This window comes from Xanthobacter lutulentifluminis (assembly GCF_043194675.2).
Taxonomy (GTDB): Bacteria; Pseudomonadota; Alphaproteobacteria; order Rhizobiales; family Xanthobacteraceae; genus Xanthobacter.
In genome coordinates this window covers 846,691-903,622 of sequence record NZ_CM195525.1, presented here as the reverse complement: position 1 = coordinate 903,622, position 56,932 = coordinate 846,691, and the positions used below count along the sequence as shown (strand labels likewise).

The 56,932-nt window shown below is 70.9% G+C and carries 47 protein-coding genes (1 of these 47 cut by a window edge); 25 read left to right on the top strand and 22 right to left on the bottom strand.

Annotation, left to right across the window (positions count from 1 at the left end):
* The 6 genes from V5F49_RS04095 to V5F49_RS04070 all read left to right on the top strand — a co-directional run.
* Positions 1–1,219: the 3' portion of an ABC transporter substrate-binding protein gene (locus V5F49_RS04095; RefSeq protein ID WP_394114454.1), read on the top strand. 413 nt of this gene lie to the left of the window's left edge; the window shows 1,219 of its 1,632 coding nt (coding positions 414–1,632); its start codon lies off the left edge, out of view; the stop codon is at positions 1,217–1,219.
* Between the two features lie 73 nt (positions 1,220–1,292).
* Positions 1,293–2,939, top strand: coding sequence for an ABC transporter substrate-binding protein (locus V5F49_RS04090; protein ID WP_394114455.1), 1,647 nt, complete (start codon positions 1,293–1,295; stop codon positions 2,937–2,939).
* Between the two features lie 3 nt (positions 2,940–2,942).
* Positions 2,943–3,911 carry an ABC transporter permease gene (locus V5F49_RS04085; protein ID WP_394114456.1) on the top strand — a complete coding sequence of 323 codons (969 nt, stop codon included), beginning with the start codon at positions 2,943–2,945 and terminating at the stop codon, positions 3,909–3,911.
* A 7-nt stretch (positions 3,912–3,918) separates the two neighbouring features.
* Positions 3,919–4,800 carry an ABC transporter permease gene (locus V5F49_RS04080; RefSeq protein ID WP_394114457.1) on the top strand — a complete coding sequence of 294 codons (882 nt, stop codon included), beginning with the start codon at positions 3,919–3,921 and terminating at the stop codon, positions 4,798–4,800.
* Positions 4,797–5,810 (top strand): ABC transporter ATP-binding protein, encoded by a 1,014-nt coding sequence (locus tag V5F49_RS04075; RefSeq protein ID WP_394114458.1) that lies wholly within the window; start codon positions 4,797–4,799, stop codon positions 5,808–5,810. The genes V5F49_RS04080 and V5F49_RS04075 overlap by 4 nt, the downstream gene beginning before the upstream one ends.
* Entirely contained in the window at positions 5,773–6,756 is a 984-nt protein-coding gene (locus tag V5F49_RS04070) for an ABC transporter ATP-binding protein (RefSeq protein ID WP_394114459.1), read from the top strand. Before V5F49_RS04075 ends, V5F49_RS04070 begins: the two co-directional genes overlap by 38 nt.
* Before the next feature lie 36 nt (positions 6,757–6,792).
* Here V5F49_RS04070 and V5F49_RS04065 read toward each other — a convergent pair whose 3' ends face one another.
* The 4 genes from V5F49_RS04065 to V5F49_RS04050 are packed head-to-tail and all read right to left on the bottom strand — an operon-like array spanning position 6,793 to position 11,277.
* Positions 6,793–8,175, bottom strand: a complete 1,383-nt coding sequence (locus V5F49_RS04065; protein ID WP_394114460.1) for an LLM class flavin-dependent oxidoreductase — start codon at positions 8,173–8,175, stop codon at positions 6,793–6,795.
* Complete coding sequence (locus tag V5F49_RS04060) at positions 8,172–8,354, bottom strand: hypothetical protein (protein WP_394114461.1); 183 nt, start codon at positions 8,352–8,354, stop codon at positions 8,172–8,174. Before V5F49_RS04060 ends, V5F49_RS04065 begins: the two co-directional genes overlap by 4 nt.
* A 26-nt stretch (positions 8,355–8,380) precedes the next feature.
* Positions 8,381–9,811: an LLM class flavin-dependent oxidoreductase gene (locus V5F49_RS04055; RefSeq protein WP_394114462.1), complete on the bottom strand. Its 1,431-nt coding sequence runs from the start codon at positions 9,809–9,811 to the stop codon at positions 8,381–8,383.
* A gap of 14 nt (positions 9,812–9,825) precedes the next feature.
* Positions 9,826–11,277 (bottom strand): FAD/NAD(P)-binding protein, encoded by a 1,452-nt coding sequence (locus V5F49_RS04050; protein WP_394114463.1) that lies wholly within the window; start codon positions 11,275–11,277, stop codon positions 9,826–9,828.
* Positions 11,278–11,401: 124 nt separating this feature from the next.
* On the opposite strand from V5F49_RS04050, the gene V5F49_RS04045 reads away from it, so the two are divergent.
* Complete coding sequence (locus V5F49_RS04045) at positions 11,402–13,042, top strand: rhodanese-like domain-containing protein (protein ID WP_394114464.1); 1,641 nt, start codon at positions 11,402–11,404, stop codon at positions 13,040–13,042.
* A gap of 54 nt (positions 13,043–13,096) precedes the next feature.
* Here the strand turns inward: V5F49_RS04045 and V5F49_RS04040 are convergent, their stop codons facing one another.
* The 11 genes from V5F49_RS04040 to V5F49_RS03990 all read right to left on the bottom strand — a co-directional run bounded on the left by V5F49_RS04040 (position 13,097) and on the right by V5F49_RS03990 (position 24,800).
* On the bottom strand, positions 13,097–13,822 hold the full coding sequence (locus V5F49_RS04040) for an SDR family NAD(P)-dependent oxidoreductase (RefSeq protein ID WP_394114465.1): 726 nt from the start codon (positions 13,820–13,822) through the stop codon (positions 13,097–13,099).
* 34 nt (positions 13,823–13,856) lie between these two features.
* Positions 13,857–15,251 carry an MmgE/PrpD family protein gene (locus V5F49_RS04035; protein WP_394114466.1) on the bottom strand — a complete coding sequence of 465 codons (1,395 nt, stop codon included), beginning with the start codon at positions 15,249–15,251 and terminating at the stop codon, positions 13,857–13,859.
* 34 nt (positions 15,252–15,285) lie between these two features.
* Complete coding sequence (locus V5F49_RS04030) at positions 15,286–16,311, bottom strand: ABC transporter substrate-binding protein (protein ID WP_394114467.1); 1,026 nt, start codon at positions 16,309–16,311, stop codon at positions 15,286–15,288.
* A 24-nt stretch (positions 16,312–16,335) separates the two neighbouring features.
* A complete protein-coding gene (locus tag V5F49_RS04025; protein ID WP_394114468.1) occupies positions 16,336–17,352 on the bottom strand; it encodes a PhnD/SsuA/transferrin family substrate-binding protein in 1,017 nt (338 codons plus the stop codon).
* A gap of 27 nt (positions 17,353–17,379) precedes the next feature.
* Positions 17,380–18,141, bottom strand: a complete 762-nt coding sequence (locus tag V5F49_RS04020) for an ABC transporter ATP-binding protein (RefSeq protein WP_394114885.1) — start codon at positions 18,139–18,141, stop codon at positions 17,380–17,382.
* A gap of 37 nt (positions 18,142–18,178) precedes the next feature.
* Positions 18,179–19,081: an ABC transporter permease gene (locus V5F49_RS04015; RefSeq protein ID WP_394114469.1), complete on the bottom strand. Its 903-nt coding sequence runs from the start codon at positions 19,079–19,081 to the stop codon at positions 18,179–18,181.
* 44 nt (positions 19,082–19,125) lie between these two features.
* Entirely contained in the window at positions 19,126–20,601 is a 1,476-nt protein-coding gene (locus tag V5F49_RS04010) for an FAD-dependent oxidoreductase (protein WP_394114470.1), read from the bottom strand.
* Between the two features lie 27 nt (positions 20,602–20,628).
* The gene (locus V5F49_RS04005) at positions 20,629–21,873 is read right to left on the bottom strand and encodes an acyl-CoA dehydrogenase family protein (protein WP_394114471.1); all 1,245 of its coding nucleotides are present in this window, start codon (positions 21,871–21,873) and stop codon (positions 20,629–20,631) included.
* Between the two features lie 35 nt (positions 21,874–21,908).
* Positions 21,909–23,255: an LLM class flavin-dependent oxidoreductase gene (locus V5F49_RS04000; RefSeq protein ID WP_394114886.1), complete on the bottom strand. Its 1,347-nt coding sequence runs from the start codon at positions 23,253–23,255 to the stop codon at positions 21,909–21,911.
* 139 nt (positions 23,256–23,394) lie between these two features.
* Positions 23,395–23,751, bottom strand: coding sequence for a DUF3088 domain-containing protein (locus V5F49_RS03995; RefSeq protein WP_394114472.1), 357 nt, complete (start codon positions 23,749–23,751; stop codon positions 23,395–23,397).
* Between the two features lie 83 nt (positions 23,752–23,834).
* Positions 23,835–24,800: a TauD/TfdA dioxygenase family protein gene (locus V5F49_RS03990; protein WP_394114473.1), complete on the bottom strand. Its 966-nt coding sequence runs from the start codon at positions 24,798–24,800 to the stop codon at positions 23,835–23,837.
* A gap of 368 nt (positions 24,801–25,168) precedes the next feature.
* Here V5F49_RS03990 and V5F49_RS03985 point away from each other — a divergent pair, with 368 nt between their 5' ends.
* The 6 genes from V5F49_RS03985 to V5F49_RS03960 all read left to right on the top strand — a co-directional run bounded on the left by V5F49_RS03985 (position 25,169) and on the right by V5F49_RS03960 (position 31,779).
* Positions 25,169–26,557: an LLM class flavin-dependent oxidoreductase gene (locus tag V5F49_RS03985; protein ID WP_394114474.1), complete on the top strand. Its 1,389-nt coding sequence runs from the start codon at positions 25,169–25,171 to the stop codon at positions 26,555–26,557.
* Between the two features lie 131 nt (positions 26,558–26,688).
* Positions 26,689–27,291, top strand: a complete 603-nt coding sequence (locus tag V5F49_RS03980) for a nitroreductase family protein (protein ID WP_394114475.1) — start codon at positions 26,689–26,691, stop codon at positions 27,289–27,291.
* A 51-nt stretch (positions 27,292–27,342) separates the two neighbouring features.
* Positions 27,343–28,179 (top strand): MetQ/NlpA family ABC transporter substrate-binding protein, encoded by an 837-nt coding sequence (locus V5F49_RS03975; protein ID WP_394114476.1) that lies wholly within the window; start codon positions 27,343–27,345, stop codon positions 28,177–28,179.
* A 38-nt stretch (positions 28,180–28,217) separates the two neighbouring features.
* Positions 28,218–29,420, top strand: a complete 1,203-nt coding sequence (locus V5F49_RS03970) for an acyl-CoA dehydrogenase family protein (protein WP_394114477.1) — start codon at positions 28,218–28,220, stop codon at positions 29,418–29,420.
* Positions 29,421–29,432: 12 nt separating this feature from the next.
* Positions 29,433–30,860 carry an LLM class flavin-dependent oxidoreductase gene (locus V5F49_RS03965; protein ID WP_394114478.1) on the top strand — a complete coding sequence of 476 codons (1,428 nt, stop codon included), beginning with the start codon at positions 29,433–29,435 and terminating at the stop codon, positions 30,858–30,860.
* A 46-nt stretch (positions 30,861–30,906) separates the two neighbouring features.
* A complete protein-coding gene (locus V5F49_RS03960; protein ID WP_394114479.1) occupies positions 30,907–31,779 on the top strand; it encodes a nitroreductase family protein in 873 nt (290 codons plus the stop codon).
* Between the two features lie 28 nt (positions 31,780–31,807).
* Here V5F49_RS03960 and V5F49_RS03955 read toward each other — a convergent pair whose 3' ends face one another.
* Together V5F49_RS03955 and V5F49_RS03950 are read right to left on the bottom strand one after the other, a co-directional pair.
* Positions 31,808–33,076 carry a YeeE/YedE family protein gene (locus tag V5F49_RS03955; protein WP_394114480.1) on the bottom strand — a complete coding sequence of 423 codons (1,269 nt, stop codon included), beginning with the start codon at positions 33,074–33,076 and terminating at the stop codon, positions 31,808–31,810.
* A gap of 233 nt (positions 33,077–33,309) precedes the next feature.
* Positions 33,310–34,245, bottom strand: a complete 936-nt coding sequence (locus V5F49_RS03950; protein WP_394114481.1) for a sulfurtransferase — start codon at positions 34,243–34,245, stop codon at positions 33,310–33,312.
* A gap of 261 nt (positions 34,246–34,506) precedes the next feature.
* Here V5F49_RS03950 and V5F49_RS03945 point away from each other — a divergent pair, with 261 nt between their 5' ends.
* Entirely contained in the window at positions 34,507–35,865 is a 1,359-nt protein-coding gene (locus tag V5F49_RS03945) for an LLM class flavin-dependent oxidoreductase (protein WP_394114482.1), read from the top strand.
* A 105-nt stretch (positions 35,866–35,970) separates the two neighbouring features.
* On the opposite strand, the gene V5F49_RS03940 is transcribed toward V5F49_RS03945, so the two are convergent.
* The 3 genes from V5F49_RS03940 to V5F49_RS03930 are packed head-to-tail and all read right to left on the bottom strand — an operon-like array spanning position 35,971 to position 38,983.
* Positions 35,971–37,107: an ABC transporter substrate-binding protein gene (locus V5F49_RS03940; RefSeq protein WP_394114483.1), complete on the bottom strand. Its 1,137-nt coding sequence runs from the start codon at positions 37,105–37,107 to the stop codon at positions 35,971–35,973.
* A 44-nt stretch (positions 37,108–37,151) separates the two neighbouring features.
* The gene (locus V5F49_RS03935) at positions 37,152–37,967 is read right to left on the bottom strand and encodes an ABC transporter ATP-binding protein (protein WP_394114484.1); all 816 of its coding nucleotides are present in this window, start codon (positions 37,965–37,967) and stop codon (positions 37,152–37,154) included.
* Positions 37,961–38,983, bottom strand: a complete 1,023-nt coding sequence (locus V5F49_RS03930) for an ABC transporter permease (RefSeq protein WP_394114485.1) — start codon at positions 38,981–38,983, stop codon at positions 37,961–37,963. The genes V5F49_RS03935 and V5F49_RS03930 overlap by 7 nt, the downstream gene beginning before the upstream one ends.
* 382 nt (positions 38,984–39,365) lie before the next feature.
* On the opposite strand from V5F49_RS03930, the gene V5F49_RS03925 reads away from it, so the two are divergent.
* The 5 genes from V5F49_RS03925 to V5F49_RS03905 are packed head-to-tail and all read left to right on the top strand — an operon-like array spanning position 39,366 to position 44,841.
* On the top strand, positions 39,366–40,595 hold the full coding sequence (locus V5F49_RS03925; RefSeq protein WP_509210741.1) for an ABC transporter substrate-binding protein: 1,230 nt from the start codon (positions 39,366–39,368) through the stop codon (positions 40,593–40,595).
* Between the two features lie 59 nt (positions 40,596–40,654).
* Positions 40,655–41,614, top strand: a complete 960-nt coding sequence (locus V5F49_RS03920; RefSeq protein ID WP_394114487.1) for a branched-chain amino acid ABC transporter permease — start codon at positions 40,655–40,657, stop codon at positions 41,612–41,614.
* Between the two features lies 1 nt (position 41,615).
* Entirely contained in the window at positions 41,616–43,379 is a 1,764-nt protein-coding gene (locus V5F49_RS03915; RefSeq protein ID WP_394114488.1) for a branched-chain amino acid ABC transporter ATP-binding protein/permease, read from the top strand.
* Complete coding sequence (locus tag V5F49_RS03910; RefSeq protein WP_394114489.1) at positions 43,366–44,073, top strand: ABC transporter ATP-binding protein; 708 nt, start codon at positions 43,366–43,368, stop codon at positions 44,071–44,073. Before V5F49_RS03915 ends, V5F49_RS03910 begins: the two co-directional genes overlap by 14 nt.
* Before the next feature lie 30 nt (positions 44,074–44,103).
* Complete coding sequence (locus tag V5F49_RS03905) at positions 44,104–44,841, top strand: cyclase family protein (protein WP_394114490.1); 738 nt, start codon at positions 44,104–44,106, stop codon at positions 44,839–44,841.
* 58 nt (positions 44,842–44,899) lie between these two features.
* Here V5F49_RS03905 and V5F49_RS03900 read toward each other — a convergent pair whose 3' ends face one another.
* On the bottom strand, positions 44,900–46,390 hold the full coding sequence (locus tag V5F49_RS03900; RefSeq protein WP_394114491.1) for an aldehyde dehydrogenase: 1,491 nt from the start codon (positions 46,388–46,390) through the stop codon (positions 44,900–44,902).
* Between the two features lie 315 nt (positions 46,391–46,705).
* On the opposite strand from V5F49_RS03900, the gene V5F49_RS03895 reads away from it, so the two are divergent.
* Positions 46,706–48,385, top strand: coding sequence for a GMC family oxidoreductase (locus V5F49_RS03895; protein ID WP_394114492.1), 1,680 nt, complete (start codon positions 46,706–46,708; stop codon positions 48,383–48,385).
* Between the two features lie 8 nt (positions 48,386–48,393).
* Positions 48,394–49,566 (top strand): mandelate racemase/muconate lactonizing enzyme family protein, encoded by a 1,173-nt coding sequence (locus V5F49_RS03890; protein WP_394114493.1) that lies wholly within the window; start codon positions 48,394–48,396, stop codon positions 49,564–49,566.
* Between the two features lie 51 nt (positions 49,567–49,617).
* Here V5F49_RS03890 and V5F49_RS03885 read toward each other — a convergent pair whose 3' ends face one another.
* The gene (locus tag V5F49_RS03885) at positions 49,618–50,565 is read right to left on the bottom strand and encodes a LysR substrate-binding domain-containing protein (protein ID WP_394114494.1); all 948 of its coding nucleotides are present in this window, start codon (positions 50,563–50,565) and stop codon (positions 49,618–49,620) included.
* 128 nt (positions 50,566–50,693) lie between these two features.
* Here V5F49_RS03885 and tcuA point away from each other — a divergent pair, with 128 nt between their 5' ends.
* The 4 genes from tcuA (at position 50,694) to V5F49_RS03865 (ending at position 56,854) form a co-directional block, all read left to right on the top strand.
* Positions 50,694–52,232, top strand: coding sequence for an FAD-dependent tricarballylate dehydrogenase TcuA (gene tcuA / locus V5F49_RS03880; RefSeq protein ID WP_394114495.1), 1,539 nt, complete (start codon positions 50,694–50,696; stop codon positions 52,230–52,232).
* Between the two features lie 193 nt (positions 52,233–52,425).
* Entirely contained in the window at positions 52,426–53,823 is a 1,398-nt protein-coding gene (locus V5F49_RS03875; protein ID WP_394114496.1) for an MmgE/PrpD family protein, read from the top strand.
* Positions 53,824–53,893: 70 nt separating this feature from the next.
* Positions 53,894–55,333 (top strand): MmgE/PrpD family protein, encoded by a 1,440-nt coding sequence (locus tag V5F49_RS03870; protein ID WP_394114497.1) that lies wholly within the window; start codon positions 53,894–53,896, stop codon positions 55,331–55,333.
* A 3-nt stretch (positions 55,334–55,336) separates the two neighbouring features.
* Positions 55,337–56,854, top strand: a complete 1,518-nt coding sequence (locus V5F49_RS03865) for an aldehyde dehydrogenase family protein (protein ID WP_394114498.1) — start codon at positions 55,337–55,339, stop codon at positions 56,852–56,854.
* Positions 56,855–56,932: the final 78 nt, after the last annotated feature.

The window sequence follows — 56,932 nt, the reverse complement described above, 5'->3', positions numbered from 1 at the left end:
CCAGGCCATCTTCGCCAAGGTCACCTCGGTGGATACGCCGGACGACCGCACCGTGGTGCTGCACCTCAGCCAGCCTTCGGTGGCCATCCTCTCCTCGCTCAATTCCAACGGCGCCCAAGTGCTGCCCAAGCATCTCTACGAGGGCACCGACATCCTCAACAACCCGCACAACAACAAGCCGGTGGGCACGGGGCCGTTCGTCTTCAAGGAATGGAGCCGCGGCAACCATATCGTGCTCGAGCGCAATCCCGATTACTGGCAGAAGGGCAAGCCCTACCTCGATCGCGTCGTCTTCCGCGTGATCCCGGACGCCGCCGCCCGCTCCGCCGCGCTGGAGAAGGGCGAGGCGCAGTACGGCGTGCTCAGCCCGGTTCCCCTGAAGGATGCCGAGCGCCTCGCCAAGCTGCCGAACCTGCGCGTGTCCACCGAGGGCTATGAATGGCTCTCGCCCTGGCTGTTCGCCGATTTCAACGTGGAGCGCCCGCAGCTGAAGGACCCGAAGGTGCGCCAGGCGCTGGCGCAGGCCATCGACCGCAACGCCATCTCCAAGGTGGTGTGGTTCGGCTTCGCCAAGCCGGCCGACAGCCCGGTGCCCTCCACCCTCGCCGCCTTCCATGACAATGGCGGCGTGGTCTATCCGTTCGATCCCAAGAAGGCCGAGGCGCTGCTGGACGAGGCCGGGTACAAGCGTGGACCCGACGGCACCCGCTTCTCGCTCGATATCGACTACATCCCCTACGGCGACGACTTCAAGCGCACGGCCGAATACCTGAAGCAGGCGCTGAAGCGCGTGGGCGTCGAGGCCAGCGTCCGCTCGCAGGACACCGCCGCCTTCACCCGCCGGGTCTATGGCGACCGCGACTTCGACATTTCCGTCACCTGGTTCGCGGCCTTCTCCGATCCGCAGATCGGCGTGAACCGCGCCTACTGGTCGGGCCCCATCGGCAAGAACATCCCCTGGACCAACGGCTCCGGCTACCGCAACGAGAAGGTGGATGCGCTGATCTCCGCCACCCAGGGCGAGCCGGATCCGCAGAAGCGCATCCAGCTGTTCAAGGACCTGCAGAAGACGGTCCTGACCGACCTGCCCACCCTGCCGCTGGTGGAGCTGAAGTTCTTCACCGTGGAGGCCGCCAACCTGAAGCACCCGCGTCCGCGCGGCGACCAGGTCTATGGCTCGTTCGCCGATTACTGGTTCGACGACGTGAAATCCAACTGAGTTTCTCCCGAAACTGGGCCGTCCGGACCTCTGCCGGACGGCCGCTTCTTCCGTGTCCCCGGGATCCGCCTCCATGCCCCAGCTGTCGCGCCGCTCGCTCCTCGCCGCCGTTTCCGGCGCCGCCGTCCTTGCCGCGGTCGCGGCCGTGCCGAACCCGCTCGCCCCGGCCCGTGCCGCCGAGCCGGCGCCGACCCCCGTGCGCGGCGGCACCCTGTCCATCATCCTGCAGCCCGAGCCGGTGACCCTCACCCCCGTCGCCAACGTGGCGCAGCCGACCCAGCTGGTCGCGGGCAACGTCTTCGACGGCCTCGTCTCCTACGGCTTCGACCTGAAGCCGCAACCGCTGCTGGCCGAAAGCTGGGAGGTGGCGCCGGACGGCCTCACCATCACCTTCCGGCTGCGCCAGGGCGTGAGGTGGCACGACGGCAAGCCGTTCACCGCCGCCGACGTGAAATGGTCGCTGGAGAACGTGTGGAAGACCATCCACCCGCGCAACAAGGCGCTGTTCGAGAACGTCTCCGCCGTGGAGACGCCGGATGACCACACGGTGGTCCTCAGGTTCTCGAAGCCGTCCCTGCCCATCTTCTCGGTGCTGAACGGGGTGGGCGCGCCGATCCTGCCGAAGCACCTCTATGACGGCACGGACATCCTCAACAATCCCTACAACAACAGGCCTGTGGGCACCGGCCCGTTCGTGTTCAAGGAGTGGAAGCGCGGCGAATACGTGCTGCTCGAGCGCAATCCCGACTACTGGCAGCCGGGGCGCCCGTATCTCGACCGGATCATCTTCCGCGTGATCCCGGACGCTGCCGCCCGCGCCGCCGCGATCGAGAAGGGCGAGGTGCAGTACGCGCCGTTCAATCCCGTGCCCTTCCGCGACGTGGAGCGCCTCGCCGCCCTGCCGCATCTGAAGGTAGAGACGCGCGGCTACGAGTGGCTCTCGCCTGTGCTCTACTTCGACCTGAACGTGGAGAATCCCGCCCTGAAGGACGTGCGGGTACGACAGGCCATCGCCCATGCGGTGGACCGGGACGCCCTCGCCAGGGTGGTGTGGTTCGGCTATGCGAAGCCGGCGGTGAGCCCGGTGCCCTCCACCCTCGCCGCCTTCCACGATCCGGACGTGCCGAAATATCCGTTCGACCTGAAGAAGGCCGAGGCGCTGCTCGATCAGGCCGGCTTCCCGCGCGGCGCCGACGGCACCCGCTTCACCCTCGCCCACGACTATCTGCCCTACGGCGACGATTATCGCCGCACCGGCGAATTCCTGAAGCAGGCGTTGAAGAAGGTCGGGATCGAGGTGAACATCCGCGCGCAGGATTCCGCCGCCTTCATCAAGCGGGTCTATGCCGACCGCGACTTCGACATCTCGTCCTCCTACAACGCGGCCTTCCCCGATCCGCAGATCGGCGTCGTGCGCGAATACTGGTCCGGCTGGCTCGGCACCAAGACGCCATGGACCAATGGCTCGGGCTATCGCAACGCTGAGGTGGACCGCCTGATCGAGCACGCGGCGGTGGAGGGCAACCCGCAGGCGCGCGCGGCCGACTTCCGCGCCTTCCAGCAGATCGTCCAGCGCGACCTGCCGACCCTGCCGCTGCTGGAGCTGAAGTTCTTCACCATCCATGCGGCGAACCTCAACGGAGCGGTGCAGCAGGGCGACCAGGTCTATTCCTCGCTGCGTGAGGCGTGGCTTGCGCCCGACGCGGCGAAGGGCAACTGAGCCGTGGCCCGATATCTCAGGCGCACGCTGGGGCAGATCGCGTTCGTGATCCTCGGCATCGCCGTCATCAACTTCTTCCTGCTTCGCCTCGCTCCCGGCGATGCGGCGCAGGTGATGGCGGGGGAGGCGGGGTCCGCCACGCCCGAATACATGGCCGCCCTGCGCCAGCAGTTCGGCCTCGACCAGCCGCTCTACGTGCAGTTCCTCGCCTATCTGAAGAACGTGCTGACGCTGAACCTCGGCTATTCCTTCCGCCAGGGCCTGCCGGTGTCCGAGCTGATCTGGCAGCGCCTGCCGGCGACACTGCTGCTGATGGGAACCGCCATCACGTTCGCGCTCACGGTGGGGGGCGTGCTGGGCTTCATCGCGGCGCGGCAGGCGGGGCGGATCACCGACACGCTGATCTCGGCCCTTGCCCTCCTGTTCTATGCGACGCCGGTATTCTGGATCGGCGTGATGCTGGTGGTGGTGTTCTCGGTGCTGCTGGACTGGCTCCCGGTGGGGGGCATGGCGAGCATCGAGGCCGGGCTGAGCGGCTGGGCTTACGCGGCGGACGTCGGCCGGCATCTCATCCTGCCGGCGCTCACGCTCGGGCTGTTCTACCTTGCCATCTACACCCGCCTCATGCGCGCCTCCATGCTGGAGGTGTACGGGCAGGATTTCGTCCGCACCGCGCGGGCGAAGGGCGTGCGGCCGCGCCGCATCGCGGTGCGCCACGTGCTGCGCAACGCACTCTTGCCCATCGTCACCACGCTCGGCGTGCAGCTGGGCTCCATCCTCGGCGGCGCGATCCTGGTGGAAACGGTGTTCTCCTGGCCGGGGCTCGGCCGGCTGGCGTTCGAGGCGCTGTTCCAGCGTGACCTGAACCTGCTGCTGGGCATCCTGTTCTGCTCGTCGATCGTGGTCGTCTTCGTCAATCTCGCGGTGGATCTCGCCTATACGGTGCTCGACCCGCGCATCGAGCTCAGCTGAGGCGCGCATGGCCCTTCTCGACATCACGGCCGCGCCTGCGGCCCCCGCGATTCCGCGCGACACTCTGCTGCGGCGGCTCGCGCGCCGTCCCTCCGCCGTGCTCGGCCTCGTGCTGCTGGCGGCCATCATCGCCATGGCGGGATCGGCGGACCTGATCTATCCGGATGATCCGCTCGACATGGTGGCCCAGCCCTTCCTCTGGCCGGGGCAGGACGCGGCCTATCCCCTCGGCACCGACATGCTGGGGCGCGACATCGCTTCCGGCATCTTCCACGGGGCGCGGGTGTCGCTGCTCATCGGCGCGGTGGCGACAGCGGTGTCGCTGGTCATCGGCGTCACGGCCGGGGCTCTCTCCGGCTATTACGGCGGCCGGCTCGACGCGGCGGCGATGCGCATCACCGAGCTGTTCCAGACCATCCCGCCCTTCCTGTTCGCCCTCGCCATCGTGGCGATCCTGCAGCCGTCCATCGCGACCATCACGGTGGCCATCGGCATCACCGCCTGGCCGTCGCTGGCGCGGCTCGTGCGGGCGGAGGTGCTGAAGATGCGCCACGGCGAACTGGTGGCGGCGTCGATCGCGCTCGGCGCCTCGGACCTGCGGATCGTGGTGCTCCACATCCTGCCCAACACGCTGGCGCCGGTGATCGTGTCCGCATCGATCCTGGTGGCGAGCGCCATCCTCACCGAATCCTCCCTCGCCTTCCTCGGCCTCGGCGATCCCAACGTGGTGAGCTGGGGCGGCATGGTCGGCGCGGGGCGCGAGGTGCTGCGCACCGACTGGTACGTGGCCACGATCCCGGGCCTCGCCATCGTCGCGGCGGTGCTGGCGCTGAACCTGCTGGGCGACGGCCTCAACGATGCGCTGAACCCGCGGGAGGCCCGGCGATGAGCGATCCTGTCCTGCGCGTCGATCACCTCTCCATCGCCTTCGTCAACGGCCGCGCGCGGCGGCAGGCGGTGCGCGACCTGTCCTTCTCCGTCGACCGGGGCGAGACGCTGGCGCTGGTGGGGGAGAGCGGCTGCGGCAAGTCCATCACCGCCCTGTCGCTGCTGGGCCTCCTGCCCACTTCGGGCAGGGTGGACGGCGGCAGCGTCCGGCTGGAGGGGCGGGACATCTCCGCTTTGCCGGAAGCCGAGCTCAGGCGCCTGCGCGGCGCGCGCATCGCCATGATCTTCCAGGAGCCCATGACCGCCCTCAACCCCGTGCTCACCGTGGGCGAGCAGGTGATGGAGGCCATTCTGGAGCACGAGAACGTCAGCCGCCGGGCCGCCCGCGCGCGGGCGCTGGCGCTGCTGGAGCGGGTGCGCATTCCCGATGCCCCGCGCCGCTTCGACGACTTTCCGCACCGGCTGTCCGGCGGCATGCGCCAACGGGTGATGATCGCCATGGCGCTGGCGCTCTCGCCCGCCGTGCTGGTGGCGGACGAGCCCACCACCGCCCTCGATGTCACCATCCAGGCGCAGATCCTCGACCTCATCGACGAGCTGAAGCGGGAGAACGGCACCGCAGTGGTGCTCATCACCCACGACCTCGGCGTGGTGGCGCAGCACGCCGACCGGGTGCTGGTGATGTATGCCGGCCGCAAGGTGGAGGAGCGCCCCACGGCGGAGCTGTTCGCCCGCCCGCTCCATCCCTACACCCGCGGCCTGATCGCCGCCCGCCCGCGCCTCGGGGCCGAGCGCGCCGGCCGGGCGCGGCTCGCCGAAATCCCCGGCACCGTGCCGAGCCTTGCCGCCATGCCGGCCGGCTGCGCCTTCGCGCCCCGGTGCGCGCTGGCGGAGCCGGCCTGCCGCGTGGCGGTGCCGCCCCTCGTGCCTCAAGGCGACGGCGCGGTGGCGTGCCTGCGCACCGGAGACATCCATGTTCCAGAACACCCGCGTGACGCCGTTGACGCCTGAACCCGTGCTGGCGGTGGACGACCTCACCGTCCGCTTCGCCACCGCGCGCGGCACCGTGCAGGCGGTGAGCGGCGTGTCGCTCGCGCTGGCGCCGGGCGAGACGCTGGGCCTCGTGGGGGAGAGCGGCTGCGGCAAGTCCACCCTCGGGCGTGCCATCGTGCGCCTCGTGGAGCCCGCATCCGGCCGCATCCACCTCGCCGGCACCGACATCACCCACGTCCCGCGCCACCGCCTGCGGACCGCGCGGCGCAAGGCGCAGATGGTGTTCCAGGACCCCTTCGCCTCGCTCGATCCGCGCTGGACCGTGGGCGAGCTCATCGCCGAGCCGCTGCACATCCATGGCATCGGCACGCGGGCGGAGCGGCGAGCGCGCGTCGCCGACCTGCTGCGCAAGGTGGGCCTGCCGCAGGACGCGGCCGAGCGCACCCCGCACCAGTTCTCCGGCGGCCAGCGCCAGCGCATCGGCATCGCCCGCGCGCTCGCGCTGGAGCCCGAGGTGGTGGTGCTGGACGAGCCGGTCTCGGCCCTCGACGTGTCGGTGCAGGCGCAGATCCTGAACCTGCTCGCCGACCTGCAGCAGACGCTGGGCGTCGCCTTCCTGTTCATCAGCCACGATCTGTCGGTGGTGGAATATGTGAGCGACCGGGTGGCGGTGATGTATCTCGGCCGCATCGTGGAGCTGGCCGACCGGGAGACGCTGTTTCGCGCCCCGGCCCATCCCTACACCCGCGCGCTGCTGGACGCGGTGCCGCAGATCGAGGGGGGCCCGCGCCGTGGCGCTACCCTCGCCGGCGATCTGCCGAGCCCCTATGCGCCGCCCCCGGGCTGCGCCTTCCACACCCGCTGCCCCCTTGCCACCGCCCGCTGCGCGCAGGAGGCGCCAGCATTGCGGACGCTGGCGCCGGGCCAACAGGTGGCCTGTCACCTCGCCGGCGCTGGCGCCTGACATCATGCCCCGGCCGGCGGCCGGGGCATGGCTCCCTCAGGCCGCTGCGGCATCGGGATGGCGGAACCGCGCGCCCGCGTGGGTCGGCTTCAGCTGGTCGGTGCCGGAGAACTTGGCGCGCAGCGTTCCCGGCGCGTAATCCTGCTTGTAGACGCCGCGGCGCTGCAATTCGGGCACCAGCAGGTCCACCACGTCGACGAACGTCTCCGGCACGAAGGCGTGGGAGAGGTTGAAGCCGTCCACGTCGGCCTCCTCCACCCACGCCTGCAGCTCGTCGGCGACGTCGGACGCGCTGCCGACGAACAGCGGGCCGCGCCCGCCGATCCCGTTGTGGGTGACGATCTCCCGCAGGGTCCAGGTCCGTCCCGGATCGGCGCTGGTGAAGCTGTCGATCACCGACTGCACGGCATTGTCGCGGATCTCGCCGCGGGTCAGCGGCGCATCGAGGTCGAAGCCCGAGAAGTCGATGCCGGTCCAGCCGGAGAACAGGGCCAGCACGCCGTCGGGATCGGTATGGCGGCGATATTCGGCGAGCCGCGCCTCGGCTTCCGCGCGGGTCGGCGCCACGATGGCGGTGGCGAGGGTGAACACGGCGATGTCACGCGGATCGCGCCCGAGCGCGATGGCGCGCGCGCGGATGTCGGCGATGCCGGGGGCGATGCTCGCCTTGGTCGGTCCGCCCACGAACACCGCTTCCGCATGGCGTGCGGCAAACGCGCGTCCGCGCGGCGAGGCACCCGCCTGGAACAGGAAGGGCGTGCGCTGGGGCGAGGGCTCGGTGAGGTGGATGGTGTCGACGTCGAAATGGGCGCCCTGGTGCCGCACCGGGTGCACCTTCGTCGGATCGGCGAAGGTGCCGGAGGCCCGGTCGCGCACCACCGCGCCGTCCTCCCACGAGCCCTCCCACAGCCGGTAGGCGACCTCCAGGAACTCATCGGCGCGATCATAGCGGTCATCGTGGCCGATCACCTTCTCGCGCCCCACGGCGCGGGCGCCGCTGTCGGAATAGCCGGTGACGATGTTCCAGCCGATGCGGCCGTCCGTGAAATGATCGAGCGTGGAAAAGCGCCGCGCCAGCACTGCCGGCAGCTCGTGGCTGGTGGAGGCGGTGATGCCGAAGCCCAGCTGCCGCGTCTCGTGGGCCAGCGCCGAGACCAGCATCAGCGGGTCGAGCTTGGGGAACTGCGCGCCGGAGCGGATGGTGGCCTCGGCCGAGCCGCCATACACGTCGTGCACGCCGATGCCGTCGGCGATGAACAGGGCATCGAACTTGCCCCGCTCCAGCGTCTTCGCCAGCTCGACCCAGTAGTCGAGGCTGTTGTAGGCCGCGCCGCGGCTGCGCGGGTGGGCCCACAGCCCGGGCGAAAGATGCACCGGGCTGAAGCCGGTGAAGCCGTTGAGGCGGATCTGGCGGGTCATGCGGAGCCTTTCGCGCGCCACGCCGGGCGCCGGAGACGGAAGGGGAGGGCGGCGGTGAGCCGCGCCAGCAGGGGGCGCAGGCGCGGCCCGACCGGCGCCGGAGACGGGGCAGGCGGGGCGCCGAGGGGAAGCGCGCCGAACAGCAGGGTCACGGCCTCGAGGCCATCGCTGGAAGACATGATGCGGCTCCTGCCGGCTGAGGGGCTCAGACGGCGGCGCGGCGGTCAGCGCCGGCGGCGTCGGGACGGAAGGCCGCTGCGGGATGGCTCTGCGGCAGCCGGCTGCGGCCGGGGCCGTAGAGCTTCTCGCGCAGGGTGCCGGGGGCGTAGGCCTGCTTGAAGCGGCCGCGCCGCCGCAGCTCCGGCACGACGAAGGCGCCGAAATCCGCATAGCCGCCAGGGGTCACCGCATAGCTGAGGTTGAGCCCGTCCACGTCGGTGGCGTCCACCCACGCCTCGATCTGGTCCGCCACCTGCGCGGCCGAGCCGACGAACACCGGTCCGCGCCCGCCGATGGCATTGTGCTCGGCGAGCTCGCGCACCGTCCACACCCGGCCGGGATCGGCGATGGAGAAGGCCTCCAGCGCCGAGACCAGGCCCTGCGTGCGGTCGTCGAAGCGGATGGGGGCGTCGAGGTCGTACGTGGAGAAGTCGATTCCGGTCCAGCCGGAGAACAGGATCAGCGCCGCCTCCGGGTTGATGTAGCGCCGGTAGCTCTCCAGCTTGGCGCGGGCCTCGTCTTCGGTCGCGCCGACGATGGTGGTGGCCATGGAGAAGAACAGGATCTCCCGCGGGTCCCGCCCCAGTGCGGCGGCGCGGCGGCGGGTGTCGGCCACCACCGGGGCGATGACGGCGGCGGTGGGGCCGCTGACGAAGATGCATTCCGCGTGGCGCGCGGCGAAGGCGCGGCCCCGGGTGGAGGCCCCTGCCTGGAACAGCACCGGCGTGCGCTGGGCCGACGGCTCGGACAGGTGGATCGCATCCACCTGGAAATGCTGGCCGCGATGGGTGACGCGGCGCACCTTGGCAGGATCGGCGAAGGTCAGCGCCGCCCGGTCGCGCACCGCCGCGTCGTCGTCCCAGCTGCCTTCCCACAGCGCATAGACCGCGTCGAGATATTCGTCGGCGATGTCATAGCGGGTGTCGTGCGGGGTGAGCGCCTTCTCGCCCACCGCCCGCGAGCCGGAGGTGGTGTGGCCGGTGACGATGTTCCAGCCGATGCGGCCGTTCGTGAGATGGTCGAGGGTCGACATGCGCCGGGCGAACGGGTAGGGCGGCTCGTAGAGGGCGTTGCTGGTGATGCCGAAGCCGAGATGCTCGCTCACCCGCGCCATGGCCGAGACCGCGACGATGGGATCGAGCTTGGGGATCTGCGCGCCCACCTTCAGCGCCGCATGATAGGAGCCGCCGTAGACATCGTTGGAGGCCATGCTGTCGGCGATGAACAGGGCGTCGAAGCCGCCTGCTTCCAGCGTGCGGGCAAGGTCGGTCCAGTAGCTCAGGCGCGTGTAGTCGAGCGAGCGGTCCTCCGGGTGCCGCCACAGGCCGGGCGAGTGATGCACCGGCGAGGCCATGGCGAAGGCGTTGAGGCGGATTTCCTTGCGCGGGGCATCGGGCCCGCTGGCGATCTGGGTCATGGATGGCCTCCGGCTCAGGCGGCGCTGGCATGCGCGGCGGCGGGCGCCTGCACCGGGGTGAGGTGCCGGGCGGCGATGAGCTGGCCGAAGGCGCCCGCCTGCGCCACGATCTCGGCGATGGTGGTGGATTCCCAGCGCGTGCCGCGCAGGATCGGTCCGATGCCGAACACGCGGGCGGAGGCGACACCGTCGGCGCCGATCACCGCGGCGTCGGCGTCCACGTCGATGCCATAGCCGAGGCCGCCGGGGCGCACCGTGCCGCGGCCCAGAAGGGCGGTGACGAGCGGGCGGTCCGTGATGCGCGGCCACGCATATTCAGCCCCGGTGCAGTTCACCACGAGATCGACCCGCACCTCTTCCTCCGGCCCGCCGCCACGCGGGCGCAGGCGGACGACGGCGGAGGCGCCATCGTCGGAGATGCCGACGATCCGCCCCGGCCGGGCGGCGAGGCGGCCCTGTGCGCGCACCTCGGTGAACACGACGTTGGAGGGGCCGGGCGCCCGGTGCAGCGCCAGCTCCCAATAGCGGCGCAGGTGGCGGTTGAAGCGGGCGCGCTCCGCCGGCGACGCGCCGGCCCACAGCTCGGCGAGGCGGGCGCGGATGACCGGCACCACCGCCTGCCAGTCGCCGCCCTCGGCCGCGATCCGCGCCAGCGCCTGCCGCACGCGCACGAGCAGGTCCCGCGCGGTCGCGGGCAGGTCGCCGGCGAGGAAGTCGGCGGCCGGCGGCGGCTCGCGGCGTTCGTGGATGAGCAGGCCGTGGCGCGACACGCTCACATAGCTGCCCGAAAAGCCCCGGCGCTCGAGCGACACCAGCGCATCCAGCATGGTCAGCCCGCCGCCGACGAACAGCACCGTGCCGTCGCGCGGCACCGGCCGTGCGCCGAGGCTCCAGGGATCGGCCACGTAGCGCTCGCCCCGCAGCGCCGGCTCGTCCACCGCGAAGCCGGGCCGGTTGCCGGAGAAGCCGGTGGCGAGCAGGGCGATGTCGGCGCGCAGCAGCCTGCCGTCCGAGAGGGTGACGCCGACGCCGTCCGGCCCCTCCCGCAGATCGACCGCCTCGGCGCGCACGTGCTCGACGGAGCTGCCGATGCCCGCCTCCCCCTGCGCCCGCGCCAGCTCGGCGCGCACATAGGCGGCATAGAGGGCGCGCGGCACGAAGCTGTCGGCGAGGCGGCCGGATGGCGGCAGGGGAATGCCCGCCGCCTCCTCGCGCGCCGCCACCCAGTCCACGAGATGGTCCGGCCGGTCCGGATGCAGGCCGAACAGGCGGGCGGGGCCGTTCAGGTAGTGGGCCGGATCGGACGTGGAGAAGGCCAGTCCCTGTCCCAGCTCGGCGCGCGGCTCGACGATGCGCAGGCGCAGCGGGCGCCCGCCGGCGGCATCCAGCAGCTTGATGGCGGCGGTGACCCCGGAAAAGCCGCCGCCGATGATGATGGCCGTGAACGGTCGCGCGCCGTTGCTCATGTCCTGCCTCCCGAAGCTGTTTCGGGCCGAGGAAACCAGCCGGTTCCTATTTAGTCAATAAATTCTATTGAAATTATATAAAATATTGCGACCATGCCCCCGTTATTTCCCGGGAGGATTCCGCATGACCACGACCCTCGCGCTCCAGCCTGGCGCAGGCGTCCCCGCCGCCGAGGTTCCGACGCTGGATGCCGGCGCCCTGCGCGCCCGTCTCGCCGCGCCCGGCGAGCTGGCGCTCATCGACGTGCGCGAGGAGGGCGTGCGCTCGCGCGACGGGCATATCCTCCAGTCGGTCCCTCTGCCGCTGGGGCAGATCGAGCTGCGTGCCGCCGCGCTCCTGCCGCGCTTCGGCGCGCCGGTGGTGGTGACCGATGCCGGTGACGGCGACCGCGCGTTCCGCGCCGCCCGGCGGCTGGCGGAGCTGGGCTATACCGACGTCTCGGTGCTGGAGGGGGGCGTGGCGGCCTGGGCGGCCGCGGGCGGGGTCGTCTACACCGGCGCCAACGTGCTGTCGAAGGCCTTCGGCGAGTTCGTGGAGCATGCCTATGGCACGCCCCGGCTCCCCGCGCGGGAGGTCAAGGCGCGCCTCGACCGGGGCGAGGACCTGGTGGTGCTCGACGGGCGCACGTTCCAGGAGTTCGAGACCTTCCACATTCCCGGCGCCCATGCCGTGCCGAACGCCGAGCTGCCGCTGCGCGTCCATGATCTCGTCGCGTCCGACGCGACGCTGGTGGTGGTCAATTGCGCCGGGCGCACGCGCTCGATCATCGGCGCGCAGGCGCTCATCAACGCAGGGATTCCCAACCCGGTCGTGGCGCTGGAGAACGGCACCATGGCATGGCTGTTCGAGGGCTACGATCTGGCGCAGGGCGATCTCAGGCCCGCGCCGGCGCCGGGCGCGAAGGGGCTGGAGAAGGCGCGGGCCACGGTCTCGCGGCTGGCGCAGCGCTTCGGCATCCGCGCGCTGGACGCCGCGGGCCTCGCCCGGTTCGAGGCCGAGCGTGGCGCACGCACCCTGTACGTGCTGGATGTGCGCACCCGGGCCGAGTTCGAGGCCGGGCACCTGCCCGGCGCGGTGTGGGCGGAAGGCGGCCAGCTGGTGCAGGCGACCGACCGCTGGGTAGGCACGCGCAACGCCCGCATCGTGCTGGTGGACGATGCCGACGGCGTGCGCGCAGCCATCACCGCCTCGTGGCTGATCCAGCTCGGCGTGGGGGAGGTCCATGTCCACGCCATCGATCCCGGAGCGGCGGATCTGGAGCGCGGGCCGGAGCGCACCACGGTGCTGGGCCGCGCGCCCACCGTGGCGGTGACGACAGTGGCCGGCCTGGAGCGCCTGCTCGCCCGCGAGGCCGCCGTGGTGCTCGATCTGGACACCAGCCTTGCCTATGCCGCCGGCCACATTCCCGGCGCCCGGTTCGCGGTCCGCGCGCGCCTGCCGGAGGGACTGGACAGCCTGCCGCAGCGCCCGCTGGTGGTCACCTCCGCGGATGGGCGCCTCGCCGCGCTGGCGGCGGCGGATCTCGCGGGCGCGGGGCGTCAGGTCTCGGTGCTGGAGGGCGGCACGGCCGCATGGCGCGCCGCCGGCCTGCCGATCGAGACCGGCGAGACCGCTCTGCTTCACGTCGCCGACGACGTGTGGCGCTCGCCCTATCAGGAGGGCGGCGACCGCCACGCCGCCTTCCGCCGCTATCTCGACTGGGAAATCGCGCTGATCGACCAGATCGGGCGCGATGACACCATCGCCTTCAAGGTCTATCCCTGACGCACGAAGGCCGCCGGAGGGACATCCGGCGGCCTTCCGCTTGTTCGGATCGGGTCAGGCGAGGGCGCGGCCGCCGCCGTCCACGAACAGATTGGCGCCGGTGATGTATCGCGCCTCGTCCGAGAGCAGGAACGCCACCGCGTCGGCCACGTCGGTGGGAAGCCCGGGGCCGGGAAGCGCGGTGTCGGGCGGCGCGCCGGTGCCGGCGGCGTTCAGCGCGTCGAGCCGGGGCGATTTGATGGGGCCGGGCGAGACGGCATTCACCCGCACCCCCTGCGGCCCGTAGACCGTGCCGAGGCCGCGCACCAGAAGGATCAGCGCCGCATTCACGCTGGAGCCCGGCAGATGCTGGGGCGAGGGCTCGATGCCGCCGCGCCCGCTCAGCACCACCACGCTGCCCTTTCCGGCGGCGATGAGATGCGGCAGTGCCGCCCGCACCACCCGCACGGTGCCGAGCAGCTTGGCGTCGATCACCTTCAGCCAGTCTGCATCGTTCAGCTGCAGGAAGCCGCCGAAGATGGGCAGGTTGGTGGAGGTCACCACCCCGTCCAGCCGGCCGAAGCGGTGTGCGATCTCCGCCGCGGCCGCCTCGACCGCGGCGGCATCGGTGATGTCCACGGCAAGCGGGATGATGCGCTCGCCGGAGGGCAGCGTCTCCGCCCGCCGCCCTGAAGCGATGACGGTCGCGCCCTGCGCCGCCAGCGTTTCCGCGCTGGCCCGGCCGAGGGCGCCGCCGGCGCCGGTGATCCAGATCACGCGGTCCTTGAAATCATGTGCCATGGTGGCCTCGGTGGGAGAGGGGGCAGGTGCGTGTTCAGCGCACCGCGTCGAAGAGGGTGGCGATGTCGTCCACGCCTTCCAGCCGGTGGACGCGCTGGATCAGCGCTTCCGCCTGGGCCTCGGTGAGGGCGCTCGGGCCGTAGGTGAAGGCGGCGATGAGCTTGGCATAGGCCTCCTCCTCCGCCAGCGGCGCCTCACGGCTGCCGGGCAGCGCATCGAAGCGGGTGTGGAGGCTGCGTCCGTCATGGGTCTCGATGGTGACGTCGGCGGGGGCGAACGTGCCCTCGCGGCTCCCGTCCACGCGCACGTCGAGCCGCTCCACCAGCGGGCGGATGGCGGGGTCGAGCACTGCTTCCGGCTCGATGTCCGCGAGCCCGAAGCCGCCCCGCAGCAGGATGGCGGCGACGCCGTAGCGGACGTTGAACTGGCCCGCCACCTGCGGGTTGGCCTCCGGCGCGAAGGCTCCGCCAACGAGGCGGTGCATGTAGGGCGTGATGACGATCTCGCCCCGCTTCACGTCGTCGGCGCCGATGCCGTGGCGCCGGACGAGATCAAGCGTCGCCTGCAGCGCCGCATGGCTGCAGCCGCAGGCGGGAAAGCGCTTGAGGCTGGTCTCCTCCAAAAGGAAGCGCCGGCCGAAATCGGCGAGCACCGTGTCCGCCGTGCCCTCCTCGAACAAGGCGAACAGGGCGAACGGGCCTTCGAAGGCGGCGCGCGGCCCGGTGACGCCGAGGGCGGCGAGATCGGCGGAGATGACCCCGTCGCGCGCGGCGAAGGCCGATTGCAGGCGCTTGGTGAGGCGCTGCTCCACATGGCTCTGCTGGGTGCCGCCGGCCTGGCACAGGGCGATGCCCAGGGCATTGTGGGTGCGCCCGGCATCGAGCCCCCGCAGCCGCGCCGAGGCCAGCGCCGCGCCGAAGATGCCGGCGATGGAGGTGTGGAAGAAGCCCTTGTTGGTGAACATGGCGCCGGCGAGCCGGATGGCCAGCTCGTTGCCCAGCGCCAGCGCCGCGATCAGCTCGCGTCCGTTGCGGCGTTGCTGCTCCGCCACCGCGAGGGCGGCGGGCGCGGTGATGATGTCGGCGTGGATCTGGCCGGCGAGGCTGTCGAAGTCGAGCGCCGCCGCCAGCGTGCCGTTGAAGAAGGCGGCGGCCGAGGGCTCGCGCCGGGTGCCGCGGTGGCCCCACAGGGTGGCATGGCCGGGGGCGCCGCGCAGGGCCAGGGCCCGTGCCGCGTTCACGCCCGCCGCCTCCCCCGCCGCCCAGGCCACCGCGAGGGTGTCGAGCAGCACCCGCTTGGTGGCGGCGACGACGCCGGACGGCAGGTCGTCGTAGGAGATCGCGCGGGTGGCTGCGACCACGGCTGCGGTGACGCCCGCCTCCGGGCCTGTCGAGGCTGCGGAGGCGGAGGGCTTGAACGGCACGTTCATGACAAGGCTCGTGGCTGGCCGCGGCGCGGGGCGCTCAGTTCACGGCGGCGTTGAAGGTGGTGTTGAACTCCGGCGTCACGTCCACCGCGCGGGGGATGGCGCCGGCTTCCAGCAGCGCGTCGGCGATGCGCTGCTCGCGGGCGATCAGGTCGGCGTCGATGGGCCGAAGCCGCGCCTTGCCGAATTCCACATAGTAGCGGGCCCGGGTGGCGCTCTGCTTCACCTTGTCGATGTAGATCCGCTCCACCGTGTCCAGGTTGTTGGCGTACCAGTCGAAGTAACGGCCGAGGCGGGCCGCGAAATCGGCCAGCACGGCGCGACGGGCGGGATCGGCGATGGCATCGCCCCGCGCCGCGAACACGCCGAGGCCCGGCACGTCCAGGTCATCGCTGGTGAGGACGATGCGCGCCTGTCCCTTCTCCACCGCCTCCGCCACCAGCGCGCCGATGCCGGAATAGACGTCCACATGGTCGGCGTTGAAGGCGGTGGCGGCGGCGTTGCCGTCGCCGAACTGCACCGGCTCGATGTCGGCGCTGGACAGGCCAGCCTTCTTGCGGGCCAGCAGGTATTGCGCATAGTTCAGACCGCCGAAGTTGAAGCCCCATTTGAGGCCCTTCAGCTGCTGCGGCGTGGTGGCGCCGGTGCGGGTGCGCACGGCGGTGACGATGCGGGGATAGCGCGCGTCGAGATTGCGCCAGCCGACGATGATCTGCAGCGGCGGCTGCTTCGTCCAGGCCTCCGGCGCCTTCGCCTGCTCGACGATCAACGAGGTGTCACCGAGATGGGCGAGGTCGATGGCCTTCGAATAGGCCGCCGAGAGCTGCGCCGCCGGCCCGGGCAGCACCACCCATTCCAGCTGATAGGGCGCATCGTCGAACACGCCGGAGGCCTGGGCGAGCGCCGGCAGGGTGGTGTCCTGATAGCCCACTTTCAGGCTGGGCTCGGCCGCGCGGGCGGACGGGGCGGACAGGCCCGCGAGCGCCGTCGCGATCGCCGCCGCGAGGGTGAGGACGGTACGGCGCGTGGCGCGGCGGCCGAGGGGGGTGAGGCTGTGTGTCATCGTTCTGCTTCCTCGTCCGGCGCGTCAGTTGTTGCCGACGGTGGCGGCGTTGAAGCCGCGGTAGAACTCGACGTTCACGTCGATCTTGCGGGGAATGGCGCCGGCCTCGAACAGCACGTCGGCGATCTTCTGCTCCCGCTGCACAAGCGCGTCGTCGAGGGGGCGGAACGTGGCCTTCTGGTAGAGCGTGGTCAGCTTGGCGCGGGCCGGCGTCTGCTTCACCTTCTCCTCGTAGAGCTTCTCCACCGTGTCGAGATTGTCGGCGTACCAAGTCCAGTGGGTGCGCACGCGGGAGAGGAAGTCGGCGAGCGCCGCGCGCTTCCTCGGGTCTTTCAGCACCTCGCCGCGCGCGGTGAAGACGTTGAGCGCGGGAATGTCCAGCTGGTCGCTGTTCACCAGCACCCGGGCGACGCCCTTCTCGATGGACTCGCCCACCGGCGCGATGGAGCCGGAATAGGCCTCGACCCGCCCGGAGTTGAAGGCGGCGGCGGTGGCGTTCTGGTCGCCCAGCTGCACCGGCTCGTAGTCCTTCGGCGTCAGCCCCGCCTTGAGGCCGGTGAGCACGTACTGCAGGTAGTTGAAGCCGCCGAAATTGTAGGCCCACTTCTTGCCGCGCAGGTCGGCGAGGGTGTCGATCTTCGCGTCGGTCCGCACCACGGTGACGATGGGGGGATACTTGGCGTCGGTGGCGCGCCAGCCGGCGATGATCTGGAGCGGCGGATTGTCGGCCGGCCATTCCTCCTTCGCCTTGCCCTGCTCGATGATGAGCGAGGTGTCGCCCATGTGCCCGACATCGATGTTCTTGGAATAGAGCGCGGACAGCTGCGCCGCCGGGCCGGGCAGGATCACCCATTCCACGTCATAGGGCGCGCCTTCCAGCACCTTGGAGGCGGTGACGGTCGAGGGCACCGTGAGGTCCTGGTAGCCGATGAGCAGCTTGACCCGCTCCTGCGCGGCGGCGGGACCGGCGAGGGCGGCCGCGGCGAGGGCGGCCGCGGCGGCGAGCACACGGCGGCGGGTGGTCTTCGGACGGGCGGTCATGGTGGCTCCGGATGTTCGGGGAAGGGGTCAGGCGTGGCCGGCGGCGTCGGGCGCGGCGACGCCGAGCTCGGCCAGCAGCCGGGCGCGCAGGGCGGTGAAGCCGGCATCGCCGCGCTGGCGCGGGCGGGGCAGGTCGACGCGGGTGTCGAACGTCACGTTCCCGCCGGAGAGGACGATGACGCGGTCCGACATGAGCACCGCCTCGTCCACGTCATGGGTCACCAGCACCACGGCGGGCAGGTGCCGGCGCCAGAGCTGGGCCACCAGCGCATGCATGCGGATGCGCGTGAGCGCGTCGAGCGCGGCGAACGGCTCGTCCAGCAGCAGGAGCTGCGGTTCGCGGGCCAGCGCCCGGGCCAGCGCCACCCGCTGCGCCTCGCCGCCGGAGAGGGTCTTGGGCCAGGCGTCCGCATGGCGGCCGAGGCCCACCTCCTCCAGCGCGGCGGCCGCGAGGCGGCGGCTGGCGGCGGTCTGGGAATGGCCGAGAACCACGTTCTGCCAGACCCGCTTGGCGAGCACGAGGCGCGGCTCCTGGAACACCACAGAGCGCGCGCTCGCCACCTCCACGCGCCCGCCATCGGCGGTGTCGAGGCCGGCGAGGATGCGCAGCAGCGTGGTCTTGCCGGTGCCGGACGGGCCGAGCAGGGAGACGAACTCGCCACGCCGCACGTCGAGATCGATGCCGTCCAGCACCGGGCGGCCGTTGAACACCCGGCGCACGCCGGCAAGGCGCACCGCGTGGGGCTGGAGCGCGCGGGGCTCCGAGGCCGGATCGAGCGCGGGCGGCAGCACCGCCGGAAGGGCCGCGGCGGCGAGGGGGGACGGGCTATGCAAGGACAAGGCTGGGCCTCCAGGGCAGGGCGAGGCGTTCCACCACGCGCATGATCAGGTCGATGAGGATGCCCAGCACCGCGTAGACGATGATGCCGGCGATGATGATGTCCGTGCGCTGGTTCTGGTTGGCGCTGATGAGGATGAAGCCGATGCCGGTGCGCGCGTTGATCTGCTCCGCCGCCACCAGCGCCAGCAGCGAGACGCCCGCCGCGTAGCGCAGCCCCACAAGGATCGAGGGCAGGGCGGTGGGAATGATGACGCGCGTGGCAATCAGCCGGTGCGACAGGCCGAGCACGCGCGCGGCCTCGATCAGCTTCTGGTCCACGCCGCGCACGCCGGCGTAAGTATTCAGATAGACCGGGAAGATGGTGGCGCCGAAGATCAGCGCGATCTTCGCCTGCTCGCCGATGCCGAACCAGATGATGAACAGCGGGATCATGGCGATGAAGGGAATGGTCCGCAGCATCTGCAGCGGGGCGTCGAACAATTCCTCGCCCACCCGCCACAGGCCCGCGAACAGGCCGAGCAGCAGCCCCGTCAGGGCGCCGAGCGCAAGGCCCGTGAGCGCGCGGGCGAGCGAGGCGGGAATGGCCGCCTGCAGCTCTCCGGTGCGGATCAGCTCGGCATAGGCGGCGGCGATGTCGGTGGGGGCGGGCAGCACCTCCGGCGAGACGAGGCCGAAATGCGAGCTGGCCTGCCACACGCCGAGCACCAGCGCCGGCACCAGCGCCCGCGACAGCAGACGCGAGCCGGAGGCGAGGCGGGAGCGGCCGGCACCTGTGCCGGGGGCACGGCTCAGGTCCACCAGCTGGATCGCGGCGGCGGGGGGATGAGACGCCGGGGCGGGCGCGTCATCCCCGCGCGGGGGGCTCGGGGCCGTCAGGCTCTGGGCCAAGGGGTGTCCTCCTGTATCGGGCTGTGTGCGGGCGTCCGGTCCGGCTATTCGGCAGCGACTGGGGCGGCCGCGGCGATCGCCGCGGCATAGGCCTCGCGCGGCAGGTCGGTGGTTCCCACCGGGGCGAGGAAGCGGGCGAGGTGCTCCGCCCGGTCCTTCACGAACAGGTCGCGGCCGATGGCCGATACCGCGCGCGGGATGTTGTGGCGCAGGCTCGCGATGTCCCCCACCGGCCGGCCGGTGCTGGTCATGGCCGAGAACGCGAGGAAATGAATGTCCTTCAGGAACGGCGCGGCGCCGGGCCGGGTCTCCACCAGCTCGAAGCCGGGGCCGAGATAGGGCGCGGCGGCGAGCGCCTCCTCCTCGGTGCCCGCCGTCGCCACCCGGTCCGACCAGCGGGCGATGGCATCGGCGAAACCGGCGAAGGGCAGGAAGGCGCGGGCATCGGCGCGATAGCCGGTGCCGAGCACCACGAAATCCGCATCGACCACCGCGCCCGAGCGCAGCGTGAGGCGCGCGCCCGCGCCCGCCGCCTCGGCTTGCACGAGGGCGGCGTCGAGGTGGAGGCGGAAGTTGGGGTGGGCCGTCGCCCGCGTCACCGCCGGGACCGGCGGGAAGGAGGCGCGGCGACGGAAATGGCGCATCACCGCCCAGCGGTCCGCGTCCGGCAGGGCATGGAAATGCTCCCATGCGCCGAAATGGGAGAAGGGCTTCATGGGTGAGCCGCGGGCGAGGTCGTCGCCGCGGGCGAGGAGGTGCACCTCCGCGGCGCCCGCCTCCAGCAGCGCGCCGGCGGCATCGAAGGCGGAGGCCGCGCCGCCCACCACAGCGACCCGGCGCCCCTTCAGCGCGGCGGGATCGAACGCATGGGTGTGGGCATAAAGCCGTGCCGGCAGGTTCCTCAGCACCAGGTCGGGAATGAAGGGCCCGCCCGCTCCGGCGATGCCGGTGGCCAGCACCAGCTTGCGGGTGGTCTCGGTGAAGCGGCGGCCGCCCGCCACGAGGTGGAGCCGCAGCGCCCCCGTCTGCGGCTCCACCCGCTCGAGGGTGACGCCGTTGCGCACCTCGATGACGGCGGCGATGCGGAACCAGTCCACGTAGTCCGCCCAGGTCTCGCGCGGGATGGCGCCGAGCGCCGCGTAGGCGTCGATGCCGTAGGCCGCTTCGTACCAGGCCTGGAAGGAGAGGCTGGGCAGGCCGAGCTCGGGGCCGGGCGGCACCTTCGGGGTGCGCAGCACGTTCATCCGCGCCGGCCCGCGCCAGTTGCCCTCCGCCCCGGCGGGCGCGGCCTCCACCACGCTCACGCGGCCGATGCCGGCGCGGCGCAGGCCGAGCGCGGCGGACAGCCCGCTCTGCCCCGCACCCACCACGACCACATTGTGGTCGATGCCCTCCGGCGGCGGCACCCAGTCCGCGCCGGTCTCGCCGATGCGGGCAAGATCGCGCGCCACATCGGCGGCGAGGCGGGCGAGGGCGTCGGTGTCGGGTCGAAGGGACGCGGCTGGAGCGGGGGTGGTCATGGCAGGCTCTCGGTGAGACGGATGGGCTCAGCTGTCGGCGCGGGCGGGGGCGCCGTCGCCCACGCGATAGGGGCCGGGCGGCCAGGTGCCGTTGACCGCGAAGTCGCCGACGATGCGCTCGCGGTAGATGCGCGGATTGTGGGAGGAGAGGGTCCGCGCGTTGCGCCAGTGGCGGTCGAGGCCAATGCCGCGCTTGGCCGCCGAGGCGCCGAGCGCATCGAACAGGGTGGTGGTGGCGTCGAGGATCAGGGAGGTGACGACGGTCACGCCCTGGTTCACCTCCAGGTCCGCGACGGCGACGAAGATGTCCTGCCCGTCCGTGCCTTCCGTCGCGCGGGTCTCGTAGACGCGCTGCAGCGCCTCCGCCGCCTTCAGCACGGTGGCGCCCGCGCCATAGGCATTGGCCCGCACCTTGCCCACCACCTGCAGGATCTGCGGATCGGCGCCGGCGCGATCGGCATTGCCGTGGCTGAACACGCGCCGCCGCGCGCCGACCAGCCGCGCCACATCCCCCGCCGCCGCCCGGCCGATGCCGGCGAGGGTGGCCAGATGCACCAGCTGGTAGAAGGCGACCGAATAGCGGAAGCGCTTGCGCTGCGGATTGATGAGATCGTCGGTGAGCGTGACGTTCGAGAACTTCGCGGTGCCGGAGGCGGTGAGCTGCTGGCCGAAGCCGTCCCAGTCGTCGAGGATGGTCACGCCGGGCGCGTTGGTGGGCACCTGGGCGAGGATGAAGTTGCCGTCCTCGTCATCGGCGCCGAGATTGATCCAGTCGGCGAAGAGCGAGCCGGTGGTGTAGAATTTCTCGCCGTCGAGGCGCCAATTCCCGCCGTCCCGCACCAGTCGGGTGGAGAAATGGCCCACGCTGTTGCCCTCGGCCTCGGAGAAGCCGCTGCCGGAGGTCTGCTTCGCGGCGATGCGCTTCACCCAGGCGTCGCGATAGTCCTTGAACGGCGAGTTCAGCACCTCCTCGGAGAAGCCGAAATGGGCGCGCAGGGCGTTGGTGACGTTCGGGTCCGCCTCGGCGAGCTCGATCAGCAGGTTGAACAGCTCCGGCAGGGTGGCGCCGAACCCGCCCTCGGCTTCCGGCAGGCGCAGGGTGGTGAAGCCGGCCTCCTTGAGCGCGGCGATCTCCTCGCGCGGCAGGCGATGGGTCTGCTCGCGCTCCACGGCGCTCTCGCGGATCTGGCGGAAGATGGGCCGGAAGCGGCTGGCGAGCTCCTCGTAGCGGTCGGAGGGGCCGGCGCCCCAGGCGTCTTCGATCTGGCTCATGTGCGGATGTGTCCTCGGCGGAAATGAAGGAGGGATCAGGCGCCGGCGGCGCGCGCCGCGGGGGCGGGGGCGGCCGCGAAGCGGCTCGGGGGCCGGGCGAGGCCGAAATGGTCGCGCAGGGTGCGGCCGGCATAGGCGGTGCGGAAGATGCCGCGCTGGCGCAGCAGCGGCACCACCTCGTCCACGAATACTTCCAACCCCTCGGGGAGCACGTCCGGCATGAGGTTGAAGCCATCCACCGCGCCGGCGCGGAACCAGGTCTCGATATCGTCCGCGATCGCCTTCGGCGTGCCGACGATGACGCGGTGGCCGGTGGAGCCGCCGAACCTGCGGATCAGCTGGCGGACCGTGAGGTTGTCGCGGCGGGCCTCCGAGACGAGGGCGTCGAAGAAGGTCTGCATTCCGTCCGCCGGCCGGGGGACGGCGGGCAGGGGGCCGTCGAGATCGAGGCTCGCCGGGTCCACCTTGAGGATGCCGGCGACGCGCCGCAGTCCGTAGTCTCCCGGGCTGAGCGCCCACAGCTCCTCCTCGCGGCGGCGGGCCTCCGGCTCGGTGGAGCCGATGATGGTGGCGAGGCCGGGCAGGATGACGATGTCGTCGCCGCTGCGGCCGAAGGCCCGTGCCTGCGCGCGGATCGCGCCGGCGAAGGCGAGGGCCTCCTCCAGCGTGTGGGCGACGCTGAAGATGGCTTCCGCGGTGCGGGCGGCGAGGCGCTGTCCGTCTGCCGATCCGCCGGCCTGCACCAGCACCGGCCGGCCCTGCGGCGAGCGGGGCACGTTGAGCGGCCCGCGCACGCTGTAGAAGCGGCCGCGATGGTCGATGGGGTGCACCCTGGCGGTGTCGATGAAGCGGCCGGACGCCTTGTCGCCGACGAAGGCGTCGTCCTCCCAGCTGTCCCACAAGGCGGTCACCACGTCCGCGAACTCGGCGGCGCGCTCGTAGCGCTGGGCGTGGGCCTCCACGTCGTCGAAGCCGAAGTTGCGCGAGACGTTGGCGTCGGCCGTCGTGACGATGTTCCAGCCCACCCGGCCGTTGCTGGCGAGGTCGAGGGAGGCAAAGCGGCGGGCGAGATTGTAGGGGTCGTTATAGGTAGTGGAGGCGGTGCCGATCAGCCCGATGTGCGCGGTGGCAGCCGCCACGTGGGCCAGCACGATGGTCGGTTCCAGCGCCTGGAACGGCCGCAGGTCCGGCCGATCGGCGAAGGCGGGCACGTCGGCGAGGAAGATGGCGTCGAAGGTGCCGCGCTCGGCGATCTGCGCCACGCGCACGTAATGCGCCACGTCGGCGAAGGCGCGCGGATCGGCCGAGGGGGCGCGCCAGGCCGAATTGTAGAAGCCCGAGTTCAGCGTGTTGACGTTCAGATGAAGCTGGCGCGCGCCCATGGAGCGGGTCTCCCGCAGGGCGGCAAGGGCGCCCCGGAATGTCGTGCGGATCACTCTACGATCAAAATAGAGTTTGTCGATAAAATTAATAGAAAAATGAGCGAGGCGCCCTCCGTCGAGCGCCGAAAATCCCGATCCTTCAATGGGGATGCGGGCTCCCGTGACGCTCGGCCAGCAGCTCCAGGATGCGACGGGTATCGGTGACGAAGGCGAGGGGGCCATGGGTCCGCGCGTCGGCCGGCGGCGGCAGGGCATCGCCGAGGATGAGCACCGGAAGGCTCTGATTCTCCGCGCCCAGCAGGGCCACCACCTCGGCGCGCGGCCGGGGGAAGGGCACGCGCCGCACCTCGACCTTTGCGGCAAGCGACGGGTCGGACGCCAGCACGCCCTCCACCTGGTTGCAGTCCGGGCAGAAGAAGCGGCGGCCGGGATGGGCCGGGTCCTCGAAGCCGGGAGCGATGAGAATGAGGAGGTCGCGGCGCGCGGGCTGGCTCATGGGCATGTTCCGGATAAAAAGTCGGGCCGGCGCCGGAGCGACACCGGCCCGCAGGGGGAGAGACGGCGGAAGCGCCGGCGCGCTCAGGCGGTGCCGGCGGAGAAGGCGTCGAGCGGCTCGCCCTCGATGGCGGCGGAGGGCCGCCCGTCCACGCCCACCGGAACGTCGCCCTTCAGCGTGATGCGGTAGAGCTGGCGGTCGAAGTCGAGGGCGTAGATGTCGCGCGGGGCGAGGTGGGCGGTGGTCCGGTTGTCCCAGAAGGCGATGGAGCCGGGCTGCCAGCGGAAGCGCACGGTGAATTCCGGCCGGGTGATGTGCTCGAACAGCAGTTCCAGGATCTGCTGGCTCTCGCGCGGGGAGAGGCCGGTGATGCTTTTCAGGAAGGACGGGCTGACGAACAGCACCCGCTCGCCGGTTTCCGGGATGACGCGCACCAGCGGATGCTCGCTCACCAGCGGCCGGCGGACGTTCTGCGCGCGGAACGATTCGGTGCCGATCTGCCCCTCGGGCGCGGAGAAGGCGTGGACCCCGCGCAGGGTGTCGACGAACCCCCGCAGCGTCGGGGACAGCGCCTCATAGGCCACGGCGAGGTTGGTCCAGAAGGTGTCGCCGCCGTAGGGCGGGATGACGTCGCCGCGCAGGATCGAGGCGGCCGGAGGGTTCACGGCGGCGGTCACGTCCGTATGCCAGCCGGTCCACGGGCGGATCAGCGGCTCGCCGGTGTGGCGCGTGGCGAAGCGGTTGCGGGCGACGGAATAGACCTGCGGATAGCCCTCCACGAAGCCGAACACCGGGTGCCCGATGGTGGGTGCGCCGAACGCGCTCGCCAGCGCCACGTGCTGCTCATGGGTCAGCGGCTGGTCGCGGAAGAACACCACCTTCCAGCGCGAGAGCGCCGCGCGGATCTCGTCCACCACCTCGGCGGCGAGGGGGCGCGAGAGGTCCGGCCCCTCGATCTCCGCGCCGATATGGCCGGTGAGCGGATGCACCGCGATGTGGCGGGGCGGGGCCTCCGCGACGGCGCGGGCGGCGGTGGCGGCGGTGCTCATGGGGGCCTCCTGGCGGGTTCTTTTGGGGATGCGGGGGTGGAGCCGATGGCCGATGCGCGCGGCGCCACTCAATAATCTACTTAGTGCATCGATTTTATATAAAATCAATTGACGAAATGCGCTGCCGGCCTATCGTGGGTCTCGAACCAGTCGAACGGGAACCGGACATGCCGCAGCCGCCTGCGCGCGCAAGCCATTGGGAACGCGAGGAGATCTGCGGTCCATCCGGGCCGTTCCGGCGCGCGGGCGGCCTATGTCCGGCGCGGCCGGGCCGCGTCCGCCGACCCGTCGCCGACTTCGCCGGCTGATCCCGGCCCACTGCACGTTCTGCCCCGTCACGCGCCTTGAGAGATCAAAGGAGAGATCCCATGGCTATCGCGTCTTCCGCCGCCTCTTCGGCCAGCCCGCAGCCCGGTTCCGGCCGGCAGCTCGTGCTCAACCTGTTCATCTATCCGGGCGGCCATCACGAGGCCGGCTGGCGCTATCCCGGATCGACGCCGGACCGGCTGCTCGACATCGGCTTCTACCAGGACCTCGCCCGCTCGGCGGAGGCGGCCAAGCTCGACGCGGTGTTCTTCGCCGACGGGCCGGCGCAGGTGGACAACATCCGCTACGCCTCGCGCTTCCGCATCGAGCCGCTGACCTGGCTCTCGGCCATCGCGGCGGTGACGAGCCGCATCGGCCTCATCGGCACCGCCTCCACCACCTATTACGAGCCGTACAATCTCGCCCGGCTCTATGCCTCGCTCGATCACCTGTCGGGCGGCCGCGCGGGCTGGAACATCGTCACCACCGCCGTGCCGCAGGCCTCCTCCAATTTCGGCCTCGCCGAGACGCCGAGCCATGCCGATCGCTACGCCCGCGCCGCCGAGTTCGTGGACGTGGTCTCCAAGCTCTGGGACAGCTGGGAGGATGACGCGCTGGTGGCCGACGCGGCCTCCGGCGTGTTCGCCGATGACGCCAAGATCCACCCCATCGAGCACGTGGGCCGGCACTTCCGGGTGAAGGGCGCGCTGAACACCCCGCGCAGTCCGCAGGGCCGGCCGGTGTACGTGCAGGCCGGCTCCTCCGACGACGGGCGCTCGTTCGCCGCCCGTTATGCCGAGGCCATCTTCACCGCCCACCAGACGCTGGAGAGCGCGCAGCGCTTCTATGCGGACATCAAGCGGCAGGCCGAACAGCTGGGCCGCAATCCGGACCACGTGAAGATCCTGCCCGGCATCAGCCCCTACATCGGCACCAGCTCGGCCGAGGCCCAGCGCCTGTACGAGGAACTGAACGACCTCATCCAGCCGGCCTATTCCCTCACCCAGCTCAAGCAGATCACCGGCGTGGACTTCACCGGCCACCCGCTCAACGCCGAGGTGGCGCTCGATGCCTTCGCCGATGCTGCGCCGTCGAAGCAGGTGGCGAGCCGCTTCCAGCTGGTGGTGGACATCGTGCGACGCGAGAAGCCGACGCTGCGCCAGCTCATCGACCGGCTGGCCGGCGCGCGCGGCCATTATGTGATCGTCGGCACGCCCGACCGCATCGCCGACGAGATCCAGCTGTGGTTCGAGAACGGCGCGGCCGATGGCTTCAACGTGATGCCGCCGTGGTTCCGCGGCGGCTTCGACCTGTTCGCCTCCGAGGTGGTGCCGATCCTGCGCAAGCGCGGGCTGTTCCGCCACGACTACACCGGCCGGACCCTGCGCGAGCACTACGGCCTGCCGCGCCCCGACAGCCTCTACGCGACGCCGGCCCGCGCCACCGCCTGAGCCGCGCCCCGATCGCGACCGCGCGGCTCCCCCGCAGCGTGGCCGTGGCCCGGCCCCTTCCCTGGTCGCTCGGGGGTGGGGCCGGGACCTTCCTTTCCCGCACCGACCCATTGCATGAGGACTTTCGCGCCGTGACCATTGCCGTCAATCCCCGCCAGGCCGAGCATCCGGTCGAACCCTTCTTCCTCGAGCGCTGGTCGCCGCGCGCCTTCACCGGCGAGGAGATCGCCCCGGCCGAGCTGAATTCCCTGTTCGAGGCGGCCCGCTGGGCGCCCTCCAGCTACAATTCCCAGCCCTGGCGCTTCCTTTATGCCCGGCGCGGGACGCCTGAGTTCGAGACGTTCCTCGGCCTGCTCAACCCGTTCAACCAGCAATGGGCGAAGAACGCCGCGGTGCTCATCATCGCCTTGTCGGCGAAGAGCTTCGTGCGGCCCGGCTCGACCGAGGTGATCGCCGCGCGCAGCCATTCGTTCGATACCGGGGCGGCCTGGGCCAACCTCGCGCTCCAGGCCTCGCGCCTCGGCTGGCATGCCCACGGCATCGGCGGGTTCGATCCCGAGCGGGCGCGGGCCGAGCTCTCGGTGCCGGACGACTACGCGGTGGAGATCGCCATCGCGGTGGGCCGGCGCGGCGACAAGAGCCTGCTGCCGGAGAACTTCCACGCCGGCGAGACCCCCAACGGCCGCCGCCCGCTCTCCGAGACCGCCTTCGAGGGCGCCTTCCCCGCCGCCTGAGGCCGCCCGCCGGCTTCGCACGATCGATCCCCTGAACATCCGATGGACGCCATGACCCCCATTTCCCGCCGCCACCTCTCCGCCCGCATCTTCGCTGCCGCTCTCTCGGGCCTCGCGATCCTGGCCGCCGTGCCCGCCGTCGCCCAGGCGCCCGCCGCCGACAAGCCGCTGAAGATCGGCGTCTCCGCCGGCCCCTATGGCGACGTGCTGCGCGAGGCGGCGCGCCTCTCCGAGAAGCAGGGCGTGAAGGCGGAGATCATCGAGTTCACCGACTGGAACCAGCCGAACGCCGCCCTGCAGGCGGGCGACATCGACCTCAACAATTTCCAGAACCGCCCCTATCTCGCCAACCAGATCAAGACGCGGGGCTATCGCCTGACCGCCTTGGACGAATCCCTGCTGGTGCCGGCGGGCATCTATTCCAAGACCTACACCAGCGCGGCCGACATCCCGGCCGGCGCGAAGATCGCCATTCCCAACGATCCCACCAACGGCGGGCGCGCGCTGCTGCTGTTCCAGAAGGCCGGCCTCATCAAGCTGAAGCCCGGCACCGGCCTCTACGCCACCGTGCTGGACGTGGCCGAGAACCCGAAGAAGCTGCAGATCGTGGAGATCGACGCCGCCCAGCTGCCGCGCTCGCTCGACGACGTGGCGGCGGCGTTCGTCTCGTCCAACTATGCCTTTCTCGCCGGTCTCGAACTGAACAAGGCGCTGATCGCCGAGACCAGCATCGAGGAATCGAAGCCCTATTTCACCCTCGTCTTCGCCGCGCGCGAGGATCGCAAGGATGATCCGCGCATCGCCAAGTTCATCGAGGTCTACCGCTCGCAGCCGGTGAAGGACTTCGTCAACGCCCGCTTCAAGGGCACCATCCAGCCCGCCTTCTGAACACGCGCGCCGACGTCCGGAATTCCGCGAGACCTGCCATGACCCGATCCTCCGCTCTGGCGCGCGCCGACGCGCGTCCTTCCGCCTCTCCCGACTGGGTGGCCCGCGCCGAGACCGTCGCCGCGGCGCTGCTGCCCGACGCGGCCGCCCGCGACCATGCCGGCGCCTCGCCCCGCCGGGAGCTCGCCCTGCTGCGCGATGCGGGGCTGCTCGAGCTGCTCTATCCGGCCGCGCTCGGCGGGGGCGGGGGGAGCTTCACCGATGCGCTCCTCGCCGTGCGGATCATCGGCCGGGCGGATGCCTCCATCGCCCAGCTGCTGGCCTATCACTACCTGCACCTCACCAACGCGCTCTGGCGCGCCGGCACCGAGCAGGCGGTGGCGCTGACGCGCGCGGCCGTGGCGGGCCGCTGGTTCTGGGGCGGCGCCTCCAACCCGCGCGATCCGGAATCGCGCCTTGCCCCGGACGGCGAGGGCTTTCGCCTGTCGGGGCGCAAGACCTTCGCCTCCAACGCCGTGCTGGCGGACCGCATCACGCTGCGCGCGCAGCTCGGCGACGGCTTTGCCGTGCTGGTGGTGCCGGGCGACCGGGAGGGCGTGACCCACGGCAACGACTGGGATGCGTTCGGCCAGCGCCTGTCGGAGAGCGGCACCATCACGTTCGCCGACGTGAAGGTGGGCCGCGACGAGATCCTCGGCAATCCCGCCGCCCCGCCGCCGCCCCGCACCAGCCTCGTGGTGCCGTTCCACCAGCTGCTGATCGTGAATTTCTACATCGGCACCGCCGAGGGCGCGCTGGCCGAGGCGAACCGCTACATCCGCGAAGTCTCCCGGCCGTGGCAGACCTCGGGCGTGGAGAAGGCGAGCCTCGACCCTTACATCCTGGAACATTACGGCATTCTCGACGTGGAGCTGCGCGCCTCCACCGCGCTCGCCGACGTGGCCGGCCAGCGGTTCGAGGCGGCCGCCGCGCGCGGCAATGCCATCACCCAGGACGAGCGCAACGTGGCCGCCGCCGCCATCTATGCGGCCAAGGTGCACTCCAGCCGCACCGCGCTGGAGGTGACCTCGAAGATCTTCGAGCTGATGGGAGCCCGCGCCACCGCCTCGGCCCATGGATACGACCGCTACTGGCGGAACATCCGCACCCACACGCTCCACGATCCGGTGGCCTACAAGGCGCGCGAGGTGGGCAATTACGCCCTCAACGGCACCATCACGCCCACCCCGCTGTACAGCTGAAGGCGAAGCAAGATGAGCCGGCCGAAGGAAATCCGCTTCAACGCCTTCAACATGGCCTCGCCCGGACATACCTGGGCGGGGCTCTGGTCCCACCCGCGCGACACCGCGGCGGACTACAACACGATCGATTACTGGGTGAAGCAGGCGCAGACCGCCGAGCGCGGGCTGTTCGACGGCATCTTCATCGCCGACGTGTTCGGCGTGTACGACGTCTATGCCGGCACGCCGGATGCGGCGCTCCTCTCGGCGGCGCAGACCCCGGACATCGACCCGACGCTGGTGGTGCCGAGCATGGCGCAGGCGACCCGCCACATCGGCTTCGGCGTCACCGCCAACCTCACCTACGAGCACCCCTACCAGTTCGCCCGCCGCTTCGCGACGCTCGACCATCTCACCGGCGGGCGTGTGGGCTGGAACGTGGTCACCGGCTATCTCGACAGCGGCGCGAAGGGCATGGGCCATGCCGGCAACCGTGCCCATGATGCCCGCTACGAGGCGGCCGAGGATTTCCTGGAGGCCCTCTACAAGCTGTGGGAAGGCAGCTGGGAGGACGGTGCCGTGCGCCGCGACCGGGCGGGCCGCATCTTCACCGATCCGGCGAAGGTCCATCGCATCCGCCATGACGGCCCGTACTACCAGGTGGACGGCATCCAGCTCGCCGAACCCTCGCCCCAGCGCACGCCGGTGCTGTACCAGGCCGGCACCTCCGGGCGCGGACGGCTGTTCGCGGCGAAGCATTCCGAGGCCATCTTCCTCAACGGGCAGACCCGGCCGATCCTTGCGGAATCGGTGAAGGCGATCCGGCAGGCGGCGGTGGATTTCGGGCGCGATGCCTACGACATCCGCATGTTCCCCGGCGCCACCGTCATCGTCGCGCCGACGCGGGCCGAGGCGCTCGACCGGCTGGCCGACTATGCGCAATATGTCCACACCGCCGGCCAGCTCGCGCTGCTCTCCGGCTGGACCGGGGTGGACCTGTCCACGCTCGATCCGGAGGAGGCCATCTCCTACGTGAAGAGCAATGCCATCCAGTCCACGCTGGAGAACCTCACCCTGCGCTCGAAGGAGCCGCTGAAGGTCAAGGATCTCGCCACCCTCTCCGCCACCGGCGCCCGTGCGCCCTTCATCGTCGGCTCGCCCGGCGAGGTGGCCGACGAGATCATCTCCTGGGTGGAGGACACGGACGTGGACGGCTTCAACCTGAACCGCCTGGTCTCGCCCGAGACGCTGGAGGCGTTCGTGGACCTCGTGGTGCCCGAGCTGCAGGATCGCGGGGTCTACAAGACCGCCTATGCCGAGGGTACGCTGCGCGAGAAGCTGTTCCCCGGCCGGGGTGCGACCTTGCCGGGAAGCCACCCCGCCGCCGCCTTCCGCCGTCCCGCGCCGGCCGCTGCCGCACCCCGCGTCACGGGTGCCGCGCCGCTCGCCGTTTCCGCCTGAACCGGTCGCCGGGCCGCGCGTGGCCCGGCGCCCTTGAGGAGAGCCCATGTCAGCCGCTGGTTCCGCCGCCCGCTCCGCCCCGATTGCGTCCGAAGACCCCGCCGCCGCCGTCCGCGCCCTGCTGGAAGCCCGCTATGGCGCCGAGGAGGTGCCTGCCGGCGTCCTCCTCAACGACACCATCGCCCGCATCCTCGCCCATCGCACCGTGCGAGCCTTCGCCAGCCGGCCGCTGCCGGAGGGGTTGCTTGAGACGCTGGTGGCGGCCGCCCAGTCGGCGCCGTCCTCGTCGAACCTTCAGACCTTCAGCGTAATCGCCATCGAGAACCCCGCCACCAAGGCGCGGCTCGCGGAGATCGCCGGCGGGCAGAAGCATGTGATCGAGGCGCCGCTGGTGCTGGTGTGGCTCGCCGACCTCAACCGGCTGGAGGAGGTGGGCCGTCGCGCCGGCCATCCCACCGATGCGCTCGGCTTCCTGGAGACGCTGCTGGTGGGCATCATCGATGCCGCGCTGGCGGCGCAGAACGCCCTGAATGCGCTCGAATCCCTCGGCCTCGGCGGGGTCTACCTCGGCGCCTTCCGCAACCGCCCGACCGAGGTGGCCGAGCTGCTGGGCCTGCCGCCCAACGTGCTGGGCGTGTTCGGCCTCGCCATCGGCTATCCTGATCCCGAGCGGCCGGCGGACGTGAAGCCGCGCCTCTCCCAGCGGCTCGTGCTCCATCGCGAGCGCTATGACGCGACCCTGCCGCAGGACGCATTCGACCATTACGAGACGGCGCTGAAGGCTTTCCAGAAGGGCCAGAACCTGCCCGAGGTCGGCTGGGCCTCGGCCGCGCTCCTCCGCGTGCGGGGCGCCGAGGCCCTGAGCGGGCGGGACCGGATGCCCGAATTCCTCGCCGCTCTCGGCTTCGGCCTGCGCTGATCGGAAGGTGGCCCTGCCCGGCGGTGCCTCAGGCGATCCGCCGGCGCAGAGGAAGTCCGGCCAGCATCCCGCACAGGGCCGCCGCCAGGAACACCCAGCCGGAGAGAGCGCCGGTATGAATGCCGGAAAGCAGCACCCCCACGGTGCAGCCGAGCGCCGTCATGCCGCCCCATCCCATTAAAAGCCCGCCCACGAGGCCCGAGGCGATATCGGCGGCGCGGGGCCGGCGCGGCGCGAAGTCGCCGGAAACCAGCGCCGCCGCGAAGCTCGCCCCCACGAGGCCGAGCACGAACAGGCCGTTCCTGGAGAGCAGCGCCGTCTTGACCGCGGTGGCGCAGCCGCGGAAGCCGTCGAGGCCGTAGAGGGTCTGCGGCAGCAGCCGGGCGTGGTCCGCCGCGCTGCGGGCGAGGCTGCCGATCTCCGCCGTCACGCCCAGAGGGCCCACCCGCAGATAGCTGGCAGCCGAGAGAAAGCCGACCAGCGCGCCCCCGACGAGCGCCGGCCAGCGCGCCACGAACACCGCCTGGAGCGCCCCGCGCAGCGGGCTTCGCGTCTCCGGCGCGGGCGTACCCCGCGCCGCCCCCGCACCCGGCCGGGCGAGGGCCAGCGCCAGCGCCGCCAGTGCCGCCAGCACGGCCAGCGACAGGCCGAGCGTGCCGGCATAGCCGAGGTGGTGCGGCAGCCAGATCACCGGCGCCTCGGACACCACGGCGAGATAGAGGCTGTTCCAGGTCAGGAAGCCCAGCAGGAAGCCGCCGGCCGTGCCCACCAGCGCGAAGGGCGCGGTGGGCGATCCCTCGCCCAGCCGGTAGAGATGGGCCGAGATGCATGATCCGGAAATCGCCATGCCGAGGCCGAACACGAAGGCCGCGCCCGCCAGCACCAGGCTGACGGGGCCGATGTGCGCATCCGGCGGCAGCCGCCCGGGCGCGGGGACGGGCAGCCAGGCGCCGACAACCAGCGTGTAGCCCGCAACGCCCACCGCAAGCGCCGCAAGGATGGCCAGAACCCCGCGCGGATCGCCGCCCTCGATCAGGTCGCGGGTGTGGCAGAAGAAGCAGAAGCGCGACCGCTGGAGCGTGACCCCGAACACCGCGCCGAGGGCGAGCGAGAGGCCGAGCGTGCGTGACGCCGCATCACCGGCGGAGAGCTGGAGCACGCCCGCCACGATCAGCACCGTGACGAGAAGCGCGAGGACAAGCGCCGCCGGGCGTCGCCCGCGGGTCGAGCGGGCCGCGGGGGCCGGAACGGCAGGCGGCCGGGACGCGGGCGTGGCGGGGGCTGCGGGCACGGTCATGGGGCGGGAGGCATCCGGTGCAGGAAGGCGTGGGCCGGCAGCGGCGGGGCCGTTGAGGGGCACGGCGCTGGCGTTCGGCGGAGACCCGGCCGGGCGGGGCGGCCCGTGCATGGCACGTGCGCAACCCCGCCCGGTCGTGGCCCGATCGATCTTCGCCCGCGCGGCTGCCGGGCGCGACCCGGGCGGCCGGACCGGCGGCGTCCGGCCAGGGGCGGCCGGTGCTCCCTGCCGTGCTACCTGCCCTGCCAGACGGTGCCGGAGAGGTTGGCGATCGGCACGCCGACCGAATTGCCGTACTCGGTCCATGAGCCGTCGTAATTCTTCACGTCGTAGCCGAGGATGCGCGAGAGCGCGTACCACGTATGGCTCGAGCGTTCGCCGATGCGGCAGTAGACGATGACCGGCTTCGAGCCGTCCACGCCGGCGTCGGCATAGAGCTTCTTCAGGTCCTCGCGCGACTTGAACTTGCCGGTCTCGGGGTCCACCGCCTTGGACCAGGTGACGTTCTTCGCTCCGGGGACATGGCCGGCGCGGATGGACAGCTCCTTCGAGCCCTCCGGCGCGAACAGCTTGCCGGAATATTCATCCGCCGAGCGGATGTCGACGATCACCGCGCCGGCCTTGCCGTCGGCGGCGGCCAGCACGTCCGGCAGGCGGGCACGCAGGGCGGCGTTGGGGCCGGTCAGGCTGATGTTCGAGGCGGCGTAGGCGGGGGTGCGGGTGTCCAGCGGCAGGCCCAGCTTTTCCCAATACTTGCGGCCGCCATCCAGCAGCTTCACCTGGTCGCCGAGGCCATAGATGTTGAACACCCAGGCGCCCCAGGCGGCGAACCAGTTGTTGTTGTCGCCATAGAGCACGATGGTGGTGTCGCGGGTGACGCCGGCCTTGCGCAGCAGGGCCTCGAACTTGTCCTTGCCGACGATGTCGCGGCGCACCGTATCCACGAGGTCGGTGTGCCAGTCGATGTTCACCGCGCCGGGAATGTGGCCGCGCTCGTAGAGCCCGGGGTCCACGCTGACCTCGAACACCCGCACCTTCGGGTTTTCGAGGTTCTTGGCCAGCCATTCGGCCTCGACCAGCGGACCCTGCTGGGCCAGCGCCGGCACGGTGGCGGCGGCGACGAGAAAGCCGCCGGCGATGACCCGCGTCAGAGTGCGCATGAAGGACATGAAAGCTCCCCGTGAAGGATGGCCGGCGCGCCTGTCACCGATGGTGCCGGCCGGACGGAGGGATGCTGACGCAGGGTAAATCCAATGTCAATAAAATGAATTGAAATAGTGGTTATAATGCGCGACAGTCCCGCTCCCTCCGATCGGGAGCGTCGCGTCGCGACGCGTTCGGCCGGCGGACCGCGCATCCAACCGACCCGAACGCCGCGCCGGACCCTGCCTCGCCGGAGCTGGCACACAGATCGCCCGCGGAGGCGAAAGATGAAGAAGTCCCGTCAGATCAAGCTCGGCGCCTTCCTGATGACGGATGGCCACCACGTCGCCGGCTGGCGCCATCCGCGCGCGCCGGCCAATGCGAACGTGCGGGTGGACCATTTCCTGCGCCTCGCCCGCATCGCCGAGGCCGCCAAGTTCGATGCCATCTTCCTGTCCGACTCGCTCGGAGTGCGGGACACGAACCTCGAGTCGGTCCACCGCACCTCGCGCAACGTGGGGTTCGAGCCGCTCACCCTCCTGTCGGCGCTTTCGGTGGTGACGCACAACATCGGCCTCATCGGCACCGCGTCCACCTCCTTCAACGAGCCGTTCCACGTCGCCCGCAAGTTCGCCTCCCTCGACCTGATGAGCGGCGGGCGCGCGGCATGGAACCTCGTCACCTCCTCCGGCGAGGAGGAGGCCCGCAACTTCAACCGCGACCGGCACATTCCCCATGCGGAGCGCTACGAGCGCGCCCGCGAGTTCCTTCAGGTGGTCAAGGGCCTGTGGAACAGCTGGGAGGATGATGCCTTCATCCGCGACCCCGTCTCCGGCACCTTCTTCGATCCGCAGAAGCTCCACCTGCTGAACCACCGCGGGACGCACTTCAAGGTCGATGGCCCGCTCAATGTGGCCCGCTCGCCGCAGGGCCATCCGGTGGTGGTGCAGGCCGGCGCCTCCGAGGACGGCCGCGCGCTGGCCGGCGAGAGCGCTGAAGCCATCTTCTGCGCCCATCGCACCCTCGCCGAGGCGCGCGCCTTCTATGCCGACATCAAGACCCGCGCCGCCAATGCCGGGCGCAATCCGGACCACGTGAAGATCATGCCCGGCGTGTTCCCGGTCATCGGCCGCACCGAGGCGGAGGCGCGCGAGAAGTTCGAGGAGTTGCAGTCGCTCATCCATCCGGCGGTGGGGCTGCAGCTGCTCTCCGTGGTGGCGGGGGTGGGTGACCTTTCGGGCTACGACCTCGACGGCCCCTTGCCCGACCTGCCGGAGACCAACGGCCCCAAGAGCCGCCAGCAGCTGGTGATCGACGCCGCCCGGCGCGACAATCTCACCATCCGCCAGCTCTATCTCTCCATCGCCGGCGCGCGCGGCCACTGGCAGGTGGTGGGCACGGCCGAGCAGGTGGCCGATGCGCTGGAGGAGCGGTTCACCCGGGAGGGCGCGGACGGCTTCAACGTCATGGCGCCGCACCTGCCGGGCGGCCTCGAGGACTTCATCGAGGGCGTGGTGCCGATCCTGCGCAAGCGCGGCCTGTTCCGCAGCGAATACGAGGGCACCACCCTGCGCGAGAACCTGGGCCTGCCCTTCCCCGCCCACCCGGCCACGCGCCCGGCGCGTGCGGCGGCGGCGGCGGAGTAGCGGCTGCCGCACGATCGACAGTGGAAAAAGACGACAGTGGAAAAAGAGAACGGCGGCCGGGATGTCCCGGCCGCCGTTTTCATTCGGGCGCTGGCGGCGCGTACGTCAGACCGAGAGCACGTCCGCATAGACCTTCTCGGCGAAGCGCTGGGTGTTGGTGCCGGGCTTGAACACCTGCACCAGCTTCAGCTCTTCGGCATAGGCCGCGATCTGCCGCTTCAGGTCGGCGCCCACCGGGCTGTGGTGGTGGTCCTGGCTGTTCAGCATGGCGACGAGATCGTCCACCGATCCCTTGCCGCCGTAGCCGGCAAAGACACGGGCGGCGAGCTCCGGATCGGTGCCGGCCTTGTGCGCGCCTTCGAGGATCGCGCGGGTGAGGGCGGTGGCCACCGGCCGCTCGTCACGCACGAGGCTGCCGCGGATGCCGATGATGCAGCAGGTGCGGTCGGCGTATTTCTCCGACAGGTTGGTGGCGAGCTCCACCAGCTTGCCCTTGCTTTCCTTGATCCAGATCCAGGTGCGCGGATCGGCGTCGGCCAGCGCCTGCGCCTCGCCCTTGTCGATGGCGAGCGGCAGCGCCTCCAGCGGATACTGGCGCCACTCCACGTCCTTCGCCGGGTCGATGCCGTGCTCGGCGAGGAAGATGGAGAAGAAGTTCTTGCCGGGCGAGGCCTGGTCGGAGACCGCGATGGTCTTGCCCTTCAGGTCGGAGACCTGCTTCACGCCCGAGCTGGCGTCGCCCAGCAGGCGCAGGCAGCCGCCGTGGACGCCGGCGGTGATCTTCACGTCGAAGCCCTGCTCCAGCGGCTTCAGCCAGCGCAGCGCCATGCCGATGCCGGCGTCCGCCTTGCCGGTGGCGATGGCTTCCAGCAGCTGCTCGGTGGAGCTGCCGAAATTCACGAACTCCACGTCGAGCCCGTGGCGGGCGAAGATGCCGGTCTCCTTGGCCACCGGGGCGGCGGCGGTGCAGATGGCGCTGGCGTTCCAGGCGAGCTTGAGCGGGCGCAGCGGGCCGGTGGGGGCGGCGCCTTCCGCGGCGGTGAGGCAGAGCGGGAAGGCATCCACCGGAACGGCCGCCGGCGCCTGCATCAGGTTCGCCGCGAGCACGCGCCCGCCGACGCCGCCGATGAGGGTGGCGGCGCCGGCGGCGAGGCCATAGCGCAGCAGCTGCCGTCGGCTGGACTGCGGCGCCGGGGCCCCGGTCTGGGTGTCGGGGTCTGCAGGGGTGGGGGACGTGGTCATGGAAGGACTCCTCGGGATCGACGGAAAAGGGGACGCGGGGCGGCTCACCAGGTGGCGTCGAGCCCCAGCAGGCCGAGCAGGTGGTGGCGCAGCTCCGCGAGCCGCGGGTCGCCGCGGTGGCGCGGGTAGGGCACGTCCACCGCCACGTCGGCCTTGATGGTCGCGGGCCGCTCGGAGAAGACGATCACCCGCTCGGCGAGGAACAGCGCCTCCTCCACGTCGTGGGTGACCAGCAGCGCGGTGAAGCGCGCGTCCTGCCAGAGCTTCAGGATCTCGCCCTGCATGGTGATGCGGGTGAGGCTGTCGAGCTTGCCCAGCGGCTCGTCGAGCAGCAGCAGGCGCGGCTCGTTCACCAGCGCCCGGGCGAGGGCGACGCGCTGGGCCATGCCGCCGGAGAGCTGGCGCGGATAGGCGCTGGCGAAGCCGGAGAGGCCGACGAGGGAAAGCGCCTCGCCCACGCGGCGGCGCTGGGCCTTCAGGAGGCCGCGCGCCTCCAGGCCGAGCGACACGTTGGCCTCCACCGTGCGCCACGGATAGAGGGTCGGGTCCTGGAACACGAGGATGCGCGAGGGGTCGGGGTCGGTGATCGCGGACCCGTCGGCGGTGATGGTGCCGGCGGTGGCGTGGTCGAGCCCCGCCACCAGCCGCAGCAAAGTGGACTTGCCGCAGCCGGAAGGACCGAGCAGGGCGACGAACTCGCCGGGGCGGGCGGTGAAGCCCACGTCCCGCAGCACCGGCAGCGGGGCGCCCTCCAGCTGGAAGGCGTGGCTCACGCCGTCCACGTCGAGGCGGATGCCGGGATCGAGGTCCGCGGCGGTGGCGGGAGAGGGAGAGGGGGAGGAGAGGGCCGCGCTCACCACCGCACCAGCTCCTTCTGCCAGGCGAGGGTCCGGTCGCGCAGCCGGAACAGCAGCGTGACGAGGGTGGAGCACATGAGCGCCATCACCAGCAGCGCGGCATACATGTTGGCGTAGGCGGCCCAGCCCTGCGCCCATTGCAGGTACCATCCGAGGCCGGCCTTCACGCCCAGCATCTCCGCCACCACCAGCACCGCGAACGAGGTGCCGAGCCCCATGAACAGGCCGACGAACACGTGCGGCAAAGCGGCGGGAATGGCCACCTTCAGCACCAGGAAGCGCTGGCTGGCGCCGAGCGTGCGGGCGATGTCGTAATAGTCCTTGTTCACCGAGGCGATGCCGGACCAGGTGAGGATGGTCACCGGGAAGCCGGTGGCCAATGCCAGCAGGAACACGCTGGCGCTCCAGGAGGACGGGAACAGGAAGAACGCCACCGGCAGCCAGGCCGTGGCGGGCAGGGGGCCGATGAAGCGCAGCACCGGATGCGCCCAATAGCCGGCGATGCGCCACCAGCCGATGGACACCCCGAGCGTCACGCCCACCGCCGCGCCGATGGCATAGCCCCAGGCCAGCAGCTTCAGCGAGGCCACCGTGCTCAGGCCGAGCTTGGGCCAGTCGTCCAGATAGACCTCCAGCAGCGCCTGGGGCGCGACGAAGAACGGGCGCGGCAGCAGCTCCAGCTTCGCGGTCACCGCCTCCCACCCCAGCAGTCCGAGCGGGAGGACGGCGAGCCACGGGCCCCAGTGGCGCAGGCCCTTCAGGTTTAGTCCGGCCAGCGGGCCGGCGACGGCGGCGAGGATGAGGAAGGAGCCGATGGCGGCGACGCCGACCGCGAATTCCCGCGTGTACGCCACGTCGTCGGCGTCGGGGACGATGCCGCTGTAGGCGCCGGCCGCCAGCCACAACAGGCCGGCTATCAGGCCCGTCGGCCACAACAGCGGCTGGCCGGCCGTTCTTCGGGCGGTGCGTCCGGCGGCGAAGGGTTTGGGGTGGGCGGCGTCGATGAGGTGATCTGTCATTGCGTGCCCCGGCTGCGGAGTGAGCGTGGCGCCCGGATCCACGCCGCCGCCACCGGGGCGGAACGCCTCGGCCATCACGGCAGCTCGATTTCCGGATGGAGCCAGCTTCCCCCTCGGCATTAGATAGAATTAATTCTATCGATTCTATCAAGTTTTAGTCAAGCCGAGTGTGGCCCCGCTGTGGCCAACCTGCGCGTGCGGCGTCCGTCCGGCATCACGACGGGGTGTGGGCCGAGCCTCGATGCCGGCAGCGCATACTACGATTGTCAATTATTATGGGAGTGCATAGCCAGCCTCCCCTATGCTTTCCCGCGTATTGCCTCGAATGGCAAAAAGAAAAGCAAAAACAAAACAATAAACATAATGGGAGGGCGTTCGCGCCATGGCCGGAATGCAGAAGTTCAAACGTGCCTTGACGCTAGCCTGCGGCCTCGCTTCGCTGGGCCTGCCGGCATCGGTCCGGGCGGAAGACGTGAAGGTCGCGCTGATCACGCCCGTCTCCGGCCCGATGGCGCGGCAGGGCGACCTGATGCGCAAGGGCGCCGAGCTCGCCATCGAGGACATCAACGCCGCCGGCGGCATCAAGGCGCTGGGCGGTGCGAGGCTCTCGCTGGTGGTCGAGGACGCGGGCGACAAGGTGGAGACCGCCAAGAACGCCGCGCAGCGTCTGGTGGCCAACCGCGCCGGCGTGGTCGCGGGAACGGGGGCGTGGAGCTCCTCGCTCACCCTCGCCATCACCGAGGTGACGGAGCGCGCGGAGCTGCCCTGGCTCACGCTCTCCTACGCGGACCAGATCACCGACCGCGGTTTCCGCTACGTGGTCCAGACCGTGCCGGTGGCGAGCCAGCTGGCGCTCAACTCCATGCCCACGGTGCTCGACATGGCGCAGGCCGCCTCCGGACGGCGCCCGACCAAGGTCGCCATCATCTCCGACAGCACCGCCGCGTCGCAGGCGTTCGTGACGCCGTTGCGCGATGGCGGGTTCCAGAAGCTGGGCGTCACCGTGGTCGCCGACGATGTCTTCACGCCGCCGCTGACCGATGCGACGGCGATGATCCAGAAGCTGCGCGCCACCCGGCCGGACTTCCTGCTGTTCTACTCCACCAGCTTTCCCGACGCGAAGCTGGTGCTGAACAAGATGAACGAGTTCGGCCTCGGCAAGGGCAAGCTGCCGGCGGTCACCGTGGGCGTGCAGCTGGCCAGCCCGGAGATCCTCAAGGCGGTGGGGCCGGAGCTTCTGGAAGGGCTGGTGGTGGTGGCGCCAAACTGGCCCTCGAAGGCGCAGGAAGCCGCCCTTCCGGGCCTCACCCGCCGCAGCGGAGAGCCCTGGCTGGGCCAGGACACCATCAGCACCTATGGCGACATCTGGCTGATCAAGGATGCGCTTGAGCGGGCGGGCTCCACCGACAGCGCGAAGGTGATGGCCGCCCTGCGCGCCACCAACCGTGCCGACGGCCCCGCCGACTACTATCTCGGCGATCGCCTCGCCTTCGACGACAAGGGCCGCCGGCTGGGTGGCGCGGTTGGGCTGGTGCAGTGGCAGGGCGGCGCGCCCTACCTCATCTGGCCGAAGGAAGACGCGGTGCGCACGCCGCTCTGGCCGAAGTCCTGACAGCCACGCGGCGGGGCCCGCCCCCGCCGCGCCCCGATCGCTCGAAACGGGCCTTGCCGATGTCTTTTTATCCTTCCGGCCTCGAGGCCGTGCTGCAGGCGGTGGCGACCGGCCTGCTCGTGGGCTCCACCTACGGGCTGATGTGCGTCGCGCTGGGGCTGATCTTCGGAATCATGCGCCTCATCAACTTCGCCCAGGGCGATTTCCTGATGCTGGGCATGTACTTCGCGCTGGCGATCCTGTCCGGCCTCGGGTTCGGCTCCCTGCTCGGGTCGCTGCCGGCGCTGCTGCTCGCGGCGGTGGCCGCCGTGCCGGTGTTCTTCCTCGCCGGCTGGGTCATGCACGGGCTGCTGCTCGGCCGCATCGGCCAGGGCCGGCCGGACATGACCGAGAGCGAGAAGCACCAGACGCAGCTCATCATGACGCTCGGCATCTCGCTGGTGCTGTCCAACGGCGGGCTGATGCTGTTCGGCTCGACCCCGGTCTCGCTGCAGACGCCGCTCGCCTCGCAGGCGGTCGTGCTCGATGCCTTCGGCGGCGACGTGCTGGTGTTCCTCAACGAGGCGCGGGTGCTGGCGGCGCTGGCGGCGCTGGCCGCGAGCGGCGGGCTCTACCTGCTCCTTCACCGCACCGACCTCGGCAAGAAGCTGCGCGCCGCCGCGGACAACCCGCTGGCGGCCACCTACATGGGCGTGGACGTGGCCCGCTGCCATCGCGTCACCTTCGGCCTCGGCTTCGGCCTCACCGCGCTCGCCGGCGCGATGGTCGCGAGCTACTACCCGTTCCAGCCCTATGTGGGCCTCGACTTCGTCATCGTGATGTATGCCGGCGTGGTGCTGGGCGGCCTCGGGTCCATCATGGGCTCGTTCTGGGGCGGCGTGGTGATCGGGCTGGTGCAGCAGCTGTCCACGCTGGTGCTGCCCATGCAGCTGCAGGGCACCACGGTGTTCGTCGTGTTCCTCCTCATCCTGCTGGTCCGCCCGCAGGGCCTTTTCGGCCGCAGCGTGGAGCGCGCCTGACATGTTCAACCCGCATCCTCGCCTCGCCTATGCCGGCATCGTGGCGCTCGGCGTCGCCTATGCGCTGGCGATCTTCCTCACGTCCAATTCGTACTACCAGCTGATGCTGGCGCTGGTGCCGGTGTGGGCCGTGCTCGGGCTCGCCTGGAACGTGTTCTCCGGCTACAGCGGCCTCGTCTCGTTCGGCCATGCGGCCTTCTTCGGCATCGGCGCCTACACCACGACGCTGCTGTTCGCGAAGGCGGGCGTGACGCCGTGGATCGGCATTCCTGTGGCGGCCGCTGCCGGCAGCCTCGCCGCGGTGGTGATCGGCGCCATCACCTTCCGCCTGCGCGGGCACTACTTCGCCCTTGCCATGCTCGCCTACCCGCTGGCCATGCTCTACGTGTTCGAGTGGGCGGGATTCCAGGAGGTCTCGCTCCCCATGAAGCGGGAGAATGCCCTCGCCTTCATGCAGTTCGCCGACCAGCGGTGGAACGCGCTCATCGGCCTCGGCCTGCTGGTGCTGGCCATGCTGGTGTCGCTGCGCATCGAGCGCTCGCGCTTCGGCATGTCGCTCATCGCCATCAAGCAGAACGAGATCGCCGCCGAGGTGGCGGGCATCGACAGCTTCCGCTGGAAGCTGAAGGCCATCGCCCTGTCGGGGGCGCTCGCCGGCGCGGCGGGCGGGTTCTACGCGGTGGTGCTGCTGGTGGTGACGCCAGCGACCGTGTTCGGCCTCGCCACCTCGGCGCAGGCGCTCATCGTCACCATGTTCGGCGGCGTGGGCACGCTGTGGGGGCCGGTGGCCGGCGCGGCGATCCTGGTGCCGGTGTCCGAGATCCTGCACGCCGAGCTCGGCGGCCGGCTGCCGGGCATCCAGGGCGTGGTGTTCGGCCTCGCCATCATCGTGGTGATGATGCGGATGCCGCAGGGCATCGTCTGGGCCATCCGCGACCGCTTCATGCCCCGGCCCCAGCGTCCGGCGCGGGCCGCCGGGACCGGCAAGGTGGAGCGCCTGACCGCGCCGTTCCAGCTCCCGGCCCATGCGGCGACGCTGCTGGAGGCGGAGGGCATCTCGCGCAGCTTCGGCGGGGTGCGCGCCCTCACCGACGTGAGCTTCCGCGTGCGCACCCAGGAGATCCTCGGCATCATCGGCCCCAACGGCGCCGGCAAGACCACCCTGTTCAACGTGCTCAACGGCCTCGTCACGCCGGGAAGCGGCGCGGTGCGGCTGGGCGGGCGCGACGTGTCGGGCCTGAAGCCGAGCCGCATCTGCGCCCGGGGAGTGGGGCGCACCTTCCAGGTGGCGCGGGTGTTCGCCCGCATGTCGCTGGTGGAGAACGTGGTGGTCGGCGCCTTCGTCGGCACCGCGACCGATCAGGAGGCTGCGGAGCGCGCCCGCGAGGCGCTGGGCCGGGTCGGGCTCGCCGACCTCGCGGAGGCCCCGGCCGAGGCGCTCACCAACTATGAGCTGCGGCTGCTGGAGGTGGCGCGGGCGCTCGCCTCGCGCCCGGTGCTGCTGCTGATGGACGAGCCCTTCGCAGGGCTCGACACCGGCGAGGTGCGCGTCTTCATGGGCCTCATCCGCGCCCTGCGGGAGGACGGCCTCACCATCGTGATCATCGAGCACACCATGCACGCCATGGTGAAGCTGGTGGACCGCTTCGTCGTGCTGGACCACGGCACGGTCATCGCCGACGGCGCGCCGCAGGACGTGGTGCGCGACCGCGCGGTGATCTCGGCCTATCTCGGTGAAAAATGGGTGCCCGATGCTGTCGCTTGAAGGGGTTAGCGTTCGCTACGGCGGCCGGATCGCCCTCGCCGACGTCGCTCTCGACGTGGCGGAAGGGGAGTTCGTCACCATCATCGGCCCCAACGGGGCCGGCAAGACCACCCTGATGAAGGCCATCTCCGGCGTGGTGCCGCTCTCCGGCGGGCGGATCCGCCTCGCGGGAACGGACCTGGGCCCGGTGGCCGCCAGCCGGCGTCCGCATCTCGGCCTCGCCCATGTGCCCGAGTACCGGCAGGTGTTCGGCAACATGTCGGTGATCGAGAACCTCGAGCTCGGCGCCATGCCGCTCGCCGACCGCGCGCGCCGCGCCGAGAACATCGAGCAGGCCCTCGCCCTGTTCCCGGTGCTGCGGGAGCGCGCGCAGCAGCTCGCCGGCACCCTCTCGGGCGGGCAGCAGCAGATGGTGGCGATCGCCCGCGGCCTCGTCTCCGCGCCGCGGGTGCTGCTGCTGGACGAGCCCTCCATGGGCCTCGCTCCGGCGGTGGTGGACACCATCTTCGAGCGCATCGCCGATGTCCATCGACAGACCGGGCTGACCATCGTGCTGGTGGAGCAGCGGGCGATGGAGGCGCTGGAGCTGTGCTCGCGCGCCTATGTGCTCTCGACCGGGCGGGTGGTTGCGAAGGGCTCCGGACGCGAGCTGATGCGCAACGAGGAGGTCAACCGGGCCTATCTGGGGGCCTGATCCCCGACGCCCCTAATCCGGGAGCAGACGATGTGCGAAGGGTGCCTGAAAACCCGGTCCGGCTGGCGCGGCTTCATGGAGCTGCCGCCGCCGCGGCCGCTGCTGGCGACCGGGGAGTGGGTGGACCTCTCCCACCCCGTGAGCCCGACCATGCCATGCGCGTCCATCTTCCCGGCGCCACGCTTCGAGCGGGTGCGGCAGGTGCCGCAGGACCCGTTCAACGTCACCGAGATGCACATGGTGGCCCATGCCGGGACGCATGTGGATTCCCCCATCCATTTCTTCAACGATGCCCCGGGCTTCGAGGACATCCCGCCGGAGCGGCTGTGCGGGCCCGGCGTGGTGTGGCACCTGCCGCAGCCGCCCGACGGGGTGATCGGCATCGGCGCCCTCCAGCGCGCCCGCCCGTTGCTGCAGCCGGGCGACATCCTTGCCATCGACACCGGCTGGGCGGCCCGCGTCGGCACCGCGCTCTATGAGCGCCATCCGAGCCTGTCGGTGGAGGCGGCGCGCTGGCTGGTGGATCAGCGGGTGAAGCTGTTCGCCTGCGATTTCGCCACGCCCGATCTGGTCTACCACCTGCGCGCGCCGGGCTTCGACTGGCCGGTCCACCGCACGCTGCTCGGCAACGGCGTTCTGGTCTGCGAGCATCTCACCGGACACGCCGGGCTCGCCGGGCGACGGGTGGAGTTCGTGTTCGGCGCCCTCAACGTCACCGGCTGCGATGGCGCGCCGGCACGCGTCCTCGCCCGTCCCATCGCCGATTGAGCCGCATCGCGGGCAATCCCGCAGGAGGGCAGGGGGCGAGCCCCCGCCCTCCGGCTCCTCACACCCGGACGGCGAACGGGTCCCGCACGTCGTCGGAGAAGTCCACCATCACGTTCTTGGTGCGGACGAACTCATAGAGCCCGTCCTCCCCGCGCTCGCGGCCGAAGCCGCTCTCCTTGACGCCGCCGAACGGGGTCTGGGCGGCGGAGGCGCGATAGGTGTTCACCCACACCATGCCCGAGCGGATGGCCCGGCTGACGCGCAGCGCCCGGTTCAGGTCCTGGGTCCAGATGCCGGAGGCGAGGCCGAAGCGCACGTCGTTGCCGATGGCGATGGCCTCCTCCTCCTCGTCGAAGGGGAGAATGGAGAGCACCGGCCCGAACACCTCCTCCTGGGCGATGCGCATGGAATTGCGCACGTTGGCGAAGATGGTGGGCTTCACGAACAGGCCGCGGGCAAGGTCACCCTCCCGCGCCGCCTCGCCGCCGGCCCTGAGCTCGGCGCCTTCCGCCTTCGCCGAGGCGATGAAATCCAGGATCATGTTGAACTGCGGCTCGTTGGCCGCGGTGCCCATCTCGGTGGCGGGGTCGAGCGGGTCGCCGAGGCGGATCATGCCGGCGCGCTCCACCAGCCGCTCGACGGCCTGCTCGTACACGGGGCGCTGCACCAGCAGGCGCGAGCCGGCGATGCAGGTCTGCCCGGTGGCGGCGAATATGCCGGCCAGCGCTCCGACCACCGCGCGGTCGAGGTTGGCGTCGGAGAAGATCATGTTGGGGGACTTGCCGCCCAGCTCCATGATGACGGGCACCAGCGCCTTGCCGGCCGCCGCCGCGACCTTCCGCCCGGTGTGCCCGCTGCCGGTGAAGGAGACCTTGTCCACCCCCGCCTCGATGAGCGCCTGTCCGGTGCGCCCGTCGCCGGTGACCACGTTGAACACGCCGGGCGGAAAGCCGGCCTGCTCCACCAGCCGGGCGAACTCCAGCGTGGTGACCGAGGCGTGCTCGGACGGCTTCACCACCACGCAGTTGCCGGCCGCCAGCGCCGCCGGCAGCTTGTTGGCGAGCAGCGACATGGGCGAGTTCCAGGCGGTGATGAGCGCCACCACGCCGAACGGCTCGTAGGTGGCGTAGTCGAACACGTTCTGCTGGTCGAGGGGGATCACCTTGCCCCAGATCTTGTCGGCATAGCCCGCGAAGAAGCGGTAGATGCGGGCGGAGAACAGCATCTGCGGCCGGGTCTCGCGGATGACCTTGCCGTTGTCGGTGGTCTCGAGGCGGGCCATGCGGTCGGCATTCTCCTCGAGCAGGTCGGCGAGACGCAGCATCAGCCGCCCGCGCTCAAGCCCCGTGGTGTGCCGCCAGGTGGTCTCGAAGGCGCGGCGCGCCGCCGCCACCGCTGCCTGAACGTCGTCCGCGCTGGCCTGGGAGACGAGGGCCCACGGCTCGCTGGTGAACGGGTTGTAGGTGGGGAAGGTGGTCTCGCCTTGCGCCGGCGTCCAGCGGCCGTCGATATAGAGCGGATAGGTCTTCAGCTGGCCGAGGGCGTTCATCCCGTGTCTCCTGTCGCGCAGGACCGGCGGGGCAACGCCCCGCGCCTGCTTCCGTGCGCGCCGACGCTAGAAGCGCCGACCATAAGCGAAAAATACCTTCTTTCCATGCGGGCATGCTCAGGACGCATACTGCCGGGGCGGCGTCACACCATGCGCGATTGGCATACTGGAGGCCGTTTCGTGATTATCTTCCGATTGTGAAGCCCCCTAAGGTCGCTGCCCGTGAGCCGGAGGTGTCGGGGGAAGCGCGCCTTCCGGCACATGCGGCGACAAGATCGACGGTCCGCGCGGGGACCGCAAGGGACGGTGGGAGTAATGGAAACGCCAGGAAAGAACGTTCGGGAAGCGGCTGCGGAGACCCATGACTTCGATTTCGTGGTCGTCGGCGCGGGCTCCGCCGGCTGCGTGGTCGCCAACCGCCTCTCTGCGGACGGCGCCTACAAGGTGCTGCTGATCGAGGCCGGCGGCCGGGACCGCTCCATCAACATTCATGTGCCGCTGATGGTCGTGAACCTGCTCCGGGACGAGCGCTACACGTGGCCCTTCATGACCGAGAAGCAGGTCCACCTGAACGGCAAGGAGCAGCTGTGGACGCGCGGCAAGGTGCTCGGCGGCTCCAGCTCCATCAACGGCAACGTCTACGTCCGCGGCGATCCCGCCGAATTCGATTCCTGGACCGGCATGGGCTGCCCCGGCTGGGGCTGGGAGGACATGCTGCCCTATTTCAAGCGCATGGAGAATTTTGCCGAGGGCGATCCCAGGACCCGTGGCAAGGGCGGCCCCATCAACGTCACGCAGCTGAAGAACTTCGACAAGCTCGCCGACGCCTATCTGGCCGCCAACCGCGAGGCCGGTTTCGAGCTGGTGGACGACTACAATGACGGCCACTACGAGGGCGCGTCCTACCTGCAATACTCCACGCGTCGCGGCTTCCGCTGCTCCTCTGCGGTCGGGTACCTGCGCCCCGCGCGCGGGCGCCCCAACCTGACGGTCTGGACCAACACCATGGTCGCCCGCGTGCTGCTGGAGGGCCGCCGCGCCGTGGGCGTGGAATGCCTCAGGGACGGCAAGGTGGTCCATGCCCGCGCCGGACGCGAGGTGGTGCTCTCGGCCGGGCCGTTGCAGTCGCCCAAGATCCTGGAGCTGTCGGGCATCGGCCGGCGCGACGTGCTCGCCCCGCTCGGCATCGAGGTGCGGCACGAGCTTGCGGGCGTCGGCGAGAACATGTCGGACCACCCCAACGTGCGCCTGACCTTCGAGTGCGCGCAGCCCATCACCATCAACGACGTGCTCCAGCGCCCCACCAGCAAGCTGAAGGAGGGCCTGCGGTACATCCTGTTCGGCAAGGGCCTGCTCTCGATCTGCTCGGCGACGGCGCACACCGTCATGCGCAGCGATCCCGGCGAGAACCAGCCGGACCTGAAGCTCCAGCTCCAGCCGTTCTCGGGCAAGGACCGCTACGCCCGGCGGCCGAAGGACGGGCTCGATCCCTATTCGGGCTTCACCATCGGCATCATGGCGCTGCGCCCGCGCTCGCGCGGATACGTGCACATCGCCTCCACCGACCCGATGAAGCACCCGAGGATCGATCCCAACTACCTGGCGGAGGAGGCGGATGCGAAGGTGCTGATGGCCGGCATCCGGGCGGTGCGCCGGCTGTCCGAGGCGCCGTCGCTCAAGCGGCTCATCGTGCGCGAGACGCGGCCGGGACCGCAGGTGCAGAGCGAGGCGGACCTCATCGCCTACATCCGCTCCACGGCCCAGACCACCTGGCACGTGGTCGGCTCCTGCAAGATGGGGCTCGATCCCGAGGCGGTGGTCGATCCCCAGCTGAAGGTGCGCGGCATCGAGGGGCTGCGGGTGATCGACTCCTCCGTGTTCCCCACCATACCGTCCTCGAACACCAACGCGCCCACCATCGCGCTGGGCGAGCGGGGCGCGGACCTCATCCTGAGGGACTGCGCGGGGAAAGCAGAGATCAGCCGGGCGGCCTGAGGGAAATCATGATCGAGCGTATCGAGGTTTTCGTTACCGAGCTGCCCATCCGTCTCAAGCGCATCTTCTCCAGCGGAAGCTACGACACCGGGCCTGCCGGGCAGCTGCTCGGCAAGCCGGTGTTCGTGAAGATCCACGCCGAGGGGGTGGTGGGCTGCGCCCAGATCCGGCCCATCAGCCCGGGCCATTTCGTTGCCGACACCACCCAGTCCGTGGTGGCCGCCATCCGCGAGATCTACGGCCCGAACCTCATCGGCCGCAGCATCTTCGACACGGAGGCCATCACCGAGATGTTCGACCTGCGCCTCGCCGCCAATCCGGCGGCGCGGGCGGTGCTCGACATCGCCCTGCACGATGCCATGGGCAAGGCGCTGGGGGTGCCGGTGCACCGGCTGATCGGCGGGCGCAGCCAGGGCGTCATTCCGCTCGAGTGGTCGGTGAGCCTCGCCGACGACGTGGCGGTGATGATCGCCGAGGCGAAACGCGCGGTCGACGAGTTCGGCATCACCGTGCTCTGCCTGAAGGCCGCCGGCCGCAAGGGCTGGCGCGAGGACGTGAGGAACTTCGAGGCGGTCCGCCGCGCGGTGGGGGATCACATCGTCATCGGCGTCGATCCCAACACCGGCTGGAGCGTGCCCGATTCCATCGCCGCCATGGAGGCCATGCGTCCGTTCGACGTGGGGTACGTGGAGCAGCCGGTGGGGCGGCGCGATCTCGCCGGTCTCGCCGAGATCCGCCGCAATGCCCGCGGAGTGCCGCTGATGGCCGATGAGAGCCTGTTCACCGTCGAGGACGCCACCGCCCTCGCCGAGGCGAAGGCGGTCGATGTGTTCTGCATCAAGCTCTACAAGGTGGGCGGGCTGACGCCGGCACGGAAGATCGCGGCCATCGCCCAGGGCGCCGGCATCCAGCTCAACTGCGGCGGGCTCGCCACCGTCTCCACCTTCGAGGCGGCGGCATCGGCCCACTTCTGCGCCACCATCCCGGCGCGGCGGACCTTCGGCGCCGCCGAGTTCGTGTTCGGCCTGGGGCCGCTCGGGCGGGACCCGCTGTCGGCCAACGAGGCGCTGGTGATCAAGGACGGCGCCGTCGCGGTGCCCGACGGACCGGGCCTCGGCATCACGCTGGACGAGGCCGCCCTCGAGAAGGCGACCCTGCTCAAGGAGGTGATCGCCCGCTGAGGCCCGTCCTCGTTCGTGCCTCCACCGATCGGGCCGCGCGGCCGGGGCGCCTCACGCCTCGCCCGCGCGGCCCGCATTCGCGTCGCGCAGGGCGGCGCGCACCACCGCGGGCGTGAGCTTGGGCGCCACGGCGCGGATGAAGTCCAGCATGTAGGCGCGCAGGTAGGTGTTCGCGCGCAGGCTGATGAAGATCGTGCTCGGCTCGAACAGGTGGCTGGCGTCGCGGGCGCCGAGCTCGGTGTCGCGCCTGGGATCGAAGGTGATGGTGGTGAGCACGCCGATCCCCAGCCCGAGCTCGATGTAGGTCTTGCATACGTCCGCGTCGATGGCGCTCAGGATGATCTTGGGGTCGAGGCCGGCCGCCTTGAAGGCCTTCATCACCCGCCAGCGACCGCTGTAGCGCTGGTCGTAGGAGATGATGGGATAGCTCGCGATGGCCTCCAGCGTCAGCTCCGGCACCTGCAGGATGGGATGATCCTTGCGCGCCACCACCGAGCGGGGCAGGGAGAAGCACGGCAGCTTCACCAGATTGGGCAGGGCCGCGACGGTGTCGGTGCCGATGGCGATGTCGGCCTCGGCCGAATCCACCATGGCGCAGATGTCTTCCGGATTGCCCTGCCGCAGCACCAGTTGCACGTCGGGGTGGCTGCGCACGAATTCCTCGATCACCCGCGGCAGGACATAGCGCGCCTGGGTGTGGGTGGTGCCGATGGTCAGGGTGCCGTGGGCGCCGGAATTCACGTCCTCCTTCAGCGCCTTGAGCGCGGCCATGTCGGTCACGACCCGCTTGGCGATCTCCAGCACCTGGTAGCCGGGCTCGGTGGGCCCGATGATGCGGTTGCGGGTGCGCAGGAACACCTCGAACCCCAGCTCCGCCTCCAGCAGCTGGACCTGCCGGCTCACGCCCGGCTGGGAGGTGTGCAGCGCTTCCGCCGCGGCCGACAGGTGATTGTTCTGGCGAACGATTTCAAGGATGTAGCGGAGTTGCTGGAGTTTCATGGCGCCTCTGCATGCGCAATTTGTATCCCAGAATAACATCATATTCTGTGCGTGCATACTGAAGGTGGCTCTATGTGTTTCTCGACGGAGCGGGGCGTGTTGGCCCCTGCGCCAGGGAGATACGCTCGATGTCGGGGCTCACCGGAAAGAATTACGATGTAATCGTCGTCGGCGGCGGCAACGCCGCCCTGTGCGCGGCGCTGTCCGCGCGTGAGCACGGCGCCAGCGTCCTCGTGCTGGAGCGCGCGCCGTTCGCGGAGCGCGGCGGCAACTCCGCCTACACCGACGGCCTGATGCGGGTGGTCTACAACGGCGCGGACGACATCCGCGCCCTCGCCCCCGACCTCACCGACGAGGAGATGGCCAACTCGGACTTCGGGGCCTACACCGAGGACGACTTCTTCGACGACATGGCGCGCATCACCCAGTACCGGACCGATCCCGACCTGTGCGAGATCCTGGTCCGGCGCAGCAGGGAAACGCTGCTGTGGATGCGCGACCAGGGCGTGCGCTTCATGCCCAACTTCGGCCGCCAGGCGTTCCGGGTGGACGGGCGCTTCAAGTTCTGGGGCGGCGCCACCATCGTGGTCGCCTCCGGTGGGCCGGGCCTTGTCGACGCGCTGTTCGCCACCGCCGAGAAGAAGGGCGTCGAGGTGGTCTACGAGGCGTGGGTCCGCGGCCTCATCCACGACGACGCCGGCGTGCACGGCGTCACCCTGCAGCACGACGGCAAGACGGTGGATGTCACCGCCGGCGCCGTCATCCTCGCCTGCGGAGGGTTCGAGGCCAATGCCGAATGGCGGGCGCGCTATCTCGGCCCGGGCTGGGATCTCGCCAAGGTGCGCGGCACCCGCTTCAACAATGGCGACGGCCTCGCCATGGCCCTCGCCATCGGCGCGCAGCCCTACGGCCACTGGTCCGGCTGCCACGCCACCGCCTGGGAGCGCTACGCCAGCGAGTTCGGCGACCTCGCCATGACGCCGCAGTACCAGCGCCACTCCTATCCGTTCGCGGTGGTGGTGAACAAGGACGGCAACCGCTTCATCGACGAGGGGGCCGACTTCCGCAACTACACCTACGCCAAGTATGGCCAGGCGGTGCTCCAGCAGCCGGGCCAGGTGGCCTGGCAGATCTACGATGCCAAGACCCGCCACCTGCTGCGTGACGAGTACCGCGCCCGCACCGCCACCAAGGTGACCGCCGACACGCTGGAGGAGCTCGCCGACAGGATCGAGGAGATCGACAAGGCGCAGTTCCTCTCCACCATCGGCGCGTTCAACGCGGCGGTCCAGCAGGACGTGCCGTTCAACCCCAACGTGAAGGACGGCCGCGGCGCGCCCGGCCTGCCGGTGCCGCGCTCGAACTGGGCCTGCACCATCGATACCGCGCCGTTCGAGGCCTATGCGGTCACCTGCGGCGTCACCTTCACCTTCGGCGGCATCCGCGTCACCACCAGCGCCGAGGTGGTGAACACCGCGCAGGAGCCGATCCGCGGCCTGTTCGCGGCGGGCGAGATGATCGGCGGCATCTTCTACTTCAACTATCCGGGCGCGAGCGGCCTCACCAGCGGGGCGGTGTTCGGCCGTCTCGCCGGCCGCAGCGCGGCGCTGTTCGCCAAGGGCGAAAGCGCGGCCGCGCCCGCCGCCGAGGCCCGCAAGTACGGCTGAGGCCCGCAAATACGGCTGAGGCCCGCAAGTACGGCTGAGGCCCCAACCACGGCCAAGCCTGTCGGCTCCGGCCGGGGCCGAGCCATCGCCAGGGCCTGCCGGGGGCGCGTGCCCGTCCCTCTCCGGAGGGGCCCGAGGATGCGCGCCTCCGCCCGCCCGGGCGCCCCAGAACACACCCGAGGAGACACACCCAATGAACGTCGCCGTTTCCGTCGCATCGCCCACCCGGGCCCTTGCGGAGTTCGCCGCCAACCTGAGGTATGAGGACCTGCCGCCCGACCTCGTGGCCCAGGCCAAGCAGTGCATCCTCGACAGCCTCGGCTGCTCGGTGTTCGGCTCCGACAAGCCGTGGACGAAGGCGGTCGCCCGCGTGGTGTCGCGCCTCGGCCAGAACCAGAGCGCCAGCGCCTTCGGCATGAAGATGCGGGCCGACCCCACCGGCGCGGCCCTCATCAACGGCACCGCCGCGCAGGGCTTCGAGCTGGACGACTGCCACGACCAGTCCATGTCCCACTATGGCGCCGGCGTGGTGCCCACCGTGCTCGCCATGGCCGAGGCGTTCGGCCCGTTCAGCGGCAAGGACATCATCCTCGCCACCGTGGTGGGCTACGAGCTCGGCACCCGCATCGGCAACACCGTGAGCCCCCACGCCTTCAACCGCGGCTTCCATCCGTGCGGCCTCACCTCCACGTTCGCCGCCGCGGCCACCGCCGGCAAGCTGCTGAAGCTGGACGTGGACCAGTTCGTCAGCGCCCTGGGCCTCGCCGGGTCGCAGGCCGCCGGACTGATGGCGTCGCAGTACGGCGCCATGGCGAAGCGCTTCCATTCCGGCAAGGCCTGCCAGAACGGCATCCTCGCCGCCATGTCCGCGCAGGAGGGGCTGACCGGCGTGCGCAACGTGCTGGAAGCGCCCTATGGCGGCTTCTGCTCCACCTATGCGGAGAAGTACGACCTCGACTACGCCACCAATGGCCTCGGCACCGCGTTCGAGATGCGCCACAACGGCTTCAAGCGCTATTCCTCGCTGGCCTCCAGCCAGACCTCGGTGGATGCGCTGCGCGCCATCATCGCAGAGCATGGGGTGAAGGGCGCGGATGTGGCCAAGGTGTTCATCGAGACCACCGCCATGGTCCATCGCCACTGCGGCTGGCCCTACGTGCCGGCCGAGACCATCACCGCCCAGATGAACCTGCCCTACACCGCGGCGGTGACGCTGCTGGAGGGCAACGCCTTCATCGACCAGTACACCGACGACAAGCTGCGCGATCCCGCCATCCTCGACCTCGCCAATCGGGTGGAGGTGGTGGTGGCCCCCGATCTCGACGCCCTCGGCCCGCATGAGATGCGCGCGGTGCGTGTGACCGTCACCACCCGGTCGGGCGAGACCTTCACCCACGCCCAGACCTATCGCTCCGGCCACTGGAAGAACCCGCTTTCCGACGAGGTGCTGAAGGCGAAGTTCCGTGACCTCGCCGGCCGCGTCCTCGCGCCCGAGGCGGTGGCCGAGGTGGAGGAGATCGTCTCCACCCTCGAAGCCCATGCCGAGCCCGCCCCCCGGCTTGGCGCCGCCCTGCAGAAGCTGCGCGCCTGAGGCGCCCCCGGCGCGCCACCGGTTCCCGGCGGGCGCGCCGGCACAATCCAATTCAGGAAGGAACGCGAGAATGGGACAGCCGACCACCGAGCGCACGCTCTCCACCGAATTCGCCGCCTTCGCGGCCGGGCTGCGGCCCGAGCACATTCCCGCGCCGGTGCGGGAGGCCGCGCTCTGGCACGTGGTGGACTCGATCGGCGTGTGCATCGCCGGGGCCAATCCGCGCGAGGAGAGCGGCATGGTCGCCCACCGGCTTGCGGCCAAGTGGGCGGCGCCGTCCGGCGCCACCGTGCTCGGCACCGGCGCCAGCGTGCGGCCGGAGATGGCGGCGCTGGTGAATGGCGCGCTCGCCCAGGCGCTGGAGATGGACGACAAGCACGGGTCCTCGCTGGCCCGGCCCGGCTCCACCGTGACGCCGGCCGTGCTGGCGGTGGCGCAGGCCGCGGGCCTCAGCCTCGCCGATGCGATCACGGCCGTGACGGTGGGCTACGAGGTGATGATCCGCCTCGGCTTCGTGGCGGGCGAGCGGTTCCTCGAGCGCGGCTACCACACGAGCTCGCTTTTGGGCGCGTTCGGCACGGTGGCGGCCATCGGCTCGCTGATCCGCGCCACGCCCGCCCATATCACGGACGGCCTCGGCATCGCCGGCACCTTCGCCGCCGGCATCCAGGAGGCGACCCGCACCGGCTCCACCTCGAAGATCCTGCACGGCGGCTGGGGGGCGCATTCGGGCATCGTCGCGCTGGACCTCGCGCAGGCGGGCATCACCGGCCCGGTCACCGTGTTCGAGGGCAAGTTCGGCTTTTTCAGCTGCTTCCTCACGCCCATCACCGGCCTGCTGGACTACGACACCGCCGGCGACGGTCTCGGCAGCCGGTGGTACCTGCCGGAGACGGCCTACAAGCCCTATCCCTGCTGCCAGCTGCTGCATGCCTTCATCGAGGCCGGCAAGCAGATCCGCGCCGAGATGGAGCGTGACGGCGTCTCCCTCGATGCCATCGAGGCCATCCACTGCCAGCTCGCCGAGCCGGGACTCACGCTCGTCACCGAGCCGAAGGACAGGAAGCGCGCCCCCCAGCACCCCCACGAGGCGCGCTTCAGCCTGCCGTACGGTGTCGCCACCACGCTGGTGCATGGCGACGTGGACGTGGAATCCTTCCGCCTGGAGCGCCTGGGCGATCCGGTGGTGCGGCGCATCTGCGCGCTCGTCACCGCCTCGGTCGATCCCGAGTCGGACTACCCGCAGCACTGCCCCGCGAAGCTGCAGGTGAAGGCCGGCGGAAAGGCCTATTACCGGCACGTGCCGCATCATCCCGGCTCGCCGGAGGCGGCGCTCACCCGCAGCGACGTGCTCGACAAGTTCGCCCGCAACACCGGCTGGCTGTTCGGCGCCAACGCCCGTGCCGTGGGCGCCGCGCTGGCCGAGACGCCGGAGAGCGCGCCGGCCGACGCGCTGTTCCGCCGCATCGCCGCCGAGGCGACGCGGCACAAGGTGGCGCAGGCGGTCTGAGCCATGGCCAGCCCCTCGCCCCTGAAGGCTTCCGAGGCCGCCATCGCCGTGCGCCACTACGAGCGCCTGTTCATCGCCGGGGAGTGGGTCGCCCCCCGGTCGGGGCGGATGATCCGCTCGGTCGATCCGTCCACCGAGGAGGTCTGGGCCGAGGTGGCGGAAGCCGACGCCGCCGACGTGGACGACGCCGTGGCGGCTGCCAAGGCCGCCCTGCGCGGCCCCTGGGGCCGGTCCGTCACGCCGAGCCGGCGGGGCGAGCTGCTGGCGCGGCTCGCGATGCTGATGCGGCGCGACGCCGACCGCCTGGCGGAGGTGGAAAGCCGCGACAACGGCAAGCCGCTGCGCGACACCCGCGGCGAGGTGCTGCGCGCGGCGGACTGGATCACCTTCTTCGCCGGGGCGGCCGACAAGATCAACGGCGAGCAGATCCCGTTCCGCCCCGACGCGCTGGCCTACACCCGGTGCGAGCCGGTGGGGGTGGTGGCGGCGATCCTGCCGTGGAACTCGCCCATCTCGCTGTGCTCGTGGAAGCTCGGCCCCGCGCTCGCCGCCGGCAACACCGTGGTTCTGAAGCCGGCCGAGCAGACGCCCGCCAGCCTGCTGGAGCTGGCGCGCCTGGTGGAGGAGGCCGGCTTTCCCGCCGGCACGGTCAACGTGGTGCCGGGATTTGGCGCGGTCGCCGGGGCGGCGCTGGTCGCCCACCGGGACGTGGCGAAGGTCTCCTTCACCGGAGACCATCGCACCGCCCGCAAGATCATGGCCTCCGCCAGCGAGACTCTGAAGCGCTGCACCTTCGAGTGCGGCGGCAAGTCCCCCTACATCGTCTTCGCCGACGCCGACCTGGACAAGGCGCTGACGGTGGCCACCCACAGCGCGTTCCGCTCCACCGGGCAGTCGTGCTCGGCAGGGTCGCGCATCTTCGTGGAGCGCTCCGCCTACGACGCCTTCGCCGAACGCCTCGCCGAGCGCGCGCGGCGGATCCGGGTCGGCCTGCCGCTCGATCCGGCGACCCATATCGGCCCCCAGACCTCGGCGGAACAGCGCGCCAAGACCGAAAGCTACATCGCCCTCGGCCGCGAGGCGGGCGGGCGCGCCTTGTCCGGCGGCGGGCGGCCTGCCCATCTGCCGCGCGGCTATTTCGTCGAGCCCACCGTGTTCGTGGACGTGCCCAACACCGCCCGCCTCGCCCGGGAGGAGGTGTTCGGCCCGGTCGCGGTGGTCATCCCGTTCGACGACGAGGAGGAGGCGATCGCCCTTGCCAACGACACCGACTACGGGCTCGTCGGCGGCTTGTGGACCTCGGACGTGACCCGTGCCCACCGGGTGGCAAGCCGGATCGAGGCGGGACTGGTCTCGGTCAACACGTTCCGGCCGGTGCATCACATGCTGCCCTACGGCGGCTTCAAGATGAGCGGCATCGGGCGCGAGAACGGGCTGCAGGTGCTGAAGGAATACACGGAGGTGAAGACCGTGGTGGTGGAGCTTTCGCCCGCGCCGCCCGCCGACCCGTTCGCCGATTGAGATCCCGGCCGCGAAGGCGGGCGCCTTCCGCTAGGGATATAGCCGGAGCGGGCTCGATATCGTTCCGACATACTCATT

Excerpts from the sequence above, each read along its gene's own strand:
- V5F49_RS03970 (WP_394114477.1), top strand. The coding sequence starts at position 28,218 with ATGACCCGATCCTCCGCTCTGGCGCGCGCCGACGCGCGTCCTTCCGCC.
- V5F49_RS03895 (WP_394114492.1), top strand. The coding sequence starts at position 46,706 with ATGGAAACGCCAGGAAAGAACGTTCGGGAAGCGGCTGCGGAGACCCAT.
- V5F49_RS04040 (WP_394114465.1), bottom strand. The coding sequence starts at position 13,822 with ATGGCACATGATTTCAAGGACCGCGTGATCTGGATCACCGGCGCCGGC.
- V5F49_RS04080 (WP_394114457.1), top strand. The coding sequence starts at position 3,919 with ATGGCCCTTCTCGACATCACGGCCGCGCCTGCGGCCCCCGCGATTCCG.
- V5F49_RS03870 (WP_394114497.1), top strand. The coding sequence starts at position 53,894 with ATGGGACAGCCGACCACCGAGCGCACGCTCTCCACCGAATTCGCCGCC.
- V5F49_RS04010 (WP_394114470.1), bottom strand. The coding sequence starts at position 20,601 with ATGACCACCCCCGCTCCAGCCGCGTCCCTTCGACCCGACACCGACGCC.
- V5F49_RS03990 (WP_394114473.1), bottom strand. The coding sequence starts at position 24,800 with ATGAGCACCGCCGCCACCGCCGCCCGCGCCGTCGCGGAGGCCCCGCCC.
- V5F49_RS04000 (WP_394114886.1), bottom strand. The coding sequence starts at position 23,255 with ATGGGCGCGCGCCAGCTTCATCTGAACGTCAACACGCTGAACTCGGGC.
- V5F49_RS04035 (WP_394114466.1), bottom strand. The coding sequence starts at position 15,251 with ATGAACGTGCCGTTCAAGCCCTCCGCCTCCGCAGCCTCGACAGGCCCG.
- V5F49_RS03955 (WP_394114480.1), bottom strand. The coding sequence starts at position 33,076 with ATGACCGTGCCCGCAGCCCCCGCCACGCCCGCGTCCCGGCCGCCTGCC.
- V5F49_RS04025 (WP_394114468.1), bottom strand. The coding sequence starts at position 17,352 with ATGACCGCCCGTCCGAAGACCACCCGCCGCCGTGTGCTCGCCGCCGCG.
- V5F49_RS03975 (WP_394114476.1), top strand. The coding sequence starts at position 27,343 with ATGACCCCCATTTCCCGCCGCCACCTCTCCGCCCGCATCTTCGCTGCC.
- V5F49_RS03985 (WP_394114474.1), top strand. The coding sequence starts at position 25,169 with ATGGCTATCGCGTCTTCCGCCGCCTCTTCGGCCAGCCCGCAGCCCGGT.
- V5F49_RS03915 (WP_394114488.1), top strand. The coding sequence starts at position 41,616 with ATGTTCAACCCGCATCCTCGCCTCGCCTATGCCGGCATCGTGGCGCTC.
- V5F49_RS03930 (WP_394114485.1), bottom strand. The coding sequence starts at position 38,983 with ATGACAGATCACCTCATCGACGCCGCCCACCCCAAACCCTTCGCCGCC.
- V5F49_RS04030 (WP_394114467.1), bottom strand. The coding sequence starts at position 16,311 with ATGACACACAGCCTCACCCCCCTCGGCCGCCGCGCCACGCGCCGTACC.
- V5F49_RS03865 (WP_394114498.1), top strand. The coding sequence starts at position 55,337 with ATGGCCAGCCCCTCGCCCCTGAAGGCTTCCGAGGCCGCCATCGCCGTG.
- V5F49_RS03905 (WP_394114490.1), top strand. The coding sequence starts at position 44,104 with ATGTGCGAAGGGTGCCTGAAAACCCGGTCCGGCTGGCGCGGCTTCATG.
- V5F49_RS04075 (WP_394114458.1), top strand. The coding sequence starts at position 4,797 with ATGAGCGATCCTGTCCTGCGCGTCGATCACCTCTCCATCGCCTTCGTC.
- V5F49_RS03950 (WP_394114481.1), bottom strand. The coding sequence starts at position 34,245 with ATGTCCTTCATGCGCACTCTGACGCGGGTCATCGCCGGCGGCTTTCTC.
- V5F49_RS04060 (WP_394114461.1), bottom strand. The coding sequence starts at position 8,354 with ATGTCTTCCAGCGATGGCCTCGAGGCCGTGACCCTGCTGTTCGGCGCG.
- V5F49_RS03925 (WP_509210741.1), top strand. The coding sequence starts at position 39,366 with ATGGCCGGAATGCAGAAGTTCAAACGTGCCTTGACGCTAGCCTGCGGC.
- V5F49_RS03900 (WP_394114491.1), bottom strand. The coding sequence starts at position 46,390 with ATGAACGCCCTCGGCCAGCTGAAGACCTATCCGCTCTATATCGACGGC.
- V5F49_RS04090 (WP_394114455.1), top strand. The coding sequence starts at position 1,293 with ATGCCCCAGCTGTCGCGCCGCTCGCTCCTCGCCGCCGTTTCCGGCGCC.
- V5F49_RS03995 (WP_394114472.1), bottom strand. The coding sequence starts at position 23,751 with ATGAGCCAGCCCGCGCGCCGCGACCTCCTCATTCTCATCGCTCCCGGC.
- V5F49_RS03920 (WP_394114487.1), top strand. The coding sequence starts at position 40,655 with ATGTCTTTTTATCCTTCCGGCCTCGAGGCCGTGCTGCAGGCGGTGGCG.
- V5F49_RS03890 (WP_394114493.1), top strand. The coding sequence starts at position 48,394 with ATGATCGAGCGTATCGAGGTTTTCGTTACCGAGCTGCCCATCCGTCTC.
- V5F49_RS03965 (WP_394114478.1), top strand. The coding sequence starts at position 29,433 with ATGAGCCGGCCGAAGGAAATCCGCTTCAACGCCTTCAACATGGCCTCG.
- V5F49_RS04045 (WP_394114464.1), top strand. The coding sequence starts at position 11,402 with ATGACCACGACCCTCGCGCTCCAGCCTGGCGCAGGCGTCCCCGCCGCC.
- V5F49_RS03960 (WP_394114479.1), top strand. The coding sequence starts at position 30,907 with ATGTCAGCCGCTGGTTCCGCCGCCCGCTCCGCCCCGATTGCGTCCGAA.
- V5F49_RS03885 (WP_394114494.1), bottom strand. The coding sequence starts at position 50,565 with ATGAAACTCCAGCAACTCCGCTACATCCTTGAAATCGTTCGCCAGAAC.
- V5F49_RS03940 (WP_394114483.1), bottom strand. The coding sequence starts at position 37,107 with ATGACCACGTCCCCCACCCCTGCAGACCCCGACACCCAGACCGGGGCC.
- V5F49_RS04055 (WP_394114462.1), bottom strand. The coding sequence starts at position 9,811 with ATGACCCAGATCGCCAGCGGGCCCGATGCCCCGCGCAAGGAAATCCGC.
- V5F49_RS04070 (WP_394114459.1), top strand. The coding sequence starts at position 5,773 with ATGTTCCAGAACACCCGCGTGACGCCGTTGACGCCTGAACCCGTGCTG.
- tcuA (WP_394114495.1), top strand. The coding sequence starts at position 50,694 with ATGTCGGGGCTCACCGGAAAGAATTACGATGTAATCGTCGTCGGCGGC.
- V5F49_RS04050 (WP_394114463.1), bottom strand. The coding sequence starts at position 11,277 with ATGAGCAACGGCGCGCGACCGTTCACGGCCATCATCATCGGCGGCGGC.
- V5F49_RS03945 (WP_394114482.1), top strand. The coding sequence starts at position 34,507 with ATGAAGAAGTCCCGTCAGATCAAGCTCGGCGCCTTCCTGATGACGGAT.
- V5F49_RS03910 (WP_394114489.1), top strand. The coding sequence starts at position 43,366 with ATGCTGTCGCTTGAAGGGGTTAGCGTTCGCTACGGCGGCCGGATCGCC.
- V5F49_RS04065 (WP_394114460.1), bottom strand. The coding sequence starts at position 8,175 with ATGACCCGCCAGATCCGCCTCAACGGCTTCACCGGCTTCAGCCCGGTG.
- V5F49_RS03875 (WP_394114496.1), top strand. The coding sequence starts at position 52,426 with ATGAACGTCGCCGTTTCCGTCGCATCGCCCACCCGGGCCCTTGCGGAG.
- V5F49_RS04005 (WP_394114471.1), bottom strand. The coding sequence starts at position 21,873 with ATGAGCCAGATCGAAGACGCCTGGGGCGCCGGCCCCTCCGACCGCTAC.